This window comes from Limosilactobacillus vaginalis (assembly GCF_025311515.1).
Lineage (GTDB): Bacteria > Bacillota > Bacilli > Lactobacillales > Lactobacillaceae > Limosilactobacillus > Limosilactobacillus vaginalis.
Map to the genome: position 1 here is coordinate 690,077 of NZ_CP104399.1, position 57,671 is coordinate 747,747.

Annotated in this window: 59 protein-coding genes, 1 pseudogene and 1 other annotated feature (2 of these 61 running past the window's edge); of the genes and pseudogenes, 54 read left to right on the plus strand and 6 right to left on the minus strand. The window is 40.2% G+C overall.

Translation table 11 applies throughout. From position 1 onward, the window contains the following. A protein-coding gene (locus tag N4627_RS03335) for a DNA translocase FtsK (protein WP_003716826.1) crosses the window boundary here: on the plus strand, positions 1-737 show its 3' portion. The gene continues 1,570 nt to the left of window position 1, outside the view; only the last 737 of its 2,307 coding nucleotides appear in the window; its start codon lies beyond the left edge, outside the window; it ends in the stop codon at positions 735-737. A gap of 78 nt (positions 738-815) precedes the next feature. On the opposite strand, the gene N4627_RS03340 is transcribed toward N4627_RS03335, so the two are convergent. Then, positions 816-935: a DUF4044 domain-containing protein gene (locus N4627_RS03340; protein ID WP_081446177.1), complete on the minus strand. Its 120-nt coding sequence runs from the start codon at positions 933-935 to the stop codon at positions 816-818. Positions 936-1,066: 131 nt separating this feature from the next. Between N4627_RS03340 and N4627_RS03345 the strand changes: the two genes are divergently transcribed. The 27 genes and pseudogenes from N4627_RS03345 (at position 1,067) to N4627_RS03475 (ending at position 27,824) form a co-directional block, all read left to right on the plus strand. Then, the gene (locus N4627_RS03345; protein WP_003716828.1) at positions 1,067-1,423 is read left to right on the plus strand and encodes a DUF3397 family protein; all 357 of its coding nucleotides are present in this window, start codon (positions 1,067-1,069) and stop codon (positions 1,421-1,423) included. 164 nt (positions 1,424-1,587) lie between these two features. After that, positions 1,588-2,016, plus strand: a complete 429-nt coding sequence (gene mraZ, locus N4627_RS03350; protein WP_003716829.1) for a division/cell wall cluster transcriptional repressor MraZ — start codon at positions 1,588-1,590, stop codon at positions 2,014-2,016. A 13-nt stretch (positions 2,017-2,029) separates the two neighbouring features. Continuing rightward, entirely contained in the window at positions 2,030-2,980 is a 951-nt protein-coding gene (gene rsmH, locus N4627_RS03355; protein ID WP_003716830.1) for a 16S rRNA (cytosine(1402)-N(4))-methyltransferase RsmH, read from the plus strand. A 24-nt stretch (positions 2,981-3,004) separates the two neighbouring features. Beyond that, on the plus strand, positions 3,005-3,376 hold the full coding sequence (ftsL2, locus tag N4627_RS03360) for a cell division protein FtsL (RefSeq protein ID WP_260965004.1): 372 nt from the start codon (positions 3,005-3,007) through the stop codon (positions 3,374-3,376). Next, positions 3,376-5,529, plus strand: coding sequence for a penicillin-binding protein (locus N4627_RS03365; protein ID WP_191337031.1), 2,154 nt, complete (start codon positions 3,376-3,378; stop codon positions 5,527-5,529). The genes ftsL2 and N4627_RS03365 overlap by 1 nt, the downstream gene beginning before the upstream one ends. 14 nt (positions 5,530-5,543) lie before the next feature. After that, on the plus strand, positions 5,544-6,518 hold the full coding sequence (mraY, locus tag N4627_RS03370) for a phospho-N-acetylmuramoyl-pentapeptide-transferase (protein WP_260965005.1): 975 nt from the start codon (positions 5,544-5,546) through the stop codon (positions 6,516-6,518). 22 nt (positions 6,519-6,540) lie between these two features. Next, positions 6,541-7,917 (plus strand): UDP-N-acetylmuramoyl-L-alanine--D-glutamate ligase, encoded by a 1,377-nt coding sequence (gene murD, locus N4627_RS03375; RefSeq protein WP_098044990.1) that lies wholly within the window; start codon positions 6,541-6,543, stop codon positions 7,915-7,917. After that, entirely contained in the window at positions 7,917-9,017 is a 1,101-nt protein-coding gene (gene murG / locus N4627_RS03380) for an undecaprenyldiphospho-muramoylpentapeptide beta-N-acetylglucosaminyltransferase (RefSeq protein ID WP_003716835.1), read from the plus strand. Before murD ends, murG begins: the two co-directional genes overlap by 1 nt. Before the next feature lie 11 nt (positions 9,018-9,028). Continuing rightward, entirely contained in the window at positions 9,029-9,859 is an 831-nt protein-coding gene (locus N4627_RS03385; protein WP_040531046.1) for a cell division protein FtsQ/DivIB, read from the plus strand. Positions 9,860-9,978: 119 nt separating this feature from the next. Continuing rightward, positions 9,979-11,328 (plus strand): cell division protein FtsA, encoded by a 1,350-nt coding sequence (gene ftsA / locus N4627_RS03390; RefSeq protein WP_191337033.1) that lies wholly within the window; start codon positions 9,979-9,981, stop codon positions 11,326-11,328. A 21-nt stretch (positions 11,329-11,349) separates the two neighbouring features. After that, a complete protein-coding gene (ftsZ, locus tag N4627_RS03395; RefSeq protein ID WP_003716838.1) occupies positions 11,350-12,588 on the plus strand; it encodes a cell division protein FtsZ in 1,239 nt (412 codons plus the stop codon). A gap of 81 nt (positions 12,589-12,669) precedes the next feature. After that, positions 12,670-13,074, plus strand: a complete 405-nt coding sequence (locus N4627_RS03400) for a cell division protein SepF (protein WP_040531050.1) — start codon at positions 12,670-12,672, stop codon at positions 13,072-13,074. Between the two features lie 23 nt (positions 13,075-13,097). Next, the gene (locus tag N4627_RS03405; protein ID WP_178695423.1) at positions 13,098-13,358 is read left to right on the plus strand and encodes a YggT family protein; all 261 of its coding nucleotides are present in this window, start codon (positions 13,098-13,100) and stop codon (positions 13,356-13,358) included. Positions 13,359-13,364: 6 nt separating this feature from the next. After that, positions 13,365-14,150: a YlmH family RNA-binding protein gene (locus tag N4627_RS03410; RefSeq protein WP_003716841.1), complete on the plus strand. Its 786-nt coding sequence runs from the start codon at positions 13,365-13,367 to the stop codon at positions 14,148-14,150. 25 nt (positions 14,151-14,175) lie between these two features. Continuing rightward, positions 14,176-14,764 (plus strand): annotated as a pseudogene (locus N4627_RS03415) (DivIVA domain-containing protein); the annotation flags it as partial. A 370-nt stretch (positions 14,765-15,134) separates the two neighbouring features. Next, positions 15,135-15,353 (plus strand) — a binding site (T-box leader). A gap of 54 nt (positions 15,354-15,407) precedes the next feature. After that, the gene (gene ileS, locus N4627_RS03420) at positions 15,408-18,203 is read left to right on the plus strand and encodes an isoleucine--tRNA ligase (protein ID WP_003716843.1); all 2,796 of its coding nucleotides are present in this window, start codon (positions 15,408-15,410) and stop codon (positions 18,201-18,203) included. Positions 18,204-18,292: 89 nt separating this feature from the next. Next, positions 18,293-18,508 (plus strand): cold-shock protein, encoded by a 216-nt coding sequence (locus N4627_RS03425; RefSeq protein WP_003716844.1) that lies wholly within the window; start codon positions 18,293-18,295, stop codon positions 18,506-18,508. Between the two features lies 1 nt (position 18,509). Next, complete coding sequence (locus N4627_RS03430) at positions 18,510-19,061, plus strand: NUDIX hydrolase (RefSeq protein ID WP_098044996.1); 552 nt, start codon at positions 18,510-18,512, stop codon at positions 19,059-19,061. Then, positions 19,054-19,305: a hypothetical protein gene (locus N4627_RS03435; protein ID WP_003716846.1), complete on the plus strand. Its 252-nt coding sequence runs from the start codon at positions 19,054-19,056 to the stop codon at positions 19,303-19,305. The genes N4627_RS03430 and N4627_RS03435 overlap by 8 nt, the downstream gene beginning before the upstream one ends. Before the next feature lie 11 nt (positions 19,306-19,316). After that, positions 19,317-20,012: a 5'-methylthioadenosine/adenosylhomocysteine nucleosidase gene (locus N4627_RS03440; protein WP_040531053.1), complete on the plus strand. Its 696-nt coding sequence runs from the start codon at positions 19,317-19,319 to the stop codon at positions 20,010-20,012. Positions 20,013-20,027: 15 nt separating this feature from the next. After that, complete coding sequence (locus tag N4627_RS03445) at positions 20,028-21,194, plus strand: cysteine desulfurase family protein (protein ID WP_003716848.1); 1,167 nt, start codon at positions 20,028-20,030, stop codon at positions 21,192-21,194. Further along, positions 21,194-21,541 (plus strand): DUF1831 domain-containing protein, encoded by a 348-nt coding sequence (locus N4627_RS03450; RefSeq protein ID WP_260965006.1) that lies wholly within the window; start codon positions 21,194-21,196, stop codon positions 21,539-21,541. The genes N4627_RS03445 and N4627_RS03450 overlap by 1 nt, the downstream gene beginning before the upstream one ends. A gap of 107 nt (positions 21,542-21,648) precedes the next feature. Beyond that, a complete protein-coding gene (gene mnmA, locus N4627_RS03455; RefSeq protein WP_102169041.1) occupies positions 21,649-22,782 on the plus strand; it encodes a tRNA 2-thiouridine(34) synthase MnmA in 1,134 nt (377 codons plus the stop codon). 133 nt (positions 22,783-22,915) lie between these two features. Continuing rightward, positions 22,916-23,572 carry a histidine phosphatase family protein gene (locus N4627_RS03460; protein WP_098045000.1) on the plus strand — a complete coding sequence of 219 codons (657 nt, stop codon included), beginning with the start codon at positions 22,916-22,918 and terminating at the stop codon, positions 23,570-23,572. Between the two features lie 15 nt (positions 23,573-23,587). Continuing rightward, positions 23,588-24,280 (plus strand): tetratricopeptide repeat protein, encoded by a 693-nt coding sequence (locus tag N4627_RS03465; protein ID WP_260965007.1) that lies wholly within the window; start codon positions 23,588-23,590, stop codon positions 24,278-24,280. Between the two features lie 24 nt (positions 24,281-24,304). Continuing rightward, complete coding sequence (recD2, locus tag N4627_RS03470; protein ID WP_260965008.1) at positions 24,305-26,779, plus strand: SF1B family DNA helicase RecD2; 2,475 nt, start codon at positions 24,305-24,307, stop codon at positions 26,777-26,779. 73 nt (positions 26,780-26,852) lie between these two features. After that, positions 26,853-27,824 carry a ribose-phosphate diphosphokinase gene (locus tag N4627_RS03475; protein ID WP_003716854.1) on the plus strand — a complete coding sequence of 324 codons (972 nt, stop codon included), beginning with the start codon at positions 26,853-26,855 and terminating at the stop codon, positions 27,822-27,824. A 297-nt stretch (positions 27,825-28,121) separates the two neighbouring features. On the opposite strand, the gene N4627_RS03480 is transcribed toward N4627_RS03475, so the two are convergent. Continuing rightward, a complete protein-coding gene (locus tag N4627_RS03480; protein WP_003716855.1) occupies positions 28,122-28,547 on the minus strand; it encodes a Spx/MgsR family RNA polymerase-binding regulatory protein in 426 nt (141 codons plus the stop codon). Between the two features lie 265 nt (positions 28,548-28,812). On the opposite strand from N4627_RS03480, the gene N4627_RS03485 reads away from it, so the two are divergent. The 3 genes from N4627_RS03485 (at position 28,813) to N4627_RS03495 (ending at position 31,268) form a co-directional block, all read left to right on the plus strand. Beyond that, on the plus strand, positions 28,813-30,078 hold the full coding sequence (locus N4627_RS03485; RefSeq protein WP_260965009.1) for a C40 family peptidase: 1,266 nt from the start codon (positions 28,813-28,815) through the stop codon (positions 30,076-30,078). 96 nt (positions 30,079-30,174) lie between these two features. Further along, complete coding sequence (locus N4627_RS03490; RefSeq protein ID WP_260965010.1) at positions 30,175-30,618, plus strand: DUF3290 domain-containing protein; 444 nt, start codon at positions 30,175-30,177, stop codon at positions 30,616-30,618. 11 nt (positions 30,619-30,629) lie between these two features. Next, the gene (locus N4627_RS03495; RefSeq protein WP_081446179.1) at positions 30,630-31,268 is read left to right on the plus strand and encodes a DUF421 domain-containing protein; all 639 of its coding nucleotides are present in this window, start codon (positions 30,630-30,632) and stop codon (positions 31,266-31,268) included. Between the two features lie 64 nt (positions 31,269-31,332). Here N4627_RS03495 and N4627_RS03500 read toward each other — a convergent pair whose 3' ends face one another. Both N4627_RS03500 and N4627_RS03505 read right to left on the minus strand, forming a co-directional pair. Next, positions 31,333-32,271 (minus strand): diacylglycerol/lipid kinase family protein, encoded by a 939-nt coding sequence (locus N4627_RS03500; protein WP_003716859.1) that lies wholly within the window; start codon positions 32,269-32,271, stop codon positions 31,333-31,335. 68 nt (positions 32,272-32,339) lie between these two features. Beyond that, positions 32,340-32,552 (minus strand): DNA-directed RNA polymerase subunit epsilon, encoded by a 213-nt coding sequence (locus N4627_RS03505; RefSeq protein WP_003716860.1) that lies wholly within the window; start codon positions 32,550-32,552, stop codon positions 32,340-32,342. A gap of 96 nt (positions 32,553-32,648) precedes the next feature. Between N4627_RS03505 and N4627_RS03510 the strand changes: the two genes are divergently transcribed. Beyond that, positions 32,649-33,176 carry a hypothetical protein gene (locus tag N4627_RS03510; RefSeq protein ID WP_240411609.1) on the plus strand — a complete coding sequence of 176 codons (528 nt, stop codon included), beginning with the start codon at positions 32,649-32,651 and terminating at the stop codon, positions 33,174-33,176. Between the two features lie 68 nt (positions 33,177-33,244). Here N4627_RS03510 and def read toward each other — a convergent pair whose 3' ends face one another. Beyond that, a complete protein-coding gene (gene def, locus N4627_RS03515) occupies positions 33,245-33,808 on the minus strand; it encodes a peptide deformylase (protein ID WP_040531063.1) in 564 nt (187 codons plus the stop codon). A gap of 315 nt (positions 33,809-34,123) precedes the next feature. Here def and pdhA point away from each other — a divergent pair, with 315 nt between their 5' ends. The 16 genes from pdhA to holA all read left to right on the plus strand — a co-directional run bounded on the left by pdhA (position 34,124) and on the right by holA (position 50,550). Beyond that, a complete protein-coding gene (gene pdhA / locus N4627_RS03520; protein ID WP_040531066.1) occupies positions 34,124-35,230 on the plus strand; it encodes a pyruvate dehydrogenase (acetyl-transferring) E1 component subunit alpha in 1,107 nt (368 codons plus the stop codon). Between the two features lie 2 nt (positions 35,231-35,232). After that, positions 35,233-36,210, plus strand: coding sequence for an alpha-ketoacid dehydrogenase subunit beta (locus N4627_RS03525; RefSeq protein WP_003716864.1), 978 nt, complete (start codon positions 35,233-35,235; stop codon positions 36,208-36,210). Positions 36,211-36,254: 44 nt separating this feature from the next. After that, the gene (locus N4627_RS03530) at positions 36,255-37,607 is read left to right on the plus strand and encodes a 2-oxo acid dehydrogenase subunit E2 (RefSeq protein WP_260965011.1); all 1,353 of its coding nucleotides are present in this window, start codon (positions 36,255-36,257) and stop codon (positions 37,605-37,607) included. A 5-nt stretch (positions 37,608-37,612) separates the two neighbouring features. Then, positions 37,613-39,040 (plus strand): dihydrolipoyl dehydrogenase, encoded by a 1,428-nt coding sequence (gene lpdA, locus N4627_RS03535; protein WP_003716866.1) that lies wholly within the window; start codon positions 37,613-37,615, stop codon positions 39,038-39,040. Positions 39,041-39,159: 119 nt separating this feature from the next. After that, positions 39,160-39,456 (plus strand): UPF0223 family protein, encoded by a 297-nt coding sequence (locus tag N4627_RS03540; protein WP_003716867.1) that lies wholly within the window; start codon positions 39,160-39,162, stop codon positions 39,454-39,456. Then, entirely contained in the window at positions 39,446-40,231 is a 786-nt protein-coding gene (locus tag N4627_RS03545; RefSeq protein WP_260965012.1) for an inositol monophosphatase family protein, read from the plus strand. The genes N4627_RS03540 and N4627_RS03545 overlap by 11 nt, the downstream gene beginning before the upstream one ends. A gap of 107 nt (positions 40,232-40,338) precedes the next feature. Then, the gene (typA, locus tag N4627_RS03550; RefSeq protein WP_003716869.1) at positions 40,339-42,183 is read left to right on the plus strand and encodes a translational GTPase TypA; all 1,845 of its coding nucleotides are present in this window, start codon (positions 40,339-40,341) and stop codon (positions 42,181-42,183) included. A gap of 117 nt (positions 42,184-42,300) precedes the next feature. Continuing rightward, entirely contained in the window at positions 42,301-43,509 is a 1,209-nt protein-coding gene (locus tag N4627_RS03555) for an FtsW/RodA/SpoVE family cell cycle protein (RefSeq protein ID WP_050754854.1), read from the plus strand. Positions 43,510-43,514: 5 nt separating this feature from the next. Beyond that, positions 43,515-43,793, plus strand: coding sequence for a YlbG family protein (locus tag N4627_RS03560; protein ID WP_003716871.1), 279 nt, complete (start codon positions 43,515-43,517; stop codon positions 43,791-43,793). A gap of 2 nt (positions 43,794-43,795) precedes the next feature. Beyond that, positions 43,796-44,353, plus strand: coding sequence for a 16S rRNA (guanine(966)-N(2))-methyltransferase RsmD (gene rsmD, locus N4627_RS03565; RefSeq protein ID WP_003716872.1), 558 nt, complete (start codon positions 43,796-43,798; stop codon positions 44,351-44,353). Positions 44,354-44,358: 5 nt separating this feature from the next. After that, entirely contained in the window at positions 44,359-44,880 is a 522-nt protein-coding gene (coaD, locus tag N4627_RS03570) for a pantetheine-phosphate adenylyltransferase (protein WP_003716873.1), read from the plus strand. Next, positions 44,864-45,913, plus strand: a complete 1,050-nt coding sequence (locus tag N4627_RS03575; protein ID WP_124031383.1) for a SepM family pheromone-processing serine protease — start codon at positions 44,864-44,866, stop codon at positions 45,911-45,913. The genes coaD and N4627_RS03575 overlap by 17 nt, the downstream gene beginning before the upstream one ends. A gap of 163 nt (positions 45,914-46,076) precedes the next feature. Further along, positions 46,077-46,724, plus strand: a complete 648-nt coding sequence (locus N4627_RS03580; protein WP_098044649.1) for a helix-hairpin-helix domain-containing protein — start codon at positions 46,077-46,079, stop codon at positions 46,722-46,724. A gap of 63 nt (positions 46,725-46,787) precedes the next feature. Beyond that, complete coding sequence (locus N4627_RS03585) at positions 46,788-47,273, plus strand: ComE operon protein 2 (protein WP_003716876.1); 486 nt, start codon at positions 46,788-46,790, stop codon at positions 47,271-47,273. 95 nt (positions 47,274-47,368) lie between these two features. Continuing rightward, positions 47,369-49,543 carry a DNA internalization-related competence protein ComEC/Rec2 gene (locus tag N4627_RS03590; protein ID WP_260965013.1) on the plus strand — a complete coding sequence of 725 codons (2,175 nt, stop codon included), beginning with the start codon at positions 47,369-47,371 and terminating at the stop codon, positions 49,541-49,543. Continuing rightward, positions 49,513-50,550, plus strand: coding sequence for a DNA polymerase III subunit delta (gene holA / locus N4627_RS03595; protein WP_003716878.1), 1,038 nt, complete (start codon positions 49,513-49,515; stop codon positions 50,548-50,550). The genes N4627_RS03590 and holA overlap by 31 nt, the downstream gene beginning before the upstream one ends. Before the next feature lie 98 nt (positions 50,551-50,648). On the opposite strand, the gene rpsT is transcribed toward holA, so the two are convergent. Beyond that, positions 50,649-50,903 (minus strand): 30S ribosomal protein S20, encoded by a 255-nt coding sequence (gene rpsT / locus N4627_RS03600; protein ID WP_003716879.1) that lies wholly within the window; start codon positions 50,901-50,903, stop codon positions 50,649-50,651. Positions 50,904-51,148: 245 nt separating this feature from the next. Between rpsT and rpsO the strand changes: the two genes are divergently transcribed. From rpsO to clpX, 6 genes are all read left to right on the plus strand, one after another. Beyond that, positions 51,149-51,418, plus strand: coding sequence for a 30S ribosomal protein S15 (rpsO, locus tag N4627_RS03605; protein WP_040531070.1), 270 nt, complete (start codon positions 51,149-51,151; stop codon positions 51,416-51,418). 171 nt (positions 51,419-51,589) lie between these two features. Beyond that, complete coding sequence (locus tag N4627_RS03610; protein ID WP_003716881.1) at positions 51,590-53,383, plus strand: ribonuclease J; 1,794 nt, start codon at positions 51,590-51,592, stop codon at positions 53,381-53,383. An 87-nt stretch (positions 53,384-53,470) separates the two neighbouring features. Then, positions 53,471-54,364: a hypothetical protein gene (locus N4627_RS03615; protein ID WP_003716882.1), complete on the plus strand. Its 894-nt coding sequence runs from the start codon at positions 53,471-53,473 to the stop codon at positions 54,362-54,364. Positions 54,365-54,550: 186 nt separating this feature from the next. After that, on the plus strand, positions 54,551-55,741 hold the full coding sequence (tuf, locus tag N4627_RS03620; protein WP_003716883.1) for an elongation factor Tu: 1,191 nt from the start codon (positions 54,551-54,553) through the stop codon (positions 55,739-55,741). A gap of 182 nt (positions 55,742-55,923) precedes the next feature. Then, a complete protein-coding gene (gene tig, locus N4627_RS03625) occupies positions 55,924-57,240 on the plus strand; it encodes a trigger factor (protein ID WP_260965014.1) in 1,317 nt (438 codons plus the stop codon). A gap of 248 nt (positions 57,241-57,488) precedes the next feature. After that, positions 57,489-57,671, plus strand: the start of a protein-coding gene (gene clpX, locus N4627_RS03630) for an ATP-dependent Clp protease ATP-binding subunit ClpX (RefSeq protein ID WP_260965015.1). 1,071 nt of this gene lie beyond the right edge of the window; 183 of the gene's 1,254 nt are visible here — the first part of the coding sequence; its start codon is at positions 57,489-57,491; the stop codon falls past the right edge of the window.

The following is a 57,671-nucleotide window of genomic DNA, read 5'->3' on the forward strand; positions in this document are numbered from 1 at the left end:
AGTTTGGTGTTCGTAATTTGAAGGGCTATAATCAGTTAGTTCGTGATAATAATGGTCAAGAAGGGGCAACAGAACAACCAGCACTGCCGTTAATTCTGGTAATTGTTGACGAATTAGCCGACCTGATGATGACGGTTTCCCATGACGTTGAAGATGCAATTGTTCGAATCGCGCAAATGGGACGGGCTGCTGGTATTCATATGATTCTTGCTACTCAGCGGCCTTCAGTTGATGTTATTACCGGGTTAATTAAAGCAAACGTACCATCGCGGATTGCTTTTGCGGTCTCTAGTGGAATTGATTCACGGACAATAATTGATACTAACGGGGCAGAAAAGTTACTCGGCAGGGGTGATATGCTTTTTGAACCGATTGATCAAAATAAACCTGTTCGTGTACAGGGAGCATTTATTTCTGATCAGGATGTTGAAGCGGTGGTAAACTTTATTAAAAAAGAACGACCTGCAGAATATGATCAGAAGATGGTTGTTACCGATAATGAAATTGCCCAAGAAGAAAAGGCCGAAGATGAAGACGAGCTTTTTCCTGAAGCACTGAAATTTGTGGTGGACCAGCAAAAAGCTTCAACTTCGCTAATTCAACGAAGATTCCGAATAGGTTATAATCGGGCCGCCCGGATCATTGATGACATGGAACAACGCGGCTACATCGGTCCAGCTAATGGCTCTAAGCCGCGGGAGGTTTTTAAACAAAAGGACCAGTCTGAGGATGAGTAGGTGTAACCTTAATTTAAATAATAAAGGAGTTCAGTGACCAAATCTCTGAACTCCTTATTTGTTATTCACTTAATTTAATTACATTACGCCTAATGAAGCGATGGCACCAAAAATTAGGGAACCAAGCATTGCAATTAACATAAGCCAGATAGCAACCATCGTAATCTTTTGAAAACGTGTTTTCTTTTTACGTTGCATCCTTTTACCGCCCTTCATAGATGAATTTATAATAGTAATAGTCTACATCATTTTATAAGGTGATTTCAAACATCTTAGTATGCTGTGATAAACTATTACTAGAAATTAATCGGGAGTAGTCAGAACCAGTTATGGATTATCGAATCGCATTTCTACAATTAATATTACTTGTTGTTATTTGGTTTGTTGAAAATTTAATTGGCAAAGTCTTTCATTTTGCTCGTCGGCACCGTCATGTTCATAGTCCAGTTGCTTGGACAATTATTTTATGGTTGCTAAGTATTTATAACATCGCTAGCCTTTACTGGATTGCGTATCCGGTTGCAATTTGGATGATTGTTGCAATTATTTTAATCATTGTTCAAACGGTTCACTATGGAGAGTTTATTTACCGTCGTTATTGGCCAGTATTTTGGCGATTATCGGTCATCTTGGCAGTAATTATCTTCGTAGGCTCGCTGTTCTGTCAGAATCTGCCATTAATATAACATTAATAATATTAAGCATTGGTTAGTGAAGAGCCATTTCGTAAACGAAAATGACTTTTCACTAATTTTTTTATTATTAACGATTATTTTTGAAATGATATGGTGGAAAGTGGGGGATTGTGGTAGACTTTACCTATAAAGTGGTTGTGGGGAGGTAAAGGCCAATGTTTATGGGCGAATATACACATTCGATCGACAGCAAGGGCCGACTGATCATCCCTGCAAAATTTCGTGAACTATTAGGCACTCACTTTATTGTCACTCGTGGCTTAGATGGGTGCCTATTTGGTTACCCGCTTAACGAATGGGAACAGCTTCAAGAAAAGCTAAAGGCGTTACCGTTAACCAAACGTGATGCCCGGGCTTTTGTTCGTTTCCTATACTCAGCCGCAACGGATTGCGAGTTTGATAAGCAAGGTCGGATTAATTTACCAGATACTCTTTGTCAACATGCTAAACTGCAAAAAAAGTGTGTTGTGGTAGGGGTCGCTAATCGGCTTGAAATTTGGAGTACAGAGAAGTGGGAGCAGTTTACTGAATCTACTGAAGATGATTTTGACCAGATTGCTGAAGATCTAAATATCGACTTTTAATGGGGGATTTTTGATGACAGAGTTCAAACATGTAACAGTATTATTAAATGAAGCTGTTGCTGGTCTAAATATCCGCCCAGATGGAACCTATGTCGATGCCACTTTAGGCGGTGGGGGTCATAGTTCAGCAATCCTTAACCAGTTAACAACTGGGCGCCTGTATTCATTCGATCAGGATCAGACAGCAATCAGATATAACCAACAGCACTTGAAAAAATTCATTGATGATGGTCGTTCAATCTTAATTGAAGATAATTTTCGCAATTTGGGGACGGCACTGGCGAAAAACGGTGTTAAGAGTGTTGATGGAATTGTATATGATCTGGGAGTATCATCACCACAATTTGATGATGCACAACGGGGCTTTAGCTATAAGCTGGATGCACCGTTAGATATGCGGATGAACCAACAGCAGGCGCTTTCCGCAATGAACGTTGTTAATGAATGGCCATATGAAAAGCTGGTCAAGATTCTTTATCGTTATGGCGAAGAACGATTTGCTAAACAAATTGCACGCAAGATTGAACGGCGCCGAGAGAGCAAGCCGATCAAAACAACTTTTGAACTTGTTGATGTGATAAAAGAGGCTATTCCGGCAGCTGCTCGGCGGCATGGCGGTCATCCAGCAAAAAAGACTTTTCAGGCAATTAGAATTGCGGTTAACGATGAATTGGGAGCATTAGAAGATTCATTGGAACAAGCACTAGAATTGCTTAACGTTGGCGGTCGAATAAGCGTGATAACTTTTCAATCATTAGAAGACCGGTTAGTGAAAACAATGTTCCATGAAAAGGTCTCATTAGCTGATGAATTGCCGCCAGGATTACCGGTAATTCCACCAGAAATGCAACCCAAATTTAAATTAATTAATAAGAAGCCAATCCTTCCTAGTCAAGAAGAATTAGCAAATAATCACCGTGCTCATAGTGCTAAGTTACGGATAATTGAAAGAATAAAAAAGTAAAAATACAAAAGGAAAGTGATTGAGATGGTTTCAAATACTGCAAAAAGGATTTCGCGTGATCAGCCGAGGACAACCGATCCTGGTGCCCAAGCTCGTCAGCAATTGGGGCCCGCCATTAAGACGGTTACCTGGTCAAACTTTGAACGCGGGCTAGTCGCTGTTTGTAGTATTGTAACCTTATGTTTAACAATTTCACTTTTATCAACTAAAAACACAATCAATACTCGTCAGCATCAATTACAAGACTTACAAACAAAGATATATCAAGCAAAAAATGATAATGCTAGTCATCGGCAAGCAATTGCTGAAATGACGAGTCAATCTCAATTGCGGTCAGCTGCTAAAAAGTATGGATTAGTGGATCATAATTCAAACGTAAGGAACGTTAATAAATAATGAATAAGATGACTCAACGAACGAAAAATAACGGAAATAATGGCAACAGAGAAACTTTTGGCAAGTGGCTCTTCATAATAGTAGTTGCAATGTTTACGTTATTTATCGTTCGTTTTGCATATATTGCAATTACAAAGGATGTTCAACACGTTAACCTGCGTTCTCAAGCTGAACAAATATATACCCAAAGGAGAACCATTCTTGCTAAGCGGGGGAATATCTATGATCAGCATGGCTCAGTTTTAGCGACAGATACTAGTAGATACACTCTTTATGCTGTCTTAGATAAGAGTCAGCGGTCTGCAGATGGTAAACCGCTATACGTGAAGAATAAAAAACGGACAGCAAGGATCCTTGCTAAGTACATTAAAATGCCTGAATCAGAAATTCTTAAGACGCTATCTAAAAAAGGGCAGTCTTACCAGGTTGAATTTGGGAGTGCCGGTGCAAACTTATCAGTTGCCAAGATGCAGCAGATTAAAGCAGAAAAGCTTCCGGGGATCGGCTTTATTGCAACGCCAGCCCGGTCATACCCAGAAGGAGAATTTGCATCACAGATAATTGGGATGGCAACGCCCAAAATAACCAATAAGCAAACGGGACAAATGACACTAGTTGGTCAGGTTGGCCTTGAAAGTTATTTTAATAAAAAATTAACCGGAAGGAATGGCCTTCGTCAGGATAAAAAGGATGTTTACGGATATAGCTTAGCTAATAGTAACCGGGTGGTAAAAAAAGCGATCAATGGGGATAATATTTATACAACCCTTGATGCCAAGGTCCAGCATATCATGGAAAATAAAATGACCCGGGTATTTAAGGAATCAAAGGCAGAGTCAATGACTGCGGTGGTTATGGATGCCAAAACAGGTAAAATCATTGCTGCATCTCAGCGACCAACACTTCACTCAAAAAAGAATCCTGTTTGGCGGAACATGCTTGTTCAGGATGTGTACGAACCGGGTTCCACGATGAAGACATTTGCCCTAAGCGCAGCAATTGATTCTGGGCACTTTGACCCGAACGCAACCTTTAATTCTGGAACCTGGCAAATTGGCGGGGGTAAGGTTACCGACTGGCAGACATCTGGATGGGGAGTAATCTCATATAAGGATGCTTTTGACTTATCAAGTAATGTTGGTTTCGCTCATGTCGAACAGAATATGGGGGCTAAAACCTGGAAAAAGTATTTAACCCGTTTTGGGATGTTTAACAAGGTGAATGTTGAAGGAATGAATAATGAAGTTAGTGGCTATAGCGCCTTTAAGGGAATCCTTCAACAGGCCAACACTGCATTTGGTCAAGGGATTACTGTCAATGTCATGCAAATGATGCAGGGCTTTAGTGCAATTGCTAATAATGGTAAGATGATGAAGCCATACATTATTGATAAGGTAACCGATAACCAAGGAAAAACAATTCAAAAAGTAACTCCGAAGAAGGTTGGCCAGCCAATTAAGGCTTCAACCTCTAAAAAAGTCGTTAAAATGATGGAGGGAGTTATTTATGATCAAAAGGGCCTTGGCCATGATTATCAAATTGATGGTTATAAAATTGCGGGAAAAACAGCGACTGCGCAAATTGGTGGTGCTGGAGGATATGGTAATAGCGATAGTAGTTACCTTTACTCATTTGTTGGGATTGCACCTGTCAATAATCCACGCTATGTAATGTATGTCACGCTACGAAAGCCTCATAACCTAAGTAAACCAGCAACAAAGATGATTGCGGAAGTCTTTAACCCAACGATGAAGTTTATTCTTAGTCGACAAAAGAGTACCAAACAAAAGAATTCCGGAATTGTTAAAGTTCCTAATATGGTTAACCAGTCATCACAGGTTGCAAGCGATCGGCTTAATAAAAAGCACCTTGTTCCGGTTGTCATTGGATCAGGACAAAGTGTTAAGCGTCAATCAATTGCCAGTGGTCAATCTTCCCTAATTAATCAACGAATCATTTTAGATACCGGGGGAGAATATAAGATGCCGGACATTAGTAACTGGAGTTCCGATGACGTTCAAAAACTTACCCAGATGATGGGAATTAAGTTGAAGGAAAAAGGTTCTGGCTACGTTACAAAGCAGAGTATCAAGGCTAACGATAGTGTAAATAAGTCATCAACACTGACTGTCGAGTATTCTTCTCGGCATTAATCTAGGAGGAAAACATGAATTTTATTAGTATTGTAGTAACATTAATTTGTTCGTTTTTAATTACATTTCTATTAATGCCCTCGTTAATTCGCTATTTTCACGCAAAAAAAGAAGGGCAGCAAATTCGAAAAGAAGGGCCAAAGTGGCATGCTAAGAAGGCTGGAACTCCTACAATGGGAGGACTCTTATTTATTATTTCTGCCGTAATTACCATTCTAGTTGTTGCCGGCTTTCTTGGAATGCTGACTAATACTATGTGGGCACTTCTGTTCATCCTTGTTGTTTATGGTTTGATCGGAATGTGGGATGACAGCATTAAGATCTTCCACCACCAAAACGAAGGATTTAAAGCATGGCAAAAAGCTTTATGCCAGGTAATTGCTGCAATGATCTTTACGGTGATTTATCAGCATGAAGGGTTTCAAATGGGCTTTGGAACTAGTCAAGTAGGCTGGTGGTACGGGCTCTTTATTATCTTTTGGATTGTTGGGTTCTCCAATGCCGTTAATTTAACTGACGGTTTAGATGGCTTGGTCAGTGGCCTGTCCATTATTTCATTCCTTGCCTACTTAATTATTGCGTTAGTTAACATCAATCAACCAGGCTATGCTGAAATCGCTCTTTTCTGTTTAGCAATGATCGGGACACTTTGTGGTTTCTTCCCGTATAACCATAAGCCTGCTAAAATTTTTATGGGTGATATGGGATCATTAGCAATTGGGGCTTCTTTAGCTGCTGTTTCCTTATTGCTTCATCACGAATGGTCGTTGTTGGTAATTGGGATCGTCTATGTTTGTGAAACCGCTAGTGTAATTATGCAGGTTGCTTCATTTAAGCTTACCGGAAAGCGGATCTTTAAGATGACCCCAATTCACCACCACTTTGAACTTTGTGGATGGAGTGAATGGAAAATCGACATTGTCTTTTGGTGTGTTGGCTTAATTGCTTCAATTATTGTAGTGGCAAGTATTTTAATCTTTAATATTTAACTTTTATTAGGTGGCTAGAAAAATGAAAAAAGTAACAACATATAACAATAAAAAAATTCTTGTAATAGGCTTCGGAATTAGCGGCCTTAATGCTGCCCACTTGTTGAAAAAACTAGGTGCCAATGTGGTTGCTAACGATCAAGCTACCCCGAAGGATCCGACAGTAGTCGAAAACTTAGAAAATGACGGAATAAAAGTAATTACTGGTTCTAATCCGCTTAGTCTTGCAGAAGAAGACTTTGATGTTGTTGTAAAGAATCCAGGAATTCCCTATGACAATCCATTGGTCGCTAAATTCGTTGAAAAAAAGACTCCCATTATTACCGAGGCAGAATTAGGATGGGAAATTTTTGAAGGCCATCTTGTTAGTGTTACGGGAAGTAATGGGAAAACAACCACAACTACTTTGACGCAGCTAATGATTGCTAAAAGTAATGCTCACCGGGTAGAATATGCCGGTAACATTGGTGTTTCTTTCAGTAAGGTTGCTGCGGAATTAGGTCCAGAAGATACGTTGGTAACAGAACTTTCTAGTTTTCAATTATTAGGCGCACCAACAATTCGTCCTCATATTGCAATTATTACTAATATTTTTTCTAACCACCTTGACTACCATAAGACTCGCGAAAATTATATTAATGCTAAATTAAATATTACGCGAAACCAAACGAGTGATGACTACCTCATAATGAATTGGGATCGTGATGAGTGGCAACAAATTGCACGTCGTTCACAGGCAACAATTGTTCCTTTTTCACGGCAAAACAAGAGTCATGACGGTTCGTATGAAGAAGACGGAAAGATCTATTGGCGCGGTGACTACATTATGGATGCCAAGGATATTCGTCTCATCGGCCCACAGAATGTTGAGAATGCCTTAGCCGCAATTGCTGCTGCTAAGTTGAGCGGTGTAACTAACCAGGATATTGTTGATGTCCTGACAAGCTTTAGTGGAGTTCGTCATCGTCTTCAGTACGTAACTGATTACCAGGGACGACGATTCTATAATGATTCTAAGTCAACTGACATTGAAGCCACCGAGGTCGCCCTTCAAGGATTTGAGCAACCAGTAATCTTACTTGCTGGTGGACTAGATCGGGGATATACCTTTGAACGATTAGTGCCATACTTCAAGAAGCACGTCAAAGCAATCATTGTATTTGGTCAGTGCAAGGATAAGATGAAAGATGCCGCTGAACAGGCTGGGATTCCAACCATTATTGAAAGTGAAAATGCTATTACTGCTGTTCCAGAGGCTTGGAAAGTTAGTGATCCAGGAGATGTTATCCTTCTTTCACCTGCTAACGCTAGCTGGGATCAGTTCCCAAGTTTTGAAGTTCGCGGTGATAAGTTTATTGAAGCAGTTGATAATCTAATTAAGACAAAGGAGGGAGAATAATGCGGTTACTTGTTTCTGGAGGTGGGACTGGTGGACATATCTACCCAGCGCTAGCCTTAATTGAACGTTTAAAGCAAGTTGAACCGGATACTGAGGTTCTTTATGTAGGAACTACTCGCGGTCTCGAAAATAAAATTGTTCCTGATGCAGGAATTAAACTTGAAACCATGCACATGCAGGGGTTCAAACGGTCGCTTTCACTTGAAAACTTCAAGACAGTTTACCTGTTTCTCCGCTCTGTTCACCACGCGAAGAAAATTATTCGTGACTTTAAGCCTGATGTTGTTTTGGGGACGGGGGGTTACGTTAGTGGCGCTGTGTTATATGCAGCAGCTAAGCAGCATATTCCAACCGTTATTCATGAACAAAACAGTGTCGTGGGAGTAACGAATAAGTTCTTGAGCCGGTATGTCGATCAAATTGCAATTGCTTTTGAAGCCGCCCGAAACCAATTCCCCGAAGAAAAAGTAACAATGACGGGTAACCCACGTGCTCAACAGGTTGCCTCTCAGACCGCAAGTACCTTTTCATGGGAAGAATATGGACTGGAAGACGATGTTCCGACATTGATGGTCTTTGGTGGTAGTCAAGGTGCACCGAAGATTAATACAACAGTCGTTGATGCAATTCCAGAATTTAACAAGCGTCCATACCAGGTAATTTTTGCGACTGGTCAAAAACGATATGATAATGTTAAAAAACAACTTCAGGGAGTAAAGATTGGCAAGAACGTTAAGGTAGTTCCGTACATTAAGGATATGCCTGCTAAGATGCCTAAAGTTGCTGCCTTAGTTTCTCGTGCCGGAGCAACAACAATTGCGGAAGTAACTGCGTTGGGAGTTCCAACAATCTTGATTCCTAGTCCATACGTAACAGCTAATCACCAGGTAAAAAACGCCCAATCATTAGTGCGAAAGAATGCAGCGGTAATGATTACTGAGGATAAATTAGATAGCAGGTCATTATTGCTTCAAGCAGATAAAATTATGGAAAATAAAGATCTTCGTGCCAAAATGGCTGGTGCTTCTCGCAAGATTGGCCACCCACAAGCTGCTGATGAGTTAATTGCGGTTCTTCATAAGGCAATTAATGAACATTAGTGGTGAGTAAAATGACGAGAGACAATTTTATTCCAGAGCACCGTCGTTACTCACAACGGCTAGCTCGTTTGGAGAAGCAGAATAATTCTGCACAAGCAAGAGAACACCAACCAATAAGTAATAAGGTTGTTGGAATAAAAAAGCAGCGTCGGAACTCTAGTAAAAAAAGAATTAGTGTCTTGGTATGGATTTTCGGGCTCGTTTTGCTGGTAATGATTTACATTATTTCTCCTTTAAGTAAAGTTACTGATATTACGATAAGCGGAAATAATGAATTGTCGAATGAACGGGTCGAAAAAGCAACTACCATTTGGCGAGGGAGGTTAATTTGGACAGCATTTTTCGCACAGCGGCATTTAGAGCATGAGGCTAAAATAAGGGATCCGCAAATTAGGTCACTAAAAGTTAAACTACGCGGACCTCAAAGTGTCCATGTAGCGATTACGGAAAATCACTTGCTAGGTGAAGGTCAAATCGGTAAGCAGAAATATGCTGTTTTAACGAATGGTCAATTGCAATTAACGACAGCACAAAACACCAATATTGACTTTAAAGGATTTGAAAAGAATCGTGAGCAGCTGAAAATTCTGGGACAACAACTTGGAAAATTAAAGCCGGTTATCTATCATGGGATTTCTTCGATAGAGTACCAACCGACTAAGGAGTCTCCCCACCAAATTATTTTGTATATGAAAGATGGTAATACGGTTAAAGCTAATTTAACGAATGTTGGTGATAAGCTAAAATATTATCCATCAATTCTCACTAAAATGAAGGGGCAAGGAGTTGTCGATTTGCGGGTTGGTGCATATTCTTATGACTATGGATCAAAAGATAAATGAATTTATTAAAAAAACTTACGAAGATCTTTTTTTACAAGTGATTAACTATGGTAAAATCTAAACTAGACTAATAAATAAAAATATTATTTTAGTGTAAAAAATTTAGGAGGTTCCTCTCAATGGATAATTCTGAGGTTTATGTTGGGTTAGATATTGGAACCACCTCGATAAAAGCATTAGTATGTGAAAATGTTAAGGGGCAAATTAAGGTCATTGGTGTCGGTGTTGAGCCAGCGGCAGGTATGAGTCGTGGTGTAATAGTTGATATTGATAAGACTGCTCGTGCAATTTCAAATGCGATTGCTCAGGCTGAGGAGAAGTCCAATATAGACATTAAACAAGTTATTGTTGGCTTGCCAGCAAATTATTTACAAATGCAACGGGTTCACGGGATGATTACTATTGCCAATAATGGTCAATCACGTGAAATTGTTGATCAAGATGTCTTGAATTTAGCACGAGAAGCGTTAACACAAAGTATCCCGCCTGAAAGAACGGTAATTGATCTAGTGCCAACAGAATTCACTGTTGATGGTTTTGATGGAATTAAAGATCCTCGTGGAATGGTTGGGGTTCGTCTCGAAATGAAGGGGACTCTCTATACCGGACCAAAAACAATTATCCATAATGCCAAAAAAGCAATCCAAAAAGCCGGCTACACGGTTCGTGATTTTGTTGTTTCACCAATTGCAACCGGATTTAACCTGCTTAATGATGGTGAGCAAGACTTTGGAACAATTGTAATCGACCTTGGTGGCGGTCAAACAACAACAAGTATTATTCACGATCACCAATTAAAGTACAGTTACGTTGATCCAGAAGGTGGTCAGTATATCACCAAGGATATTTCAACTGTTTTAAACACATCGTTAAAAAATGCTGAGCAATTAAAACGTGATCATGGCTTTGCAGATAGTACCCAAGCAGATGATAATGTTCAGATTGATGTTGACGTTGTTGGTCAAGATAAGCCGGTTCAATATAGTGAACGTTACCTTTCAGAGGTTATTGAAGCTCGAGTTCGGCAAATCTTTAACCGGGTTGCGCGTCAGCTAGAACGGATTAATGCTCCTGAGTTACCAGGTGGGGTAATTTTAATCGGTGGCGTTGCTGCTCTACCAGGTATTAGTTCATTAGCTAAGCAATACTTTTCAGGTAACGTAAAAGTATTTGTTCCTGAACAAATGGGAATTCGTCACCCACGTTTTGCTACCAGTTACGCGCTCGGCCTTTATGAAGATCGGCTGTCCGGAATTGATCGATTGATTAAGCAAGTAGTTCAAGAAGCTGATTTTGGTAAAACCACGGCGGAAAATAATGATGCCAATCATCAACCCCAAAGTGAGAGTGCTGTTAATAGCAATAGCAGACCAATTCAAAAACGGGCTGATCGAGAACAAAATACGAAAAAGAAAGATGGCTCGTTTAGTAATAAGTTCAAGAGCCTCTTTAACAACTTATTTGATTAATAAACTAACGGAGGATGTCGAATGGATAACGAGAATTCAATGGAAAACCAATTTGCTGGAGCTAAGATTAAGGTTATTGGTGTCGGTGGTGGTGGCGGTAACGCCGTAAACCGAATGATTACTGAAAAAGTTCAGGGTGTCGACTTTATCGTTGCAAATACTGATTTGCAAGCACTAAATGCCTCAGAAGCACAAACAAAGATCCAATTGGGACCTAAGTTGACCAAGGGACTTGGTGCTGGTTCTAATCCTGAAGTAGGTGATAAAGCCGCTGAGGAAAGTGAAGAACAAATTCAAAAGGCACTTGAAGGTTCAGATATGGTATTTATTACTGCTGGAATGGGTGGTGGTACTGGAACCGGTGCCGCTCCAGTAGTTGCTAAGATCGCTAAAGATAGTGGTGCATTAACAGTCGGTGTTGTTACTCGGCCTTTCTCTTTTGAAGGTCCACGCCGGGCTAAGTTTGCCACTGAGGGATTAGCAAAATTAAAGGCTAACGTAGATACCTTGATTATTGTTGCTAATAACCGTTTGCTTGAAATGATTGATAAGAAGACTCCAATGATGGAAGCATTTAAGGAAGCAGATAATGTTCTTCGTCAGGGTGTTCAAGGGATTTCTGACTTGATTGTTACTCCTGGATACATCAACTTAGACTTTGCTGATATTAAGACGTTAATGTCCAATCAGGGTTCTGCTTTAATGGGAGTTGGTAGCGCAACGGGCGAGAATCGTGCTACTGAAGCTACTAAGAAGGCAATTTCCTCACCACTTCTTGAAGTATCAATTTCAGGTGCACAACATGTCTTAATGGACATTACTGGTGGTAAGGATCTTTCAATGTTTGAAGCACAGGAAGCTTCTGATGTAATTAAGCAGGCTGCTGGCACCAATGTTGACATTTCATTCGGGATGTCACTTAATGAATCTCTAGGCGATGAAGTACGGGTAACCGTAATTGCTACAGGAATTGATGCAAAGAAGAGTAAAAATACTCATTCAGCAAAACACGTTGCTCCAGTAAGTGAAGAACCAAAGAGTGATGATAACAAGCCTAGTCAAGAAAATGCATCAGATGATCCTTTTGATGGTTGGAATGATCCAACCGCAGGAATCAATGATTCAAATGAACAAACGGACAATGAATTTTCACACGTAAAGAAGCCAGAATTTAATGTCTTTAATGATGATTCTGCCGCAACTGATGATGACGATGATAACTTGTCAACACCACCATTCTTTAAGAATCGTCGTCAATAATGAATAGGTAAATGATGGGGAGAGGCACTATTTTAGGGCATCTCCCATTTCGTGATTTTAGAAAGGTTAGGAGGAATTGAGATGGCTAATAATCTTTTTAAGAGTCTTTTTAGTGATGGTGACTCTGATAATCAAGAAGAATACTATGATGAACAGGCTCCCGTTGCCCAAGGGGATAATAAGGTTGTTTCAATGAATAGTGTTCGTCAACGTTCAAGTAAAATTGCATTGTATGAACCACGACTCTATGCGGATGTTAAGCAAATTGCTGATCAATTATTGAATGACCGAGCAGTAATTGTTAACTTTTCTCAAATGGATGCCAAAGTAGCCAGTCGGATTGTTGACTTTTTGAACGGGACTGTTTTTGCAATTAATGGTGATATTAAGCGGATCGGGAAAGAAATATTCCTTTGCACACCAAAGAATTTTGAGGTTTCTGGTAATTTATCAGATACGCTCAAAAATGATCCGGATAAAATTTAGCGGAAAAGGAGCTTGTAATGGCAATTATTAATTTTTTAGCCTGGGTAATTTACCAACTAATTGATATTTATATCCTGGTGATTGTCATTTGGTGCTTGCTATCATGGTTTCCAAATGCAAGAGGAAGTCGTTTGGGAGAGATTGTCAATCGGTTGGTAGAACCATATATGCGGTGGTTTGACTTTATTCCGCCATTAGGGGGAATTAGTTTTTCACCGATTGTAGCGATCTTTGTTCTTTACCTTGTTCAGTATGGGCTAAAAGCAATTACCATGATGATTTAATAAATAATGGATGAATTAAACGTAAAACAACATTTCCGGGCCGATGAGGGGCCAATTATTGATCAAATCAATGACTGGATAGTTCAGGCTAATGATCAATATCGTCCGGTGTTAACACCATTTCTTAATCCTCGTCAGCAATATATTGCGCAAACCCTTGTTAATAGTGATGATTACGTTAAGCTGGAGTCATTTGGTGGTTGGCAAAGTGCTGAAATGCGGCGGTTGCTCTTTTTCCCGTCATATTATCAGCCACAGGCAGCTGACTTTGCAGTTACGGGCTTAGAAGTTGACTATCCGCAAAAATTTGCTGAGCTTCATCACCGGCAAATAATGGGAACATTATTAGGTGAGGGGTTAGAACGAGCATCATTTGGGGATATCGTTACTAATGGAAAACGGTGGCAAGTGGTGGTTACTAATCAGATGGCGCGGTTTGTCCGTGAGCGAATCGATCACGTTGGCAAGATTAAAGTAAAATGGAAGCCGGTTCAACTTGAGGAGTTAATTGTTCCTGAAGATGATTGGGAACAGCTATCGACAACCGTTTCATCACTGAGAATTGATGCGATAATTGCAGCAGGATTTAACTATTCTCGTAATCGGGCAAAACAGTTATTAGAGCATGGCCTTGTTCAAATCAACTGGGAAGAAATGCAACGACCGGATTACTCAGTTCGGGAACATGATATGTTGTCTGTTAGACATGCTGGCCGTTTAAGAATGGATCAGGTTGGGAGCATTACTAGGAAGAATAAGCAGCGGATTACTTTATCAATCATTCGCGCTTAATTAAGATCACATGGAGGAAAAACCGATGAGTTTAGCTGTAGATGAAATTAATCAAATCCAATTTAATACTAAAATGCGTGGCTACAATCCAACTGAAGTGAATGACTTTATTAAGGAAGTCGCACAAACAGTTCAGGAATTGACCGACCAGAATCGGGCGCTACAAGAAAAGGTCAAGGCCGATGAAAGCAAGCTGAAATACTTTAGTGAGTTAAAGGATTCACTGAATAAGTCAATTTTGGTTGCTCAAGAAGCTGCTGATAAGGTTAAGAACAATGCTAAGCGTGAAGCTGACATTATGGTGCGTGAAGCCCAAAAACAGGCAACTGACATTGTTTCAACAGCTAACGAAAAGGCTAATCAAATTGTTGAAAATACTGCAGAAGGGACTCGGAAGTTAACGTCAGAAACTAGTGACTTAAAGAAACAAACGCGGATCTTCCGTCAGCGGTTACAAGTAATGCTTGAATCTCAATTGGAAGTAGTTAAGAGTGACGAATGGGATAAGTTATTAGCCAACGATGATATTGATAAATATGGAGAAATTCAAAATATTTTAGGAACTCGTCTTGACAATAATTCGGGTGAAAGTGTAGAATCAACCTCAATTACAACTAGTGATTTTGAATCTGAAAGTACAACCGCTACCGTTGCGGACGAGACTACTTCAGGCAGTGTTGCAATTGAAAATAACGTTGCATCGGATTCAGCTGTTACGTCAGACTCAGAGGCTGTTGTCAAATCAGAAGAAAGTGAAAGTGCTCCTGCTAGTTCTGCAGAGACAGTTTCCTTTAACTCACCGACCGACTTTGCTTCAGCATTTGCCGATACTTCAGCGGTAGCGCAAAGTGATGAGAGTAAAGCAACCAATGATTCTGTTGCGTCTGCTTCTACCGAATCAAGCAATAGTGAAGATGAGGGTGACACTGTTGTTGTTTTCCCAGATAATAACTAGTTGTTTAAATTAAATTGTAATAATTAATAACAAAAACGTCGAAGGACATTAGTAGAACAAGAATGATTCAGCGAGTTAGCAAGTGGTGTGAGGCTAATATTTAGTATTGTTTTACTTGATCGGTCCCGAGTACCTGGTTGAATATTTAAATCAGGTCGGTTCATTACCGTTAAGCAATGGTTGAGGGGATATTTGATTAACCAAATATCCTGAAAACGGGTGGTACCACGAAATGCTTCGTCCCAGTGATGGGATGAAGTTTTTTTAGTTATTAATTGTTGATTGAGAAAGGAGAATTGCATATGCGAGTTAAAGATACATTAAACTTGGGTAAGACCAAGTTCCCGATGCGGGGAAAGTTACCAGTCACTGAAGCACAACGTGAAAGTGTTTGGGAAGAAAATAAAGTATATGAATTACGACAAAAATTAAATGAGGGGAAGCCAACGTTTATTCTTCACGATGGCCCTCCATACGCTAATGGTAATATTCACATTGGTCACGCCATGAATAAGATTTCTAAGGACTTTATCGTTCGTTACAAGTCAATGAGTGGCTTCCGTTCACCATATGTTCCTGGTTGGGATACTCACGGGTTGCCGATTGAACACCAATTGACGAAGGCCGGTTACGACCGGAAGAAGATGAGTCTAACAGAATTCCGTGACCTCTGTCGGAAGTATGCTTTGGAACAAGTTGACAAGCAACGCAAAGATTTCAAACGGTTAGGAGTTAGCGGTGACTGGAATCACCCGTACCTAACTTTGGATAAGGAATTTGAGGCTGCACAAATTCGTGTCTTTGGTGAATTTGCTAAGAAGGGTCTTTTGTACCAAGCTAAGAAGCCAGTTTACTGGTCATGGTCATCTGAATCAGCATTAGCAGAAGCCGAAGTTGAATATCATGACGTCACTGCTAAAACAGCCTTCTTTGTTGAACAGGTTAAGGACGGTAAGGGTGTTCTTGATAGTGATACCTACCTAGTTGTCTGGACTACTACTCCATGGACCGTTCCAGCATCTGAAGCGGTAGCGGTAAATGCTAAGTTTGACTACTCAGTTGTTAAACCAGCTAATGACGATCGGAAGTTTGTTGTTGCAACGGAACTTTTGGAAGGATTAGCAGAGAAACTTGGTTGGGACGACTACCAAGTAGTTAAGCATGTCGCCGGAAAGGATCTGGAAGGTTTAACTACTCAACACCCATACCTTGATCGTGAACTTTTGGTTGGGGTTGCTGATTACGTTACTGCTGATGCTGGTACCGGACTTGTTCACACCGCTCCGGGATATGGGGACGATGACTACAACTTTGGTAAAAAGTATGACTTGCCAATTTTCGCCCCAATTAATGATCAAGGTGTCCTGACAAAGGAAAACGGTGACGACTTTGATGGTGTCTTCTACCAAAAAGCTGATGACATTTCACTGCAAAAGCTTGAAGATAATAATGCTCTTCTTCTTGAAGAACCATTAAAGCACAGCTATCCATTCGATTGGCGGACAAAGAAGCCAATTATTTTCCGGGCAACAGATCAGTGGTTCGTATCCATTGAAAAGATGCGTCAAAATATCTTAGATGCCTTAGAAAATGTTAAGTACCACCCAGAATGGGGTAAGGTTCGCCTTCGCAATATGATTAAGGATCGTGGCGACTGGGTAATTTCACGGCAACGTGTTTGGGGTGTACCACTGCCAATCTTCTACGCTGAAGATGGTACACCAATCATGGAAGAAGAAACGATTAATCATGTTGCAGATCTCTTTAGAAAATATGGTTCTAATGTTTGGTTTGAACGTGATGCAAAGGATCTTCTCCCAGAAGGATACACTAACGAACATTCACCTCATGGTAAGTTTACTAAGGAAACCGATATTATGGATGTTTGGTTTGACTCTGGTTCTTCCCACCAAGGGGTTCTAGCTGAACGGGATTACTTGACTTATCCAGCTGATCTTTACCTTGAAGGATCCGATCAGTATCGTGGTTGGTTCAATTCAAGCCTGATTACTAGTGTTGTTTGCTCTGGTCATGCTCCATATAAGGAAATCGTTTCTCAAGGATTTACCCTTGATAAGCGTGGTAACAAGATGAGTAAGTCACAGGGGAACGTTATCGATCCAAATAAGGTTGTCCAACAAATGGGTGCCGAAATTATTCGTCTTTGGGTAATGAGTGCTGATACTTCTGCTGATGTGCGGGTTTCAATGGGAACTTTCCAACAGATCTCAGAAGCATACCGAAAATTACGGAACACCTTCCGTTTCTTGCTTGCTAATACTAGTGATTTCAATGCAAGTGAAAATACTGTTTCCTACGAGTATATGAGTTCCGTAGATCAGTACATGCTCGTTAAGCTTAATCATTTCCTTGAAAAGATGCGAGCTGATTTTGATAACTATGACTTCCTTGATGCTTACCGGTTATTAATTAACTTTGTTAACAATGATTTATCAGCCTTCTACATGAACGTGGCAAAGGATGTTCTCTACATTGAACCTGAGAATTCACAAACCCGGCGTTCAATGCAAACGGTCTTCTATGACATCTTGTTAACAATGGTTAAGCTGCTTACTCCAATCTTGCCACACACAACTGAAGAAGTTTGGAGCTACATGAACGAACCGGAAGAATTTGTTCAATTGACTGAAATCCCAGAAGTACGCCACTTTGATGGTGAAGAAGGACTGTTAGATAAGTGGTCTGAATTTATGGGAGTTCGTTCACACGTCTTGAAGAGTTTGGAAGAGGCACGGAACGCTAAGATGATTGGTAAGTCATTAGAAGCTCAAGTTGACCTTTACGTGAATGAACACAATAAGGAACTATTAGAGAGTCTTGATGCCGATGTCCAATTATTATTGGGCGTTTCAAAGCTTAATCTTCATTCTCTTGATGAAGCGGCTGCAGATGCTGATCAATACAATGATGGGATTGCAGTTAAGGTAAGTGTTGCCCCAGGTGAAACCTGTCAACGGTGCCGGATGGTTAAGGAAGATGTTGGTTCAGATCCAGCTTACCCAACCCTCTGTGCTCGTTGTGCCAAGGTAGTTCGGGAAAGCTTCCCAGAAACAGTTGATGAAGGCTTAGAAAAATAGTTGCCCATCAATGACAAACCCCTAGTTAGCGTTGTAAAATACCAAGTGACGTTTATGTTGCTTGGTATTTTTTATTGTAGGTGAAATTAATGTTACAAGGCACAGTCAAAAGTTTTGATCGTGAAAAGGGGTGGGGATTTATTGATGTTCCCCATGAAGGTGAAATTTTCGTTCATTATACGGGAATTGAAGGCCACGGCTTAAGGATCTTGACCCCAGGAGAACGGGTTGCGTTAGTTATTGTTCAAGGAAAACGCGGACCACAAGCGGCACATGTTCAGCGACTCAGTAAGCGAGGCTATTAAAATGAATTTTGAAGAAAAAACATTAAGTGAGAAGAATGTTTTCGATGGTAAATTGATTAAAGTTGCTGTTGAAGAGGTCGAAACTCCAAAAGGTTTAAAAGCACAACGAGAAATTGTTCATCATGCTCCAGCAGTGGCAATTCTGGCGTTAACTGCTGATCACAAAATGATTTTGGAAAAGCAATGGCGCTCGCCAATTCATGATACGACCTTGGAAATTCCTGCAGGAAAGGTTGATTCACGTGATAGTCGTGATGCCCTTCATGCTGCTAAACGTGAATTAAATGAAGAGACCCGTCTTAAGGCAGGGACGATCAAGAAAATTTCATCATTTTACACATCGGTTGGGGTTCTGGATGAATTTATGACACTCTACTTAGCAACAGATCTCACACCGGTGGAAAATAAACTGCCTCAGGACCGTGATGAGCAACTAGTATTAGAAAAGGTGACCCTTGATGAAGCGTTAAAGATGATTGATGAAGGACAAATTGAGGACGCCAAGACGATTATGGCAATTTATTATTGGCGAGGGATGACCAACCATGGATAAGGATCCGCAAAATAATAATGAACGGCTGACGCGTCAACAGTATCGTCAGCAACATACGACCGTTTCCAATGATAGTGAAGATGAACAACAGCCTTTTCGGTCTCGGGTTGATCAGAAAATCGAACAGGAACAGCTAACCAATGAGCAGAAGATGCAGCGGCTACGAAAACGGTTAAACATTGCCATTATTAGCTTAGTAGTCGCAATTATAATCGTTTATTTAATTTTATTTTTTGTAAAGTAAGGATGAAGAGAATGAAGTTTGGAATTATTTGTGCAATGCCCGAAGAAATTAAGGAATTGACGGCAGCATTAGAGAATGAACAGGTAAAGGAAATCGGTGGCAAAAAGTATTATTCTGGACAAATTGATAACCAGAATGTTATTTTAGTTGAATCCGGCATTGGTAAGGTTGAAGCTGGGATTACAACAGAGCACCTAATTACAGATTTTGGAGTAGATGTAGTAATTAACTCTGGCTCTGCAGGTGGAATTGGTCAAGGACTCCATGTTGGCGATGTTGTTATTTCTAGTGAAACTGCCTACCATGATGTTGATGTACGGGCATTTGACTATGTTTATGGTCAGTTACCAGGGAAAGAACCCCGGTTTAAAGCATCTGCAAAGTGGGGACAAGCCATTGAAAAGGCTGGTGAAAAGACTGGCTTAAATATTAAACGCGGGCTAATCGTTTCAGGTGATCAATTTATTGCTAGTAAGGATGCAATTCAAGAGATCCTTCACTACTTCCCTGATGCATTATCAAGTGAAATGGAAGGGGCAGCTGTCGGACAGGTTGCAACTGATCATGATGTTCCGTACGTTGTTGTTCGAGCAATGTCTGATACTGGAGACGAAGATGCCGGAGTTAGTTTTGATGAATTTATTATCGATGCTGGTAAACGTTCCGCCAAGATGTTATTACAACTCTTTGCGGATTTGAATAAATAGGGAGGCACATGAAGAGTGAGTGAAGTATATTTTGATAATGCAGCAACAACACCAATGACCAAGCCGGTGATTGATGAGCTGATAAAGCAAACGGAAAATACCTGGGGGAATGCTTCAACGGGGTATTCTTACGGTCGTCACTCCAAGCTAGTCCTTGAAAACAGTCGTCACGTAATTGCTCAAAGTATTAACGCTAAGGATGAGGAAATCGTCTTTACCAGTGGTGGAACCGAAAGCGATAATACCGCAATAATTCAAACAGCATTAACGCGACAAAATCTTGGCAAGCACATTATTACCACCGCGATTGAGCATGAAGCAATTTTGAAGCCACTACATTATTTAGAATCATTAGGATTTGATGTCACCTACCTGCCAGTTGATAAGAATGGCAATATTTCATTAGCAGATTTTAAGGCAGCCTTACGTGATGATACGATTCTTGTGTCAATCATGATGGGAAATAATGAAGTCGGTAGTCGGATGCCGATTCATGAAATTGGTGAAATTTTAAAGGATCACCAAGCATGGTTCCATACCGACGCTGTTCAAGCTTATGGACTCTTGCCGATCGATGTTGAGGCTGATCACATTGACCTTATGTCAACCTCAGCCCATAAGTTGAATGGTCCTAAGATGGTTGGCTTTCTGTATCGTCGCGACGGGATTAGTTTCCCTAGCTTTGTTCGCGGTGGTGATCAGGAAACAAAACGCCGTGCGGGAACCGAGAATGTTCCAGCCATCGCGGCGTTTGCTAAGGCGGTTTCCATTGATACCCCTGAGGAAAAGCAAAAGCGTCAAGAACGTTATTATCACTTTAAGCAGTTAATCGTTAAGCGGTTAACGGATGCTGGAGTTGACTTTGAGGTCAATGGACAACTAGACCCTCATGCTCTTAACCATGTTCTTAATTTATGGTTTAAGGGGATTTCTACCTATGTAATGCAAACCGATCTTGACCTTGCTGGCTATGCCGTTTCGGGTGGTTCTGCATGTACTGCCGGAAGCATTGAGCCTTCTCATGTATTAACCGCGATGTTTGGTAAGGATAGTCCGCGAATTAGTGAGTCAATTCGGATTAGCTTTGGGGCATTAAACACTGAAGAAGAGGTTAATGGCTTAGTGGATGCGATCATTGAAATTGTTAATAAGCTAAAAAATATTAAAGGAGTTGAGGACTAATGCAGTTTGTAAAAACAGTTCAACTTCAAGGAGATTCAGACAAGTATTCAATTAGTCCCGACATTAAACGATACACTTTAATTGATTTAGGGTTTGAAGAAACCAAACGCGGAAACTTTGAATATGTTGGAAGCGTTGATACTGACAACCCATTTAACCCGGTTGCTAAACTCCGGATCCTGATCTCTGCTGACCTAACTGGGGTTAAAATGGAAACTGTTACCGGTAACGGAATGCGGAAAATTAACATCTTTACTCATCCGCGCGCCAAGGAATTTGTTGAGCAGTATCATTTTATTTTAAAAGAAATGCTTAAACGGAATGTTTTTTTAGTAACAAAAGGGTAAATTAATGCAGTAGTTGGCAAGTTTTGATACAATAGTTCACACTGGTAACATGCGACCTTCTATCGTAGATTGTTCCAGAATCTATTTGAAATGATGGTGATTAAATAATGTCTGACAAGAGCCATACACGGGTGGTTGTTGGAATGAGTGGCGGGGTTGATTCTTCAGTTACCGCCCTCCTATTAAAGCGTCAGGGATATGACGTCGTTGGTGTCTTTATGAAAAATTGGGATGATACCGATGAAAATGGCGTTTGTACCGCAACGGAAGATTATAAAGATGTTGCTAAGGTAGCAACCAAAATCGGCATTCCCTATTACTCAGTTAACTTTGAAAAGGAGTATTGGGATCGTGTCTTCAAGTACTTTATTGCTGAATACAAGAAGGGACGGACACCTAACCCGGATGTTATCTGTAATAAGGAAATTAAGTTTAAAGCGTTTATTGATTATGCTAACCAGCTTGGTGCTGATTACGTTGCAACGGGACACTATGCTGATTTAAAGCGTGATGCTGACGGACGGATGCACCTGATGCGGGCAAAGGATCAAAACAAGGATCAAACATACTTCTTAAGTCAATTAGACTACCAGCAATTAGATAAGGTGCTGTTCCCACTGGCAAACTATACCAAGCCAGAAATTCGCCAAATTGCTGAAGAAGCTGGACTTGCTACAGCCAAAAAGAAGGATTCTGTTGGGATCTGTTTTATTGGTGAAGATGGCCACTTCCGTGAATTCTTGAGCCAATACATCCCAGCACAACCAGGAAACATGGAGACAGTTGATGGCAAGGTAGTTGGCCAGCATATGGGACTAATGTATTATACGATTGGTCAGCGTCGGGGACTTGGCCTTGGCGGTAATAAGAAGAGTAATGCTCCTTGGTTCGTCATTGGTAAGGATATTAAGAAGAATGTTCTTTACGTTGGTCAGGGGTATGAAAATGAGCACCTCTATGCAACTCACCTCGAAGCTAGTGATATTCACTGGGTTGATGATGTTGTAAGTCGGTATGGTCATGATTTTCACTGTACTGCCAAATTCCGTTACCGGCAAAAGGATGTTGGTGTAACGGTTCACATCTCTGAAGACGAGCAAATGGTTACCGTAACCTTTGATGACCCGGCACGGGCAATTACTCCGGGACAGGCAGTTGTCTTCTATGATGGTGAAGAGTGTCTTGGGAGTGCGATTATTGACCGGGCATATAATCATGATCACCTTTGCCAATACGTTTAAACATAAAAAATAATGCAAAGTAGGGAAGATACCGTTATTAGTATATAGGTGGTATACTTCCCTATACATATTAAGAAAAGTTTGGAACACGACGATTATTTTTTGTTAAAATAGAGGAAAAAGGTCGAATAATATGACTAAAGTTTACTTAATCCGTCACGGAAAAACACAATGGAATCTTGAATCTCGTTACCAGGGTGCTAACGGTGATTCGCCATTACTTGATCAAAGTTATAAGGAAATTGAATTACTAGCGGAATCGTTAAAAAATGTTCCAATTAATCACGTCTATGCTAGTCCGTTGAAACGTGCTCGGGTAACGGCAATGACATTATTACAGCACCTTAATCGACCGGTTCCTCTAACAATTGATAGTCGGTTAAAAGAATTTAATCTGGGAAAGATGGAGGGGATGCATTTTGATGCGGTTGCTGAAAAGTGGCCTGATGTGTTAAAAAATTTCCGCCATCATCCTGATAAATATGATAGTTCTATCGTAGAAAGTGAAAGCTTTGCACAAGTTATTAACCGCATGGGAGCAGCCATCAAAGAGTTTTGTCGGAATGATCCGCATGGGACAATTTTAATTGTTTCACATGGGGCAGCTCTGAATGCTAGTATTAATGCGCTTGTGGGAACCCCTCTCGCACACTTGAAAGATCGTGGTGGCCTTAGTAACACTTCTACTACCATTCTGACTACAGATGATGCTGAACATTTTGAACTGGAAAAGTGGAATGATACTTCATACTTGCATAAGGCTAATGTTGATCCGACTGATACAATCTGAGGAGAGTGAATTTAAATGACAGAACAACAGACTAATCGTGAAGAACAAAAGAAGCAAACAGAACGTTTAGTGCATAAGTTAATTACTGCAATCGATGAATCCCCTGATAAAGCTAATAACTATTATGATTTAGGTTCATTATTAACTCGTCTTCAGGACTATGCTCAAGCTGAAGAACTATTTATGAAGGCTTTAGGGATCTTTGAGGCAAAGGGTGATCAGGAAGCCCAAAACCTATTAAATTACGGGCTTGGAAACCTATATTATGAGGTCGGTAAAGTTGATCAAGCTATTAAGCTTTACAACAAGATTGATGATAAGAAATTGAAGGCTGATTCTTATCTGATGCTTGCCCAAAGCTACAGTAAGAAAAAGCAGTATAAGCAGGTTATTGCTTATGGTTTAACAGCTCATGAATTACGACCGGAAGATCCGGAAATTGATCAAGCTCTGGGAGACGCTCTTCTTGCTCTGGGTGAATTTAAGCAGGCTGCATCATACTATGATGCCATTTTGAAGCACCACCCTGGTCGAGCAGATACACAATTTAACCGTGGATTGGTAGCAATGGTCCTTGGAGAACCATATAAGGATTATTTGAATCAGGCACGGCAGCTTGACTTAGATTACTACACTAAGAGTGAAAAGCGGATTGCTGAAATTGAAAAAACGTTACAAGCAACGCAGAAACCGCAAAATGATAAATAATAAATTTAAGGAAGGATGACTTTCATGGCAGAAGAAATTAACCTATTTGAGGGGCCAGAAGAGCCATCCTTTTTTATTGGTCAAGTACAATCGGATATTTTTGATAGTCCTGATTCTTTTTATAAGGTTTTGCTAGTTTCGGTAGAAGACGCTAATTTCGATTGGAACGAAAGTGAAATAACGGTTACGGGGAGCTTTGGCGATCTCCGTGATGATCAAACGTATCGCTTTGAGGGAAAATTAATTGATCACCCTAAGTATGGTCGTCAATTCCAAGCAAGTTCATATCATGCTAACCAGCCAACCAGTAAAGAGGGAATTGTTAATTTCCTTGCTGGCAAGCAGTTCCCTGGAGTGGGGAAAAAGACTGCTGAAAAGATTGTTGATCAATTAGGCATCCATGCAATTGACAAGATCACTGCTGACCCGCATATTCTTGATGGCTTGAAATTACGTGAAGCAATTCGAACTAGCCTTGTTGAAAACCTGAATGCTAATCAGGGAATGGACCAAATTATTATTGGATTAAATGATTTGGGATTTGGGAGTAATCTGAGCAGTGCCATTTTTGACCGCTATGGGGATGAAACTCTTCATGTTATTAGTGAAAATCCATACCAGCTTGTTCAGGATATTGACGGAATTAGTTTTAAGCGGGCAGATCAGGTAGCCATTAAAATGGGAATTCCTGCCGATGATCAGCGACGAATCTCAGCAGCCATTATCCAGTCAATTGATGATTTAACGATGATGAGTGGTGATACCTATACCAGCGCTAAGCCGTTGCTTCAGGAAAGTATGCGCTTGCTTTCAGATACTAATGGACAACCAATTCCAACTGCTAAGGTTACTCAGCAGATTGTTGAAATGGAGAAAAGCGGTGCCATTCAGTACGAAGATAAACGGATTTATCCGGCAAGTCTGTATAAGGCTGAATGGCAGATCGCCGAAAATCTGCACCGGCTTTGTCAAAACCAGGACGAGTCAAAAAATGAGAAGCAAATTACAACCATTCTGGAAAAACTGCCAGTCAAAACTGGAATCAAATATGATGAGATCCAGATAGAAGCGATTAAAACGGCATTAACATCTAAGGTAATGCTCCTTACCGGGGGACCAGGAACCGGGAAAACAACAATTATTAAGGGTGTTGTTGAGGCGTTTGCTGAACTTCACGAAATTGCTCTTGATCCGAACCAGTATAAGGAAAAGGCATTTCCAATTTTACTTGCTGCGCCAACGGGTCGGGCTGCCAAGCGAATGAGCGAAGCAACTGATCTGCCAGCAAGCACGATTCACCGCTTACTAGGGTTGAATGGTCGTGAAATGCCAACAGAATTAAACGCTAAGGATCTTGAAGGCTCATTATTGATTGTGGATGAAATGTCAATGGTTGATACATTGCTGTTTAAGGTTCTGGTTCAATCGATCCCGACATCAATGCACGTTATCTTTGTTGGTGATAAGGATCAGTTGCCCTCAGTCGGTCCTGGACAGGTTTTTCATGATTTGCTAGAATTTGCTGATCTACCACGGATTGAATTAAAAAAGATCCACCGTCAGGCAGCAGATTCAACAATTATCCCTCTTGCTCATGATATTCGTGAAGGGAAAATTCCAAGTGATTTAACGGTAAAAATGGCGGATCGTTCATTTATTGCATGCCACTCACGACAAGTCCCAGGAGTTGTGAAACAAATTATTGAGATGAGTCAAAAGCGTGGTTACGATGCTAATGATCTCCAAATCCTGGCACCGATGTATCGTGGCGCAGCGGGGGTTGATCGGCTAAACGATCTTTCCCAAGCCGTTTATAATCCAGCGGCTGCTAATAAGCAGGAGATTGAATTTCGGGGACAGGTGTTTCGAGTTGGTGATAAGGTTCTCCAACTGGTTAATAGTCCAGAGAATAACGTTTTTAACGGTGATATTGGTCGAATTACTGCAATTGAGAATGGCAGTAATAAGGGGAAAAAGAATGCAACAATGACAATTGACTTTGACGGGAATGAAGTTAACTATGGACGATTAGAGTGGTCACAAATTCGGTTGGCGTATAGTATTTCGATCCATAAATCTCAAGGTAGCCAATTTAAGATGGTGATTTTACCCTTAGTTCATGAATTTGGTAGGATGTTACAGCGGAACCTTCTCTACACGGCTGTTACCCGGGCCGCTGACAAGCTAATAATGGTCGGGGAGACGTATGCCTTCGTTACGGCAATTAATAGTCAATCTGTTAACCGGCAAACTAGTTTGGTAAAGAGATTAACGGATACTTGGAAACATCATGGTAAATTAAAATCACCACTTGAGCAGGGAACGGAAAGTCAGTTTGAACCGGACAATATTAAAGAACATACTAGTGCTCAAGACGTCTCTGATGATCAATTAAGTCAAACTAAACAAACGATCCTAACCCCTGCATTGATTAAGTCAGGAGAAATCGATCCAATGATCGGGATGGAAGGACTTCGACCAGCTGATTTTAAAAAATAGTTCAGCTTGCACCAAATAAGAAAACTTGCGATAATAACAGTGTATTGTTGATTTTATCTTGAGGAGAATAACAATGACTGAAATAAAAGATGCGAAAAATGTTTGCTTATTTGCCTTAAATTCTAATGAACCCCTTGCTAAGAGTGTTGCTGATAAGATTGGTCTCCCACTTAGTAAGGCTTCCGTTAGTCACTTTGCAGACGGGGAAATTAAGGTAACCATTGACGAAAGTGTTCGTGGTTGTGAGACCTACGTAATCCAATCAGTATCCGATCCGGTCAATACTAATTTGATGGAATTACTGATTATGGTTGATGCTTTACGTCGGGCAAGTGCTGCCAAGATTAATGTTGTAATGCCATATTATGGGTACGCACGGCAGGACCGAAAAGCACGGAGTCGGGAACCAATCACTGCCAAATTGATCGCTAATCTGCTCGAAATGGACAAGATTGATCGACTAATTACAATTGATCTTCACGCTGCTCAGGTTCAAGGTTTCTTTGATATTCCAGTTGATCACTTACAAGCTACACAATTATTTGCTAAGTACGTAGAAAAACGTGATCTTGGCGATGATATTGTTGTGGTTTCACCTGATCATGCTGGAGTTAGTTTGGCTCGGCGCTTTGCAGAAGAAATTAAAGCACCGATTGCAATTGTTGATAACCGGAATGATGAGGTTCGTGAACGGAGTAGTCAAGAAGTTCCAGAATATGTTATTGGGGACGTTAAGGATAAAGTTGCCATTATCGTTGATGATATTGTTGATACTGGTGTGCGAATGAGTTTATCCGCTAAGGCACTCCAAAAATTTGGTGCGAAAAAGATTTATGGGGTTGCAACCCACGCAGTCCTGTCTGGAAATGCTCCTCAAGTATTGGAAGACTCGCCGCTTGAAGAAATGTGGGTAACTGATACCATTGAATTACCTGCTGAAAAGGAATTTAAGAAGCTTCACCGGCTTTCTGTGGCCGAACTATTAAAAGAGGCAATTGTTCGTGTCCACAATCACCAATCAATTCGTGAGTTATTTAAGCACTAGGAAAAACGAAGCTGGAAATTAACTCTCTCGGAGGGACGGTTGACTAACTTAGAACGATGAATGATGATAAAATCATCAGAATCGTTCGTAGTTAGGCTTGAGTCCCTCAGTTAATTTCCGCGATTAGACTCTGTAATTTTGGAGATCTCTAATTATAGATAAAGGGTGAGAAAAACGTTTAGTTTTTCTCACCCTTTAATTTATTAAGGATACGCCAGAACTAGCGATTACTTTAGCTTAGCCTGACGTTTTTTTCGTTAAGGTAATAATTATAATTGCATAGTAAAAACATCCGTTTTAGATGGGAAATGCAAAGTGTCTCGTTTGAACAGCCTGTTTTAGTAATAGATCTGCCAACTCGTCTTTTCGCTCTTGCTGTGAAATAAAAATCCCCATTTTTTCTTGATCGAAGCCAGTTACTAACTTGCTCTCATCACAGATAATTGGATTTTTCAAAACGTGAGGGCTCTTCTGAATTGCTTCTACTAGTTGATTAATGGTTATGGTTTCAGAAGTTAACTGAAGTGCTTTCGTATCTCGAGAACGGGTAGAAATCAAGTCGGCAGTCCCGTTAATCGACTTGCTTAGCAGATCGAGAATTTCTGCTTTAGTTAATGGCTGTTTTTCGATATTTCGTTCATGAACCGTTAGTTGATGAGCGGTGAGCCACTTAACTGCCTTCCGTTTTGAAGGATCGTTAGTGTGGTAGTATATACAAATCATGCGATCACTTCCTCCTATAACTATTTTTATTTTATCAATGAAATGAAATTAACAGTCTCAATCCTGACTTGTCTTTAATAAAATTTAAGCAAAATAACCTTTTTGTAACTTTCTTTATCTCATCTTTCCTTGATTAAAAAATAAAATCTTTAAAAATGTTAAAATTAGTACAAGAATTTCTAAAAAAATGATATGGTAAAAGAGATTTGAGTTATTAACTAAGTAATTAGCAATTATTTTTTCGTTTTTGAGAGGATGTTTCTGTATGGTAAAGAAAGTACGTAAGTATAGTTCATCAACAAGATTAGTTGCTGGAACGCTGGGAGCATTAAGTGTTTTTGCACTGACTACCCAAGCTAATAATACTGTTGAAGCAAAGTCAAAGAGTTCTAGTCATGCTGAACAACCAGCATCAATGAGTTCTTCTGCTAATGCTGTTCGTAATAGCGGTCAGTTATCATTAGCGCCAATTCAATCATCATCAGCTTCTTCTAAGTCGGCTTCAGTTGCTAAGGATGGAATTTATGTGGTTAAGAGTGGCGATACCTTAAGTGAACTAGCTGTTCAATTTAACGTTAGCCTTAATGATCTTGTTGCTTGGAATCATATCCAGAATCCAAACTTGATTTATGTTGGTCAACAATTATCAATTGATGGCAAAAATGTTAACTCAGCAGTATCACAATCAAGTGCTGCCCCAGTTGCTCAACCACAATCATTTACCGTTACAGGAAATGTTCAACAGGCTCAACCGCAAGCTGTTAGCGAAGCTGCCCAACCACAAGCAATGGGAAACACCGTTCAACAAGCGGCTAATCAACAAGGACAATCATCACAAATGGTTAGTTCAGCATATACAAGTACAGTAAATGCAGCTGCTTATAACTCTGCTGCGCCTAGTCAACAGAGCTCTGCAGTTGCTGTAGCAGATAATCAACAGGTAAACAGTCAACAACCTGTTTCTGCTAATAGTACTCAAGCAGTGGCTTATAGTACAGCTTCACGAGCAGCCGCAACTAACCAAACGACAGCACAAAGTCAACAAGTAACTACTAGTTCAGCTGCATCTCAACAAACACAACAATCACAAGCTCAACATAGCCAAGCTGCTCAACAGGCAACTAGTCAACAAACTGCAAGTCAAAACCAAAACAATTCTAACTTGCAATCTGGCTCAGTTGTTAGTTTAGCAAGTAAGATTGCTAGTTCTAACAGTGTTCCATATCAATGGGGCGGTAATTCATTAAGCGGAATGGATTGTTCAGGATTTGTTCAATACGTATATGCAAATGCTGAAGGAAAGCAATTGCCTCACAATACCGTTGCCATGGAAAGCTACGTTACTACCAAGCAAGTTAGTCAGGCTCAAGCAGGAGACCTTCTCTTCTGGGGAAATCATGGCAGCTCATACCACGTTGGTATTTACATGGGGAACAACCAATATGCTGCTGCGGCTAAGCCTGGAACCAACGTTGCAGTATATAACCTAAGCTCATACTTTACACCAAGTTTTGCTGGGACAGTCAAGTAAACATTAAAAATGGTAAAATAAAACAACCTAAGATTATCTTTGCTTTAAACTAATCTTAGGTTGTTTTTGTGATTTATTAATAGAGAGGCTGAGTAGATGACTTTTTATACTGAGAGTTACTTTATGCACCAGCAACAGTTTAATAGCTTAATTAACTATGCAGTAATCCTGATATTGATATTATTAGTTTTAATTAACTCCTTTCGCTATTTTCGCCATCAATTGCAAACCCGTTATCGCGACTTAGGAATTATCTTCTTTCTTCTTTTGCTGATTTTTGCGGGATTACAAATTACTAATTTAGAAAAAACTTACTCCCAACAGTCACAATCGTTACAGATGCGCCCTTTTATTCGTGCAGTTGCTAAGGATCATGGCATTAGTTCAAACAAAGTTGTTGTTAATTCAACAACCCTAACTGACGGAATTATTGTCCGGTTCGATAAAAAGGATTATCGGGTAAATTTGAGCCCAAGTGGCGATAACTACACGCTTACCCGTGCACACGTTGTTGATCATCGGGTAATTATTCAGAAATAGGGGGGATGGTTATGGATTATGGTTTAATTACAATTAAATTTGTTTTAGGAATGATCTGCCTTATTTTCCAGATTAATATTCTGGGGAAAGGAAATTTAGCACCAACATCTGCAATTGACCAAGTGCAAAATTATGTTCTTGGGGGAATTATTGGTGGAATCATTTATAACCAGGACATTACCGTGCTGCAGTTCGTAATGGTTCTTTTAATCTGGACATTGATTGTGTTTATCGTTAAATACGCTAAGGAGCATAACGCGACAATCCAGAATATTATTGACGGCCGCCCTCGACTACTAATTAAAGATGGTCAATTACTGGTGGATAATTGTATGCGCGCAGGAATGACTGCCAATGAGTTAATGTTCCGCTTGCGAAGTCATGGAATTTATGAAATTGCTAAAGTTAAAAGCGGCATCTTAGAGCAGAATGGTCAATTGGTAGTAATTGAAAATAGTGATGAAAATATCCGTTTCCCGCTAATTAATGATGGTCAAATTAACATGGATGTTCTTGAATTAATTCACCATGATGAAAAGTGGATTGCTGAACAGGTGAAAGAAGTCGGCTTTGAGAGTATTAATGATATTTATCTCGGTGAATACATTCACGGGAAGCTACACTTGGTTGGTTATCCTAAAGATAATTAACTTACCAACAATAAAAAATGGACTGGAAAACATCAATTTTCCGGTCCATTTTTTATTGTTGGCTTTAATTAAGCGGTTCTTGCCAAAATTGATAGTGACTAGTATCAACATTCAAATCGTAAAACCGATTTCCCATGTTTTCCCCATCAATTTGACCAAATTCCAATGAAGTTGTGGAATAATGGAGAGCTTTAGCGTGAAAGTGGTGGGCAAACCGTGATTCCGCTAATTTACCGCGACCAAACTGAATAACCTCCCAAAGGGTCAGAAGCCAATTCTTTCGTTCGGCAACGACCATACTAATTGCATCATCATTAACATTGGCTGAATGATCAATTTGGAAACCGCCACCAATATACGGATGATTTGTTGCTACTACAATAAAAGCATTAGCAAAAATATGGTGGTGACCCTGTTCCTGAAGAGTTAGTTGGAACGGTTGCTGATCATAAATAACACCGAATGCCTTGCTGAGGTAGGACAAGTTTCCTAGCCGCAATTTGTTGAGGCTTTTTTTAGTCTTTGATGAATTAGTTCGGCTAACAATTGCGGCGTCAAAGCCAATCCCAATGTTGTTAAGAAAATAACCTTCCTCATTCTTGATTGATTCGGTGTAATGGCCAATTGTGATGGTGCGTGCTTTGGTTGTCGAAATTATTTGCTGGAGAGCCTTTTCTGGATTTAACGAAATTCCGTAGCCACGAGCAAAGTCATTGCCGGTTCCCGCGGGAATATATGATAGCGGAAGGGTGGAACCAGCTTTAACTAAGCCGTTTAGAACGTTATGGAGGGTCCCATCGCCACCGATCACAATTACAACGGTATCCGAATTATGAGGGTAAGCTTTAGCAATCCGCTTTGCAAAGAAAGCTTCATGGTTAGCATAGTCGGTTTGGTGGAGGGAATAATCTAACTGTCCTTCAATAACTGGCTGGAGAATGTTCCAAGTTTTTTGAGCTTTTCCATTTCCTGCAGTTGGATTTAGGATTATCTCATAATGCATAATTAGACCTCCCTAGGATCAAGCAAAAGACAGCCGAGAGATTTTTCCCCGACTGTCTTAATTAGCAATTAGAACTTAGTAATCTTAAAGTTTGGATTTTGCTTTTCGTATTCCAAAGCTTTATCGTCTAATTGTTCAACAAATTCAATGTTGTAGTCAGTATTTTCTTCAACCAATAATAATGCCTGAGCCTCTGAATCAGCTTCAATATACAATGATTGAGTATTTTCACGAACCGGCCGTTTAGTTGCATCGGGTTGGTAGTATACCTTAAAAGTCATACTGTAAAAAGCTCCTTATTATGTTATTTAAACTTTAGTTACTTAAATTATTTTAGCACATCTAATCAACTGTGTTACTTAAAATTGTAAAATGGTATGATTAAGTTAAATATAATTAAGAAATGGGATGAGCCTATGTCGTTCTTTTGGCTAGTTCTTTTAGCGGTTATTGTTGTTATTCTTATTTACGTTGCCGTTCATCGCTTATTGATTAACCGCGCAACGCTAATGTTAAAGAATCAGGCCCAATCAGTAACCGACCAGGCAGTAAATGATTGCCTTACTCAGCTAACCGGTCACTCTTTTTCATTATCTTCCGAAATTGTTGCAGACGTTTGGGGAAAAGGTGTTTTAGCTTTCGAGTTTCACTTTACTCCGGCACAATATCACCTTACACATGATCAGTTTAGTAGGGATGATCTTGAAAAGAAACTAATTGAATATGCTAAGCAAAACCAAATTCAATCCTTTGAGAAAAGTTCAACAGTCTTTAAAGTAACCGATTGGTGGACGTATGAGAATGTTCTGCATATTGATGTTGCTTATGTCTTAAATGAGGCTACGCGAGAATATATTGCAGATCTTCAGCGGTTGGATCAGCATGATCAAAAAAGCAGGAAATAGAGAGCTTTATAACTAAGTTAGGCTCCAGTATTCGGTAACTACCGAACGCTGGAGCCTTTTAAGTAAGCTTAGCTAATCATGATTGTATCATCAGGGGCCTTAAATGGATCATCATTATTAATATGATCATAGAACAAGACACCATGAAGATGATCGATTTCATGCTGACAAACGATTGCTGGGTAATTCTTCAACCGAAGTTGATGAGTTTCACCCTTAACGTCTTGGTAGCGCAAAGTGATGCGGTCGTGACGAGGAACATATCCGGGAACATCTTTATCAACCGAAAGACAACCTTCACCCTCAGTGAGTGCTCCATATTGCACGGATTCACTAACAATTACTGGGTTAATGATAACATCCTTGAATGAAGGCTGATCGTCGTCTTCGTTTAGGGATGGAACCAAAACAGCGGCCATTTGCTTTGAAATGCCGACTTGCGGAGCAGCTAGCCCGACACCAGCACGGAGTTTATATTTTTTACACAGTTCTGGATCCTGACTTACTTCAAGATATTCCATAGCACGCTTGGCAAATTCTTGATCTTCTTCTGAAAGTGGAAATGTTACTTTTGCAGCACGTTTCCGTAAGACAGGGTCACCATCGCGAACAATATCTTTCATTAAATACACAATGATCATCCTCCAAATAAAAAACTAATCTACATTATTTATCGTTTAAAATTTATTGTTCAAACAAATAGTAGTTTATCACAATCTGAAATTGAATAAAAATAACGGTAAAAACAAAAAAAGGTAAAAAATAAAGTATAAACAATCATTTTTGCTGAAAACGTATACAATTTAAGAAAATATTAGTCGGATTAATCAAAATAAGTCTATGAAAGCGCTTGTATTATGTTTAAAGAGCGTTATACTAAATAATGTAAGTAAGGTAAGTAATCGCTTACGATGATGTTAATTGGATTTGGAAAGGGATGTTTTATAATGGCCAATACCAAAGCTGTTGACTTTGCAAAGATTAAAGCTGAAGAAGGCGCTCCATATGCAAAGCCTGTTCAAATTCTCGATAATGATGGGAATGTCGTTAACAAGGATTTAATGGCTAACTTCAGTGATGATCTGTTAGTTGACTTAATGAAGAAGATGGTTTGGGAACGTGCACTTCACGAACAAACCATGAGTTTCTCCAAGCAAGGTCGTTTAGGATTTTATGCCCCAACTTGGGGTGAAGAGGCCTCAGAAATGGGGACCGCGGCTGCATTTAAGAAGAATGACTTCTTATTCCCTGCATATCGTGACTTACCTCAATTAATTCAACACGGTGCAACTGTTGCTCAAATGTACCTTTGGTCAAAGGGTTACCTCAAAGGTAACATGTTCGACGCTCGTGCATTACGTCCACAAATTATCATTGGTGCCCAAATGGTTGAAATGGCCGGTGGTGCTCTTGGTATTAAGAAGAACGGTGAAAAGGATGCCGTTGCTTATGCTTATACCGGTGAAGGTGGTTCATCACAAGGTGACACCTACGAAGGGATGAACTTTGCTGGTGCATTCCAAGCTCCTGCCGTATTCATTATTCAAAACAACGGCTGGGCAATTTCATTCCCACGGAAGCTTCAAACCTATGCTCAAACCATTGCTCAAAAGGGTGTTGCAGCTGGTATTCCAGGTGTTCAAGTTGACGGAATGGATGTCTTGGCATGTTATGAAGTTGCTAAGGAAGCTCGTGAATTCGCTGCAGCTGGCAATGGTCCAGTATTAATTGAAACCTTAACATACCGGTTCGGTGCTCACAGTTCTGCTGGTGACGATCCTAGTCGTTACCGTACCAAGGAAGAAGAAAAGCCATGGTTCGACAAGGATCCATTGATTCGGCTTCGTAAGTACTTGACTAAGAAGGGCCTCTGGTCTGAAGACGAAGAAAACAAGTATGCTGATGAATGCAAGGAAGACTTCAAGAAGGCTATGAAGGAAGCTGACTCTGTAGAACCAGAAAAGGTTACAGACATGCTTAAGCGGACCTTCGAAGTTCCAACCCCAGATATCAAAGAACAAATTAAGAAGTACGAAGCAAAGGAGTCGAAGTAATCATGGCTAAAAAGACTTATATCAAAGCTATTACTGAAGGTATTGACATTGCTTTGTCTGAAGATCCAAAGACCTTGGTCTTCGGTGAAGATGTTGGTAAAAACGGTGGTGTCTTCCGTGCTACTAACGGCTTGCAAGAAAAGTACGGTAAGGACCGTGTATTTAGTACACCATTAGCTGAATCTGGTATTTTAGGTCTGTCAATTGGTTTAGCCGCTACGGGTTGGCGTCCAGTTCCAGAAATTCAATTCATGGGCTTCACTTTTGAAGCAATGGACTCAATTGCTGGACAAATGTCACGTGTACGTTTCCAATATGATGGTACTAAGAACATGCCAATCACTATCCGTACTCCATACGGTGGTGGTACTCATACTGCTGAATTGCACGGGGATGATCTTGAAAACTTCTTCGTAGGTATTCCAGGTCTTCGTGTTGTTACACCAAGTTCAGCTTATGACGCTAAGGGACTTGTTATTTCCGCTATTGAAAATAATGACCCAGTTCTCTTCCTTGAAAACCTTCGTCTCTACCGTTCAGTTAAGGGCGAAGTTCCTGATGACAAGTACACTGTTCCTTTGGACAAGGCAAATGTCGTTGAAGAAGGTAACGATGTAACAATCATTGCTTATGGTGGTGAAGTTTCAGAAGCTCAAAAGGCTGCTAAGAAGCTTGCTAAGAAGAATATCTCAGCAGAAATTATCGATCTCCGTTCACTTTACCCACTTGACACAGACACTATCTTTGAATCTATCAAGAAGACTCACCATGTAGTAATCGTTCAAGAAGCACAAAAGATGGCCGGTGTCGGTGCACAAGTAGCTTCTGCTATTTCAGAAGGTGCCATCATGTACTTGGATGCTCCAGTTATTCGTGTAGCTGCTCCAAACTCTGTTTACCCATTCCCACAAGCAGAAAATGTATGGCTTCCTGGTGCTGATGACATTGAAGATGCCGCAACACAAGCTGTTAATTATTAATCGCGGTGCACACACCACTGATTAAGAAAGGAAGTTAAATCGATATGGCTTATAAATTTAGACTACCTGAAATGGGTGAAGGTTTGACTGAAGGGGACATCGCTTCTTTCTTAGTTAAGGAAGGCGACCAAGTCAAAGATGGTGACCCATTAGTAGAAATTCAAACTGATAAATCAACTACCCAACTTGTTTCTCCTGTTGCCGGGACAATTAAGAAGATCGAAGCAAAGGAAGACGATCATGTTGAAAAGGGTAATGACCTTGTATTGATCGATGATGGCAAGGATGGCGTAAGCACAAACGTTGAAGATGAAGACGCTGAAGATGCCGATGACAGTGCTGACGACACTGCTGCTGAAGAATCAAGTGCTCCAGTTGAAAGTGAAGCACCAGCTGCTTCTAGTGCACCTGCACCTGCTCCAAAGCAAGGCGGAGTAGCACCATTAGCTGAACCTAACAAGCTTGTTATGGCAATGCCATCTGTACGTCAATATGCTCGTGACAAGGGCGTTGACATTTCATTGGTACAACCAAGTGGTAATCACGGTCAAGTGTTAAAAGAAGATATTGATAACTTCAATGGTGCTGCTGCCTCCGCTCCTGCTGCCTCCGCTCCTGCTGCCAATGCTACCGTTGCTGCTAGTGCACCTGCTGCAGGTAATACTATCAAGCCTTATGAAGGTGCTGGCAAGGATGCTGAAACCCGTGAACCATTGTCCAAGATGCGTCAAATCATCGCTAAGAACATGCGTGAATCTGCTGACATTAGCCCAATGGTAACTGTATTCGCTAACGCAGAAGTTTCTAAGATGATGGCTAACCGGAAGAAGTACAAGCCTGTAGCAGCTGATCAAGGAATTCACCTAACATTCTTACCTTATGTTGTTAAGGCTTTGATTGCGATGATGAAGAAGTACCCAGAATTCAACAGTTCAATTGATGACAGTACTCAAGAACTTGTTCAAAAGCACTACTACAACATTGGTATTGCTACAAGTACTGACCACGGTCTTTACAACCCTAACATTAAGAATGCTGATTCAAAGAGTATGTTTGAAATCGCTAAGGAAATTTCAGATAATGCTGAAGCTGCTGAAGAAAACAAACTTAGCCCAGAAAGTATGGTTCATGGCTGCATGACTATTTCTAACATTGGCTCAATGCGTGGTGGATGGTTCACACCAATCATCAATCAACCAGAAGTAGCTATTCTTGGTATGGGTACAATTGCAACTGAACCAGTTGTTAACTCAGATGGTGAAATTGTCGTTGGTCACAACATGAAGTTGTCATTAACCGTTGATCACCGTTTGATTGATGGTGCCCTTGCTACAGAAGCTTTGAACTACTTGAAGAAGCTCCTTGAAGATCCTGAATTATTGATGATGGAGGGCTAATTAGTATGGCTGATGTTGAACAAAAAGATACTGTTATTGTAGGTGGAGGTCCTGGTGGTTACGTTGCCGCTATTCGTGCCTCAGAATTAGGTCAAAAGGTTACCTTGATTGAAAAGGGTGAACCAGGACTTGGTGGTGTATGTCTTAATGTTGGTTGTGTTCCATCAAAGGCTTTAATTGCTGCTGGTCACCGTTTGCAACAAGCTAAGGATTCTTCAACATACGGAATCTCAAAGACTGATGCTTCAATCGACTTTGCAAAGACTCAAGATTGGAAGCAACACAAGGTTGTTGACCGGATGACCCGTGGTGTTGAGATGCTCTTAAAGAAGCATAAGGTTGAAATCATTGATGGTGAAGCTGTAATGGACAGTGACTCACAACTTCGGGTTATGAAGACTGGTCCTAAGCAATTCATGGACAATGACAACGGCCGGGTAATTAAGTGGAACAACTTAATTCTTGCTACTGGTTCACGTCCAGTTGAAATTAAGGGCTTCAAGTTTGAAGGTCGGGTTATTGACTCTACTGGTGGCTTGAACCTTCCTGAAGTTCCAAAAGAATTCGTTGTTATCGGTGGTGGTTACATCGGTACTGAATTAGCTGGTGCATATGCTGACCTTGGTTCACACGTAACAATTCTTGAAGGAACCGGTTCAATTTTGAATGGCTTTGACAAAGATATGGTTAAAGTTGTTGAAAAGAACTTGAAGAAGAAGGGCATTGACATTGTTACAAACGCAATGGCAAAGAGTTCTTCACAGGATGACAAGAGCGTTACTGTTAACTATGAAGTAGACGGTAAGGAACAATCATTAACTGCTGACTACTGCATGGTTTCAGTAGGCCGGAAGCCAAACACTGATAACTTTGGTCTTGAAATGACCAGTGTTAAGTTGGATGACCATGGTAAGGTTGTTGTTGATAAGCAAGGTAAGACCTCAGTTGATCATATCTATGCTATTGGTGACATTGTTCCAGGTCCCGCTTTGGCACACAAGGCATTCTTCGAAGGAAAGACTGCTGCTGGTGCAATTGCTGGTAAGAATACTGCTAATGATTGGGTTGGTGTTCCTGCAGTTTGCTTTGCAGACCCAGAATTGGCTGAAGTTGGTATGAACGCTGACCAAGCTAAGGAAAAGGGAATCGAAGTTGCTACAGCACAATTCCCATTTGCCGGTAATGCACGTGCCGTTTCACTTGATGAACCAGAAGGATTTGTTCGTTTTATCTACACGAAGGACAAGAAGAACGTTGTTGGTGCACAAGTAGTTGGCCCAGAAGCAAGTACTTTAGCTGGGGAACTTTCATTAATTGTTAACTGTGGAATGAACGTTGAAGATGTTGCTTTGACAATTCACCCACACCCAACTTTGAATGAACCAATTCAAGAAGCAGCTGATGTTGCTCTTGGCTTCCCAACTCACATTTAGAATGTCGAAAAACATCCATAATCCTCAAAACACGCTATCATTTTGGTAGCGTGTTTTGTGGGTTTAAAGCTAAAATGGTAGTAGCTAACGATATTAATGAAGAGGGGTGTGATGGTTAAATGGCAACTAAGGAGAATAGTTATTCTTACCCGATTGATCCTGATTGGACAAATGATGAAATGAAAGAAGTAATTGGGATGTTTCGGGTGGTAGAAGATGCATACGAAGTTGGAGTTGAGCGGCAAGCAGTTATCGACCAATACAAGAAATTTAAACAAGTAGCAAACTCAAAGGCGTATGAAAAGCAGCTAGGAAAACGCTTTGAGGATGTTTCTGGCTATTCTTTATATAAGGTAATGCAGGTAGCAAAAGAAAAAACGGCTGGGAAGATACGGGTGAATCAGGATGGTAAATAGTGAAACACTAGAAAGGTTTGATCAAAAAGTTCAGGAGCTTTTGTGGAGTGCTCGAAAGCAGACAATTGAGCTAATGAATACACCGCTTAAGGTTGATACCAAGTCGTCAGCTAATGATTTGGTGACCAATGTTGACCGCCAGAATGAACAATTGATTAGGAAACGTCTTTTAGAAATTGACCCATCAGCACGAATTGTGGGAGAGGAAGAGAGTTTTAATCATAAGATCGATCCTGATCTGAATGGCAACGTCTGGATTATTGACCCAATAGATGGAACATTAAACTTTGTTAAACAACGGGATCATTTTGCCATTATGGTAGCCTTATATTGTGATGGGGTACCAACTTTAGGCTACATTATGGATGTGATGAATAAGCGCTTATACCATGCTTGGCGAGGACATGGAGCATATGTCAACAAACTGCGATTAAAGGAACCAGCCAATTCTTCGTTAGCAGATAGTTTAATCGCAATTAATGGCTGGCAATTAATTAAAAATCATTGTCATCAAGAAGAAATTGCTCAGCAGGCTGCTGGACTAAGAATGTATGGCAGTGCAGGAATTGAAATAATTCACGTTTTAAATGGCCAATTAGGTGGGTATACGTCAAGGTTAAAGCCGTGGGATATTGCTTCCGGAATGGTAATTGCAGAAGAACTTGGTTTGCTAGTGAAAACAATTGACGACCAACCGCTTAATGTGCTATCATCAAACACTGTATTAGTAGCAACGAAAAAAGTTTGTCAGGATATCTGGCAGATTACTAAATAGTTGTCGAAGCTGTGACTAATTTGTCGCAGTTTTTTTATGAAATCACTCGCGGGACAGTGTATACTGAACTTGTTAGAGTAGAGTTAAGATGAAAGGAAGATTGAATCTTGAAATCTCGTGACGACATTCGGAACATTGCGATTATTGCCCACGTTGACCACGGTAAGACTACCCTAGTTAACGAAATGCTTAAACAATCAGATACCTTGCCAGAACACTTCTCCATTGAAGATCGGGCAATGGATACTAACGCTATTGAACGTGAACGTGGTATTACCATCTTGTCAAAGAACACTGCTGTTAAATATGGTAAGTACCAAATTAACATCCTTGATACTCCAGGACACGCTGACTTCGGTGGTGAAGTTGAACGGGTTATGAAGATGGTTGATGGTGTCCTTTTGGTTGTTGATGCCTTTGAAGGAACCATGCCTCAGACACGGTTCGTTTTGAAGAAGGCTCTTGAACAACACCTTACACCAATTGTTGTTATTAACAAGGTTGACCGTAAAGGTGCCCGTCCTGAAGAAGTTGTTGACGAAGTTCTTGATCTCTTTATTGAATTAGGGGCTGATGAAGATCAACTTGACTTCCCTGTTGTTTACACTTCAGCAATGAACGGTACTTCAAGTTATGATTCTGACATTTCTACTCAAGAACATACTATGAAGCCATTGTTTGATACCATTATTAAGACTATTCCTGCACCAATTGATAACTCTGATGAACCTCTTCAATTCCAAGTTGCTATCTTGGATTACAATGACTTCGTTGGTCGGATTGGTATTGGTCGGGTCTTCCGTGGCAAGATCAAGGTCGGCGATAATGTTACCTTAATGAAGCTTGACGGCTCAAAGAAGAATTTCCGGGTTACTAAGTTATTCGGTTTCTTCGGGTTGAAGCGGTTGGAAATTAAGGAAGCTGAAGCAGGTGACTTGATCGCTGTTTCAGGAATGGAAGACATTAACGTTGGTGAAACCGTAACTGATCCAGAACATCCAGAAGCAATTACACCATTGCGGATTGATCCACCGACATTACGGATGACTTTCCGGACTAATGATTCACCATTTGCTGGTCGTGAAGGTAAATTTGTTACTGCTCGTCAACTTGAAGACCGGTTGAAGCGTGAAATGCAGACTGATGTTTCATTAAAGGTTGAAGATACGGATGACCCAGGTGCTTGGACTGTTTCAGGTCGTGGTGAATTGCACCTTTCAATTTTAATTGAAACATTGCGGCGTGAAGGTTTTGAACTATCAGTATCACGTCCAGAAGTTATCTATCGTGAAATTGATGGCGTAATGTGCGAACCATTCGAAGAAGTTCAAATTGATACTCCAGACGAATACACTGGTTCAGTTATTGATAGCCTTTCTAAGCGGAAGGGTGAAATGAAGAATATGGAACCAGGTGAGAATGGTCAAACCCGGTTGATCTTCTTAGCACCATCACGTGGATTGATTGGTTACTCAACCGAATTTATGACAATGACCCGTGGTTACGGAATCATGAGTCACACCTTTGAAAAGTATGCTCCAGTTATTAAGAACTGGAACCCTGGTCGGCAAAAGGGTACTCTTGTTTCCATGAATGCTGGTAAGGCAACTACTTACGCCATGATGGGAATTGAAAGTCGTGGACAATTATTGATTGATCCAGGTACTGAAGTTTACGAAGGAATGATCGTTGGTGAAAACAGCCGTGAAAATGATATTACGGTTAACATCACCAAGGGTAAGAACTTGACTAACGTTCGTGCTGCTGGTTCTGATGAAATGGCCCACATCAAGACGCCTACTCACTTCTCACTTGAAGAATCACTTGAATTCTTGAATGAAGATGAATATTGTGAGGTTACTCCAGAAAATATTCGTCTGCGGAAGAAGATCTTGAATACCAATGCCCGTGAAAAGGAAGCTAAGCGTCGTCGTGCTGCTTCACGGAAGTAATTAATAATATTATTTTAAGAATAGTGCTGCGGATGGTCGTCTTCACATCATCTTCAGGACTATTTTTCTTTTTGGTGTATAATAAAAGAGAATTTTTTCAATTAGGTAGGTGCAATAGTGAAAGTTAGACATATTCATAAAATTCATATTTCTCAGATCAGAAAAAACTTTCATTACTGGGATTACTATTTAATGGTCCCCTACTTAGTTTTATGTATGATTGGGATTGTCATGGTATATTCTGCTAGTTCGGCAATTGAAATGCAAAATGGTGGGACACCAACATCATACTTAATTAAGCAAACGATCTATGTAATTATGGGGATCTGTTGCTTACTTTTTGGGGCTAACTATCCTTTGAAACATTACCGGACACCGCGTTTTTTACGTGATTCAACACTTGCAATGATTGGGATGCTACTATTTGTTCTGGTATTGAGCCATGCGGTAAATGGAGCGAAGGGCTGGATTAACCTTGGTGTGATTAATATTCAACCAGTTGAAATCTGTAAGATTTATTTTATTTTGTATCTTTCCGATCGAATGGCACGGGTTCGGGCGCGCAATGACCACTTTATTAGTTCTGGAGGCGGTCCATGGCTGGTAGTTGCTCTTTGCTTGCTCTTAATCGTTCTTCAGCCGGATATCGGGGGGATGGCAATTAATGTAATGATTGTTGCCGTTCTTTTTCTCGCGTGTGACTTTCGCTGGAGCTTTGGAATTAGCATTTTGCTTATTATTCCTATTATGTGCTACCTATTAGTTGAAAAAGCGGTTGAAAGTGGCCTGATTCATGGTTATCGGATGGCGCGGTTTGTGGCTTTTCTGAACCCATTTGGTAATGCTTCTGGATCAGGGAGTCAGCTAGTTAACTCGTACTATGCTATCAGTAATGGTGGTGTTTTTGGTTCTGGCCTAGGCAATAGTGTTCAGAAGATGGGCTACCTTCCAGAACCAAATACCGACTTTATTATGTCGATTACAAGTGAAGAACTGGGACTAGTTGGTGTTAGCGTCATTTTAATACTATTGATGATCATTATTTGTCGAATGATTCAAATTGGTGTCCGCAGTAATTCAATGTATGAGATGTTACTGTGCTATGGTTCAGCAACGTTTATTTTGATTGAAGCATTCTTTAATATTGGGGGAGTTTTAGGTTTGCTACCAATTACTGGGGTAACCTTTCCCTTTATTAGTTATGGTGGATCGAGTATGCTGATCTTGTCATTTACTGTTGGGATCATTATGAATATTAGCATCCAGCAAAATAAACAACGGGCGTTACGAAGAGGCGCTCGTCAACCAAGAAGAGCTAGGGGGTAGCAGTTATGTTTAACCTAACCAAACGACGAGCAATCATCGTTTACTATAATGGACGTCGGGTATTGCGAAGCTTACATCATTACGGACAGCTACGGTATGCATCAAAGCACTTCCACTATGCAATTCTATATGTTAATCAGGATCGCTATGATGAAATTAAAGAGCGAGTTCAACATTTGCGCGCGGTTAAGCGAGTTATTAACTCAGCCCGTCCGGATCTTGATCCGACCTTAACCGATCTGGAACAAACAGGTTTATATAAACAACATGATGAGGATGATTAAGAATGAGAATTGTCGCTGGTGATTTTGGTGGGCGCCGGTTAAGCGCTGTTCCGGGAATGGCGACGCGACCGACGACTGATAAAGTAAAAGAAGCATTATTTAACATCATTGGTCCATATTTTAATGGTGGAATGAGCCTTGACCTATATGGCGGTAGTGGAGGTCTGAGCATTGAAGGGGTCTCAAGAGGGATTGAGCACGCTATCCTTGTTGATCGTGCTTATCCAGCCATTAAGACGATTAAGGATAATATCGGGGTAACAAAGCATCCCGAAAAATTCACTGTTTTGAAGATGGATTCGCGCAAAGCCTTGACCGTTCTTGCAAAACAGGAAAAGAAGTTTGATTTGGTTTATCTTGATCCCCCATATGCTAAGCAGCAAATTGTTAAGGATATGACAAGAATGGCTGAATTGAGTCTTCTGAATGAGGATGCATTAATAGTTGCTGAAACTAATCAGGAGGCTAATTTGCCTGAGACTATTGATTCGTTTAACTTTATTAAACGGCAAAGTTACGGAATTACGGTTTTGAATTTTTATCGATTTGAAAGAGGGTAAACAGAATGAAAGTTGCAGTATTTCCTGGAACATTTGATCCACTGACTCTAGGACATCTTGACTTAATTAAACGGGGAAGTGCATTGTTTGATCAATTGGCGGTTGCCGTAATGACTAATCGAAGTAAGAAACCATTGTTCACGGTTGAGGAACGAGTAGCTCAGATTCGTGAAGCTGTCTCGGGATTGGATAATGTTTCAGTAATTACAACTGACGGCCTAACTGTTGATTTGATGAATAGGATTGGTGCCGATTACTTAATGCGTGGCTTGCGGAATACAACTGATTTCCAATATGAACGTGATATTGCCGCAATGAATAATTTTTTAGATGATCAGTGTGAGACAGTATTCTTCCTTGCAAAGCCAGAGTACCAACACTTGTCTAGTAGTATTCTAAAGGAAGTTACATCTTCTGGCGGTGATATTTCTGCTTATTTGCCAAAGAACATTAATGAAGCACTAAAGCAGCGGATTGAAGAGGAAAAGTTAAAACAGGTTAAGGAGCATAATGAAAAAACAAGATAAGTTAATTATGCGGCGAATATTACTGACTTTATTTGCCGTATTATTTATCGGCTGGTTCCTGTTTTGGCCGCTCAATAAGTATATTGAGAGTCCGGGAACTGCCGACAGTTTACGTTCCTACGTTAAGATTAAGGGCCATCCTGATAAGCAAAAAGGGAGCTTCATGATTACTTCTGTTTATCTTCAACAGGCACGCCCTGCAACCTATCTTTGGGCTAAATTAACCCCTTATAATACAATCGAAAGTAAACAAGCTGTTACTGGTGGTCAAAATAATGCGACCTTTGATAAGGTTCAAGATTTTTATATGCAAAGTGCAATTAATGAAGCAATTGCGAATGCATATAAAGCTGCCCATCAGGAAGTCAGCAAACGGTACCTTGGAATCTATGTTCTTGAAGTTGAAAAAAATTCCAAATTCAAAAAGAATATTAAAGTTGGTGATACGATAACTAAGGTTAATGGTCATCACTTTGATACTGCTCAAGGCTTTCAGAAGTATATTGCTAAGCGAAAGGTCGGTTCACCATTAACGGTAACTTACCTTCATGATGGTCATCAGCATACGGTCACCAAGCCACTAGTAAAGATTGCTAGTTCTCGGGCTGGAATTGGGATTGTTTTGACTGATAATGTTAAGGTTCATACTAAAATTCCGGTTAAGGTTAATCCGGGCCAGCTGGGAGGACCTTCTGGCGGTTTAATGTTTAGCTTACAGATCTACCAGCAATTGACTGGTCAGGATCTGCGCCATGGACGTAAGATTGCTGGAACAGGAACTATTAATCCTGATGGTTCAGTTGGTGAAATTGGTGGGATTGATAAAAAGGTGATTGCTGCTCATAAGGCTGGCGCAACAATTTTCTTTGCCCCTTATGTTAAGCCATCTAAGCTTCTTCTTAAGTATGAGGAGCAGCACATGACAAATTACCAGTTAGCCAAGAAAACCGCGCAAAAGTCCGCACCGGGGATGAAAGTAGTGCCGGTATCGTCATTTAATGATGCAGTTAAATATTTAAAAGCACATCCGTAGTGGGTGTTAAATAAGGGACCAGAGAACAATGCTTTTCTGGTCTCTTATTTCATTGGCGATTGAGTGGCTTTTTAGGTATGAAGGTATAGATTAGTTTTCCCTTTTAAAATTTAAACGTGCAAAGACTAAATTTTAACGTTCTTTATTGGTAGGGGGATAATTTATGGAACACTTAGAGGAAATCTGGCTGAATCACCGTAATAAAATAATCATGGTTATAGTTCTTTTGATAGGGGCTGTCGTGGTTGGTGGTAAAGCATATCATCCACAAACTAATGTTAATAATGATCCTTTTATGACAACTACCAGTAAAAGAATACCGACCACCCAGAAGCAATCACAGGTGAAGGGTGGGAAAGCAGTATGCGTTGACATTAAGGGAGCGGTGCTTCATCCAGGAGTTTACCGCTTGCCAGGAGGTTCGCGGGTAAATGAAGCTTTAATTGCAGCGGGCCATGAAACTCCCGATGCCGATATGAACCAGATTAATCGAGCTAAGCAGCTAGTTGACGCTCAGGTTATTTATGTTCCTAAAAAAGGTGAACAAATACCGTCATTATTATCGGGAGGTGGATCATCAATTTCAGCGGCAAATGAGAACAATCCTAGTGGTAGTCAAGAGATTGTTAATCTTAATACCGCCACTAAAGAGCAACTATGTAAAATTACGGGAATCGGGGATAAAAAAGCGGATCTAATCCTCCAATATCGTCAGGAACATGGTAGTTTTAATTCTGTTGATGATCTAAAAAATATTAATGGCTTTGGTGAAAAAACCGTTACTAAGTTGAAGCCAATGTTAGCAGTCTAATTTTTAGTTTGATTTTAAGTTTGTTATACTAGTCATCAAAAGTATTCAGAAAGTGTGGAAAAGATGAAAAAGAGGATTGATTGGGATCAGTATTTTATGATCCAAGCAGCATTATTAGCATCAAGAAGTACTTGTAATCGGTTATCCGTTGGTGCTGTTTTAGTACGGGATAAACGAATCATTGCCGGTGGTTACAATGGCTCTGTTTCAGGAGATGCTCACTGTATAGACGATGGCTGTTACCTGCGTGATGGCCATTGTGTACGAACCATTCATGCTGAGATGAATGCCATTTTGCAATGTGCAAAGTTTGGAATTTCTACTGATGGTGCTAGCTTATACGTAACTGACTTTCCTTGTTTGCAATGTACAAAGAGTCTTTTGCAGGCCGGAATCAAGGAAATTAACTATATTCGGAATTATCATAATGATGAATATGCTATGAAACTAATTAAATTAAAGAATATCCGCCTTAATCAAATTAAATTAGACGATAATATCCTTGAACAGGTAGCTTTGGATCAATACATTCATCCAAAGCAGAAGTAGCGATTTATAATCGGGTTATTTTTCCGGCAATTGTTGCTGGGTTAGTAACGGCGATTATCCTGAATCATTATTATTGGCTCCTGCTCCTTCTTGCATTGACCTTTTATCGAATAATTAGCTTAAAAGAACGAACAGTTTTAATCGTAACGTGTTGTATCGCGATTTTTACAGCAGTTAGGTGCTTTAATGAACAGCAGAATATTCGGTCAATTACGGTTAAACAACAGTGCGAGATCACTAATCGGACATACTTGGTTTTACCGGATCAAGTAACGATTAATGACTCTTTTATTAGTGCTCGGGCAACAGATGTTCAAACTGGTGAAAGAGTGATTCTAGCTTACTTTGCGAAGAATTATCAGGAAGTGCAAAAAATCAGCAAGACAAGTAGCGTGATGCGGTGGACGGTCTCTGGAAATAAGTGTCCCCTTGAGCCGGCCACTAATTTTAATCAATTCGATTCACAACGCTATTATTGGCAGTTTCATATTTATAATCAGGTTAAATGCAAGCAACTACGAGTCGTAAATAATTATCAGTCGGGATTAATTCAACGGTGCCACGTTTTGCGTGCGAAGTTGTACACCTACTTTAGTTATTTTCCTCACCCGCTTGCTAGCTATTGTCAACAACTGATTTTGGGGATGAAGAATGACCAAAGTGCAGAGATGATGGAAAATGTTAAGCGGTTAGGTTTGTTGCATTTGTTTTGTATTTCTGGGATGCACGTTGTCTTAATAACCGATTGCCTAAGAAAGGGATTGGTTAGAGCACACTTTAATCGTGAAGATATTGAATGGCTCTTAATTATTAGCCTGCCAATATATTTAATTATTGGTGGTGGCTCGATTAGTTTGATCCGGGCTGTAATCATGGCGGAGATGAACTTGATTCAACGGGTGACAGGATTAAGTTCACTTGATGGGTGGGCAATGAGCTTGCTTGGCGGTTTATTGTTTGATCCTTGGCTTCTTCTAACTCTCGGTGGCCAGTTGAGCTATTTATTATCGTTTGCATTACAGGTTATTCCTAATACGATTCGCTCTTATCGACAGTCATTACTCTTAAACCTGGTTAGTTTGCCATCGGTATTGGCATTTGTTTATGAAATCCACCTGTTAACGTTTATTTGTAGCTTTCTTATTATTCCATTCTTTTCAGAAATTATTTTCCCAGCTGTAATTATTAGTGCATTATTATCTAAGTGGCTACCTCTTTTTCCGTTGCTTGTTAATTATTTGCTAAAGGAGTTTGAGTGGCTTTTAGGTGAACTAAGTAATTGGCCTGGGGTGATTAGGTTTGGTAAGCCATCAGCGATCATCATTTGGGTGTTATTTATTGTAACTTTATTAATAATTGATCACTATCGGCTAAGATCATTGCTTTTTCTTGGTGGTTTATATGCCATTGCATTTATCACTGTTCATGTACCGCTTTATGGTGAGGTTACCTTTGTTGATATTGGTCAGGGTGACAGTGTGATAATTCGCTATCCTTTTAGCAATCGAGTTGAACTTATTGATACAGGTGGAAAATTATTATTTGGGAAACGACCTGCGCGAACAAAAAGGGATTATGCTACGAAGACCAGTATTAATTATTTGAAGAGCTGCGGGGTTAGTAAAATCGATACAATTTACCTTAGCCACCATGATTTAGATCATATTGGTTACTTAACATCGGTTTTACAAAACTTTAAAGTAAAGCAGCTTGTGGTGCCAAAGGGGATGGAAAAGCAGCACTCCTTGATAAGATTAATTCCTGTCAATTGCCAACAAATTCCTCAAATTCTTCCGGTAGTAGCTGGTAATAAATTATCATGCTCAAATCTTTATGTTTTGCATCCTTTTGATAAGAGCGAGGGTAAGAATGAAGATTCAATGGTTTTGGCAGGAGTCTTTGGTCAACTCAAATTTATGTTTATGGGAGATTTAGATCGTCAGGGGGAGAGAAATATTATGCACCGTAACCCTGATTTGAAGATAGATGTCTTAAAATTAGGTCATCATGGTAGTAAGACATCAAGTGATCCGCAATTCATAAGGCAACTTCATCCACGAATAGGGATTATTTCTGCTGGAAGACAAAATCGATACGGTCATCCTAATCAGGAGACCCTAATTACGTTAAGCAAAAATAATGTTAAGCCGGTATCAACCCAGAGGTATGGAATGATTCGGTACCGTTACTATGGAAGCAGCTATCATTGGCAAACAAAACTAAAAGGAGATGAATACGGGTGGATGTTACCACGCTTAAACAACAAATAACGAGTAAAACTCCTGCAATGATCTACCTTGCTCTTGGAACGCAGCAGGTATTGTTGCAACGAGTACGTGAGATGTTTATTAACCTAATTCCGAAAGAAGAACGGGTAATGAATGTTGGGAGTTATGATATGGAAACAACGCCGTTAGCAGTTGCCCTTGATGATGCAATGGCAGCCCCGTTTTTTGGTGAACGACGACTAGTTTTGATTAATAAGCCATATTTCTTTACTGGAGAAAAGGGGCCAGCAAAAATTGAACATGATCTTGACTCGCTGAGTAATTATTTACAACACCCGGAGCCGTCAACTATTTTGGTTTTCTTAGCACCGTATGAAAAACTGGATGGACGCAAAAAAATTGTTAAAGAACTAAAAAAGGTAGCGGTAACAGTTGATACTGCTCCTTTAGATGAAGCACATGCACGGCAACAGGTCCGTGCTGAGCTTACTAGCGATCAGTATACAATTGATGAAACGGCCATTGATGAGCTAGTTCAACGGACCAATGCTGACTATGAGTTAATGAATGCTAACTTAAGCAAGCTTAAACTGTTGACGTATCAGGACCGACACATTACCCAGCAGGCAGTTAAAGAGCTAGTGCCCCAATCGCTTGATGAAAACGTCTTTGATTTAGTTAATGCGGTTCTTAAACATGACCAACCAAGATCTATTGACTTATATGATCAATTGATCGCGGGACAACAACCGCCATTGAGGATCAATGCAGTATTGATTAGTCAGTTTCGCTTATTATTGCAAATTAAGATTTTGAGTTCACGAGGACTTAGTCAGGGAAGCTTGGCACAAAAATTAAAGGTCCACCCATATCGTGTTAAGTTAGGACTTCGAACCGTTCGTCAATTCAGTTTACTTGCATTAGAAAATGCATATTTAGGATTAGTTAATATTGAAAAGGCATTGAAAACAACGCAACGCGATCCCAGATTACTCTTTCAACTGTTTATGCTTCAGTATGGACAGCAACAAGGTATAGGGATGAGCTAACTGTGAATAATAAAAGAGCTCCTAATACTCTAGTCTGAGCGTTAGGAGCTTTCGTTTAAAAATAAAAAAGTGAAACTTTTCAGTTTCACTTTTTTTAATTACTTAGCGTAACGTGCTGAAAGACGTGACTTGTCACGAGCAGCCTTGTTAGCCTTGATAAGACCCTTTGAGTGGGCACGGTCAATTGCTGAGATTGCAGCCTTGTAAAGATCATCAAGGTTATCTGCGCCAGCAAGCTTTGCCTTGTCAAACTTCTTGATAGCAGTACGCATTTTGCTTAATTGGGATGCGTTACGTGCTTCAGCCTTTTCGCTAGTACGAACACGTTCAATTGCTGATTTAATAATTGGCATGAGTTTCACCTCCGTTACCCAATATTCAGTTGACCAGAATTTTCAACATCTGTCATTATACAAAAGACTAGTTCTCAATGCAATAGTAAAGAAGAATTTTGAAACGATTGACTTGCATCTTGAGGAAAAATTGGTTATATTATTAAAGGTTTGTTTGAACCATGCCTCTTCTCAGTTTTGCGATCCTCACCGACGCAATACTTAGAACTTGGCGCATTTATATAATTGAAAGGTGGGAAAATAGCATGGCTATTTCTAAAGAACGTAAGGATCAAATTATCAAGGAATTTGCAACTCACGAAGGTGACACTGGTTCTACCCAAGTACAAGTTGCTGTTTTAACTGCAGATATTAACGAATTGAATGACCACTTGCGTACACACAAGCATGATTACCACTCACAACGTGGTTTGATGAAGAAGATTGGTCACCGTCGTAACCTTTTGGCTTACTTACGTCGGACCGATTTGAATGCTTACCGTGACCTTATCCAAAAGTTGGGTCTTCGTCGGTAATTCATCACATTGGAAAGCTGGAACTGAAAAGTTCTGGCTTTTTCTTTTTTAAATTTTAGCTGGAGGGTACTCCTATTCCAATTCTTAACTATTCTGTGGTAAGATATTACATAGTGATTTTGTACGATAAAATGCCTAGAAAAGGTAAAACTAAACAAAGGAGCTCGCTAAATGAGTAGTATAAAAATAATTCCATTTGGTGGAGTACGCGAAAATGGAAAAAATATGTACGCTGTCGAGATTGAAAATCAAATTTTCATTCTTGATGCTGGTTTAAAGTACCCTGAAAATGAATTAATGGGGATTGATGTTGTCATTCCTGACTGGGAATACCTCAAAAAGCGGAAGAACGATATTGTCGGTGTCTTCCTTACCCATGGACACGCTGACGCAATTGGTGCATTACCATACTTCTTAATGGATTTTGATGTTCCTGTTTTTGGTAGCGAAATGACAATTGCGTTAGCCAAATTAGCAGTCAAGGGGCATAAAGAAGTTAAAAAGTTTAATGACTTTCACGTTGTTGATGAGTCAACGGCAATTGATTTTAACGATGTTACCGTTTCTTTCTTTGCAACCACCCATACAATTCCAGAAACATTGGGGATTGTCCTAGAAACGTCTGAAGGAAACATTGTTTATACCGGTGACTTTAAGTTTGACCAAACCGCTAGCACGGGGTACCAGACTGATCTTGCCCGGTTAGCTGAAATTGGCTCTCAAGGAGTTTTAGCATTGTTGAGTGACTCTGCCGGAGCAGGAATTACTGGTGCCTCAGCACGGGAAAAGGATATTGGTGAATATATCCTTGAAACGTTTAAGTACCAAAAAGGGCGGATTGTTGTTGCTAGTGTTGCTTCTAACATTATGCGGGTCCAACAAATTATTGATGCGGCTGTTAAGGTTGGTCGTAAATTAGTCCTTTCAGGTGAAGATATTGAGCAGATTATTGATACCGCAATGCAATTAGGTAAATTAAAACTCCCTAAAGATCTGCTTATTAGTATGGAAGAGGCTAATGATCTTGAACCAGACCAAGTTGTGATCTTGGAAACCGGGAAGATGGGAGAACCAATTAAGTCGCTCCAGCAGATTGCTAATGGGGATAATCCTAAGCTTCATTTGTCTGATAGCGATTTGGTCTTTGTTACAACGACGCCTTCATATGCCCAAGAAACCGAAGTCCAAAAGACTAAGGATATGATTTACCGGACCGGAGCTGAAGTTAAGTTCATTTCAGATGACCTTAACCCATCTGGACACGCAAATCAGAATGACGAACAGCTGATGCTTAACTTTATGAAGCCAAAGTTCTTTATTCCAATTCAGGGTGAATATCGGTTATTAGATCGCCATGCAGAATTAGCTGAAGAGGTAGGAATCCCTGCAGAAAACATCTTCATTGTAAATAAGGGGGATGTCCTAACTTATAAGAACGGCAAATTCCATGTGGGTGAACACATTGATGTTGCTAATACCATGATTGACGGGACGGGAATTGGTGATATTGGTAATATTGTTTTACGTGACCGTCGAGTATTATCTGAGGATGGAATCTTTGTTGTTGTCGCAACAATTGACCGGAAGAATAAGAAGATCGTTGCTCGTCCGCAAATTACGTCTCGTGGTTTTGTCTTTGTTAAAACTAACCGGCAGTTGATGAAGCAGAGTGCTGACTTAGTTGAGAAGGTTGTTCAAGAGAACTTGGATCAAAAGGAATTTGATTGGGGACACTTAAAACAAGATGTTCGAGAAAAATTAAACAGGTTCTTGTTTGACCAAACCAAACGGCACCCGGTAATTCTTCCGGTAATTATGGAAGTTAACCAAAATTCACGGAAAAAGGTTAGCGCTCAGAAGAATGAAGAGAATGAACCTAGCAAACAGGATAATAAGAAAAAAGCAAAGCGGCATTCAGGTCGTGGTCGTGGCCGGAAACACCATGCCAAAAAGAATAATGCGTAAATAATATTGGAGGAAATCAGGGAGTTGGGTATTTAGAACTAAGCTTCCTGGTTTCTTGATTTTAAAAGAGCTGAAGGTGAAGTAAAAATGAATCCTGAACAAACAGAGCAATTTGAAAAGGCTAAAAAACTTTTTGCGGAAAATAAATGGCGGGACGCAGCAACGATTTTGTTTGATTTACAAAATGAGGTGGATGATGAGCAACTCACCGAGTGGACAACAAGGGCGTTATATAACTCGAAGCAGTACAAACTTGCCTATCAAGTTGCCACTCAAGATCCCCAAGTGTTTGCAAATGATGTGAAGTTCCTTGTTCAGGTTGGATTAAAGGCTCAGCATTTTATTTCTACGCGAGCAATGATTTTACGTCAGCCAGAGGAAGTAATTGCTAAACTGCTTCCCCTCGTTCAACGGGCGGAATTGAACTATCGTCAAGAATTTAAGGCAACAATTCAAAACCAGCTTCGGACTTTCTACCACCTTGGCGATTACCCGTTAGAAGAACAACGAAAGCGACTATTAGCTGCTGACCAGCTCCCATTAGCTGACTTTATGGTTGGCGCAAAGTTTTTGCTTCGTGATCCATTTACCCAACAATTTGTTAGGGCTGATATTTTAAATATATTGCAGCAGCTTAAATGCCAGGAGAAAATTACAATGCTATGTATCGATCAGAAAGAACATTTAATTATTCCTAATAATTTACCGACCGCTTACCAAGATTCGGTAATTGTTAAGTGTCAGCAAATATTAAGCAAGCGACTAGGACAAACTGACCCGCAAATTTTGAGAGCATTGCAAATTCAACTAGATCTTCAAGCAATCTTATTAAACCCGTTAATTGATAAGATCATTACCGATCCAGAACAGTGGATTGATGTAATGTATAAGCGAGCTACTACAGGTGAATATAGTGGCAAAAACGAACAAATTATCCACTGGCAGAAAAGACTAAATCAGTTCATTGATAAATTACAATAAAAACATGAATTAAATTATTTACAAATTGGCAGATAGTTGATATTATGTTATAGAATTCTTCTTGAGAGCCATTTGATTAATCTTTTCATTGGCGAAAAGAAGTAGTACAATATCCATAAGGGTGTGTCAGTTATTTTTCTGAAATGACTGGCATTATACTTGTAAATTCACAGGAGGTTTTCATTAATGGCTGAAAAAGAACATTATGAACGTACAAAGCCCCATGTAAACATTGGTACTATTGGCCACGTTGACCATGGGAAGACTACTTTAACTGCTGCTATCACTAAGGTATTATCAGAAAAGGGCTTGGCTAAGGCTGAAGACTACGCTGATATCGATGCAGCTCCAGAAGAAAAGGAACGTGGTATCACTATTAACACTGCCCACGTTGAATACGAAACTGAAAAGCGTCACTATGCTCACATCGACGCTCCAGGTCACGCGGACTACGTTAAGAACATGATCACCGGTGCCGCACAAATGGATGGTGCTATCCTTGTTGTTGCCGCAACTGATGGTCCTATGCCACAAACTCGTGAACACATTCTTCTTGCCCGTCAGGTTGGTGTTCAATACATCGTTGTATTCTTGAACAAGACTGACTTGGTTGACGATGATGAATTGGTTGACTTGGTTGAAATGGAAGTTCGTGACTTACTTAGCGAATACGATTTCCCTGGTGACGATGTTCCAGTTATTCGTGGTTCTGCTCTTAAGGCACTTGAAGGTGACCCAGAACAAGAAAAGGTTATCCTTCACTTGATGGATGTTATTGATGACTACATCCCAACTCCAAAGCGTCCTACTGACAAGCCATTCATGATGCCTGTCGAAGACGTCTTCACTATTACTGGTCGTGGTACTGTTGCTTCTGGTCGTATCGACCGTGGTACTGTTAAGATCGGTGACGAAGTTGAAATCGTTGGTTTGACTGACGACGTTCTTAAGTCAACTGTTACTGGTTTGGAAATGTTCCACAAGACTCTTGATCTTGGTGAAGCTGGGGACAACGTTGGTGTATTGCTTCGTGGTATTTCACACGATCAAATCGAACGTGGTCAAGTTCTTGCTGAACCAGGTTCCATCCAAACTCACAAGAAGTTCAAGGGTGAAGTTTATGTTATGACCAAGGAAGAAGGGGGCCGTCACACTCCATTCTTCTCAAACTACCGTCCACAATTCTACTTCCACACAACTGATGTTACTGGTACTATTGAATTACCAGATGGTGTAGAAATGGTTATGCCTGGTGATAACGTAACATTCACTGTTGAATTACAAAAGCCAGTTGCCCTTGAAAAGGGTCTTAAGTTCACTATTCGTGAAGGTGGACACACTGTTGGTGCCGGTGTTGTATCCGACGTCTTAGACTAATTTAATTATTAGTTTTAGTGAGAAAAAGGTTCGGTTTCCGAGCCTTTTTTGTTTTTAAATTTTTATCTGATCGAATTTCTTGATTAGTTGCAATTACTACTTACGTACGGTAAACTAGTAGAGTATGTAAAGACCAGCCTGATTAGTGTTTGGTCAATCTGATGTATATTGGAGGAAATAAAATGTCAGCAAAATGGGAACGCGATAGCGACGCCAGCAAAGGTACTTTGACATTTGAAATCGATGTCGACACTATTAAGAAGGGACTTGACGAAGCCTTCGTAGAAACCAAGAAGAAGATTACTGTTCCAGGTTTCCGTAAGGGTCGGGTACCACGTCAAATTTTTGACCAAATGTACGGTGAAGAATCACTTTACCAAGATGCCTTAAACAAGGTATTGCCACAAGCTTACAGTGATGCTGTTAAGGAAGTTGGTATTGAACCTGTTGCTCAACCACAAATTAATATCAAGAGCATGGACAAGGATCAACCTTGGGTATTGACTGCTAGTGTTGACGTTAAGCCAGAAGTAAAGCTTGGCGACTACAAGGGAATGGAAGTTCCAAAGCAAGACACTACAGTTAGTGATGCTGACGTTGACGCTGAACTTGAAAAGAAGCGTCAACAACAAGCAGAACTTGTATTGAAGGAAGGCAAGCCAGCCGAAAAGGGCGACACTGTTGTTATCGACTACGAAGGTAGCATTGATGGCAAGAAGTTTGATGGTGGCTCCGCTGACAACTACTCCCTTGAATTAGGTTCAGGATCATTTATTCCTGGCTTTGAAGATCAATTGATTGGTCACAACACCGACGATGATGTTGATGTTAAGGTTACATTCCCTGAAGATTACCATGCTAAAGACTTAGCTGGTAAGGAAGCTATCTTCAAGGTAAAGGTTCACGAAATCAAGGAAAAGCAACTTCCAGAACTTGATGATGACTTTGCTAAGGATGTTGACGAAGATGTTGATACTCTTGCCGAATTAAAGGACAAGACTAAGAAGGAATTACAAGAAAACAAGGACAACCAAGCTAAGGCTGCTATTGAAGATGCAGCAATTAACGCTGCGGTTGAAAATGCCGAAATTCAAGATATTCCACAATCAATGTTGGATGAAGACACTAACCGTCAAATGCAACAATACTTAGCTGGAATGCAACAACAAGGTATTAGCCCACAAATGTACTTCCAAATCACTGGTACTAAGGAAGATGATTTGAAGAAGCAATTCGCTGCTGATGCTGCACAACGGGTTAAGACTAACTTAGTTCTTGAAGCAATCGTTGATGATGCAGACTTATCTGCAACCGAAGATGAAATCAAGGATGAAATTAGTGATCTTGCTAAGCAATACGGCATGAAGGAAGACCAAGTTAAGAATGCTTTGTCTGAAGACATGCTTACACATGACATTAAGATCCGGAAGGCTGTTGACTTGGTTGCTGACTCAGCTAAGCAAGTTGAAAAGGCCGATGATAAGAAGGAAGATAAGTAATCGATCCTATTATCAGTTAAATAATATTTAAGCGCGAAAAGCATGGGAAGTGTTTATTTGTCCCATGCTTTCGTAGTTGCAAATAGGCTTCAAGAGTTCGTTTTTTCTAAGCAAGCTCTTGAAGCCATTTGTGTTACTGTGACATTCGTGTTAATTTAATTTTGATTATTTTTGTAAACTAATCATTCGAATTAATCAGTTAAGTTTGTTATTATTAAAACAGTATATTTAATAGGAGGCTACAATCCATGTTTGAAGATACTAGTGGTATGGATTCAGTCCACTGTTCATTTTGTGGTAAATCGCAGGATGAGGTAAAAAAGATTGTTGCGGGCCCTGGGGTTTACATCTGTAATGAATGTGTTGCCCTATGCCAAGAAATTATTGATCAAGAACTTGAAGAGGACCGTAAAAACAGTACGTTTAAAGTC

What these genes read in the sequence shown, in the direction of transcription:
- coaD (WP_003716873.1), top strand. Translation starts at nt 44,359, where the DNA reads ATGAAAGTTGCAGTATTTCCTGGAACATTTGATCCACTGACTCTAGGA.
- N4627_RS03450 (WP_260965006.1), top strand. Translation starts at nt 21,194, where the DNA reads ATGCAGTTTGTAAAAACAGTTCAACTTCAAGGAGATTCAGACAAGTAT.
- rpsT (WP_003716879.1), bottom strand. Translation starts at nt 50,903, where the DNA reads ATGCCAATTATTAAATCAGCAATTGAACGTGTTCGTACTAGCGAAAAG.
- N4627_RS03615 (WP_003716882.1), top strand. Translation starts at nt 53,471, where the DNA reads ATGAATCCTGAACAAACAGAGCAATTTGAAAAGGCTAAAAAACTTTTT.
- N4627_RS03485 (WP_260965009.1), top strand. Translation starts at nt 28,813, where the DNA reads ATGGTAAAGAAAGTACGTAAGTATAGTTCATCAACAAGATTAGTTGCT.
- ftsA (WP_191337033.1), top strand. Translation starts at nt 9,979, where the DNA reads ATGGATAATTCTGAGGTTTATGTTGGGTTAGATATTGGAACCACCTCG.
- ftsZ (WP_003716838.1), top strand. Translation starts at nt 11,350, where the DNA reads ATGGATAACGAGAATTCAATGGAAAACCAATTTGCTGGAGCTAAGATT.
- N4627_RS03430 (WP_098044996.1), top strand. Translation starts at nt 18,510, where the DNA reads ATGAATTTTGAAGAAAAAACATTAAGTGAGAAGAATGTTTTCGATGGT.
- N4627_RS03575 (WP_124031383.1), top strand. Translation starts at nt 44,864, where the DNA reads ATGAAAAAACAAGATAAGTTAATTATGCGGCGAATATTACTGACTTTA.
- rsmD (WP_003716872.1), top strand. Translation starts at nt 43,796, where the DNA reads ATGAGAATTGTCGCTGGTGATTTTGGTGGGCGCCGGTTAAGCGCTGTT.
- N4627_RS03510 (WP_240411609.1), top strand. Translation starts at nt 32,649, where the DNA reads ATGATTAAGTTAAATATAATTAAGAAATGGGATGAGCCTATGTCGTTC.
- N4627_RS03410 (WP_003716841.1), top strand. Translation starts at nt 13,365, where the DNA reads ATGGATGAATTAAACGTAAAACAACATTTCCGGGCCGATGAGGGGCCA.
- lpdA (WP_003716866.1), top strand. Translation starts at nt 37,613, where the DNA reads ATGGCTGATGTTGAACAAAAAGATACTGTTATTGTAGGTGGAGGTCCT.
- N4627_RS03385 (WP_040531046.1), top strand. Translation starts at nt 9,029, where the DNA reads ATGACGAGAGACAATTTTATTCCAGAGCACCGTCGTTACTCACAACGG.
- N4627_RS03465 (WP_260965007.1), top strand. Translation starts at nt 23,588, where the DNA reads ATGACAGAACAACAGACTAATCGTGAAGAACAAAAGAAGCAAACAGAA.
- rpsO (WP_040531070.1), top strand. Translation starts at nt 51,149, where the DNA reads ATGGCTATTTCTAAAGAACGTAAGGATCAAATTATCAAGGAATTTGCA.
- N4627_RS03500 (WP_003716859.1), bottom strand. Translation starts at nt 32,271, where the DNA reads ATGCATTATGAGATAATCCTAAATCCAACTGCAGGAAATGGAAAAGCT.
- N4627_RS03460 (WP_098045000.1), top strand. Translation starts at nt 22,916, where the DNA reads ATGACTAAAGTTTACTTAATCCGTCACGGAAAAACACAATGGAATCTT.
- N4627_RS03480 (WP_003716855.1), bottom strand. Translation starts at nt 28,547, where the DNA reads ATGATTTGTATATACTACCACACTAACGATCCTTCAAAACGGAAGGCA.
- N4627_RS03585 (WP_003716876.1), top strand. Translation starts at nt 46,788, where the DNA reads ATGAAAAAGAGGATTGATTGGGATCAGTATTTTATGATCCAAGCAGCA.
- N4627_RS03580 (WP_098044649.1), top strand. Translation starts at nt 46,077, where the DNA reads ATGGAACACTTAGAGGAAATCTGGCTGAATCACCGTAATAAAATAATC.
- tig (WP_260965014.1), top strand. Translation starts at nt 55,924, where the DNA reads ATGTCAGCAAAATGGGAACGCGATAGCGACGCCAGCAAAGGTACTTTG.
- pdhA (WP_040531066.1), top strand. Translation starts at nt 34,124, where the DNA reads ATGGCCAATACCAAAGCTGTTGACTTTGCAAAGATTAAAGCTGAAGAA.
- murG (WP_003716835.1), top strand. Translation starts at nt 7,917, where the DNA reads ATGCGGTTACTTGTTTCTGGAGGTGGGACTGGTGGACATATCTACCCA.
- N4627_RS03400 (WP_040531050.1), top strand. Translation starts at nt 12,670, where the DNA reads ATGGCTAATAATCTTTTTAAGAGTCTTTTTAGTGATGGTGACTCTGAT.
- N4627_RS03525 (WP_003716864.1), top strand. Translation starts at nt 35,233, where the DNA reads ATGGCTAAAAAGACTTATATCAAAGCTATTACTGAAGGTATTGACATT.
- N4627_RS03505 (WP_003716860.1), bottom strand. Translation starts at nt 32,552, where the DNA reads ATGACTTTTAAGGTATACTACCAACCCGATGCAACTAAACGGCCGGTT.
- N4627_RS03440 (WP_040531053.1), top strand. Translation starts at nt 19,317, where the DNA reads ATGAAGTTTGGAATTATTTGTGCAATGCCCGAAGAAATTAAGGAATTG.
- N4627_RS03365 (WP_191337031.1), top strand. Translation starts at nt 3,376, where the DNA reads ATGAATAAGATGACTCAACGAACGAAAAATAACGGAAATAATGGCAAC.
- N4627_RS03425 (WP_003716844.1), top strand. Translation starts at nt 18,293, where the DNA reads ATGTTACAAGGCACAGTCAAAAGTTTTGATCGTGAAAAGGGGTGGGGA.
- rsmH (WP_003716830.1), top strand. Translation starts at nt 2,030, where the DNA reads ATGACAGAGTTCAAACATGTAACAGTATTATTAAATGAAGCTGTTGCT.
- mraY (WP_260965005.1), top strand. Translation starts at nt 5,544, where the DNA reads ATGAATTTTATTAGTATTGTAGTAACATTAATTTGTTCGTTTTTAATT.
- N4627_RS03345 (WP_003716828.1), top strand. Translation starts at nt 1,067, where the DNA reads ATGGATTATCGAATCGCATTTCTACAATTAATATTACTTGTTGTTATT.
- N4627_RS03495 (WP_081446179.1), top strand. Translation starts at nt 30,630, where the DNA reads ATGGATTATGGTTTAATTACAATTAAATTTGTTTTAGGAATGATCTGC.
- N4627_RS03530 (WP_260965011.1), top strand. Translation starts at nt 36,255, where the DNA reads ATGGCTTATAAATTTAGACTACCTGAAATGGGTGAAGGTTTGACTGAA.
- N4627_RS03475 (WP_003716854.1), top strand. Translation starts at nt 26,853, where the DNA reads ATGACTGAAATAAAAGATGCGAAAAATGTTTGCTTATTTGCCTTAAAT.
- mnmA (WP_102169041.1), top strand. Translation starts at nt 21,649, where the DNA reads ATGTCTGACAAGAGCCATACACGGGTGGTTGTTGGAATGAGTGGCGGG.
- N4627_RS03490 (WP_260965010.1), top strand. Translation starts at nt 30,175, where the DNA reads ATGACTTTTTATACTGAGAGTTACTTTATGCACCAGCAACAGTTTAAT.
- ileS (WP_003716843.1), top strand. Translation starts at nt 15,408, where the DNA reads ATGCGAGTTAAAGATACATTAAACTTGGGTAAGACCAAGTTCCCGATG.
- N4627_RS03560 (WP_003716871.1), top strand. Translation starts at nt 43,515, where the DNA reads ATGTTTAACCTAACCAAACGACGAGCAATCATCGTTTACTATAATGGA.
- N4627_RS03435 (WP_003716846.1), top strand. Translation starts at nt 19,054, where the DNA reads ATGGATAAGGATCCGCAAAATAATAATGAACGGCTGACGCGTCAACAG.
- N4627_RS03610 (WP_003716881.1), top strand. Translation starts at nt 51,590, where the DNA reads ATGAGTAGTATAAAAATAATTCCATTTGGTGGAGTACGCGAAAATGGA.
- ftsL2 (WP_260965004.1), top strand. Translation starts at nt 3,005, where the DNA reads ATGGTTTCAAATACTGCAAAAAGGATTTCGCGTGATCAGCCGAGGACA.
- N4627_RS03540 (WP_003716867.1), top strand. Translation starts at nt 39,160, where the DNA reads ATGGCAACTAAGGAGAATAGTTATTCTTACCCGATTGATCCTGATTGG.
- mraZ (WP_003716829.1), top strand. Translation starts at nt 1,588, where the DNA reads ATGTTTATGGGCGAATATACACATTCGATCGACAGCAAGGGCCGACTG.
- recD2 (WP_260965008.1), top strand. Translation starts at nt 24,305, where the DNA reads ATGGCAGAAGAAATTAACCTATTTGAGGGGCCAGAAGAGCCATCCTTT.
- tuf (WP_003716883.1), top strand. Translation starts at nt 54,551, where the DNA reads ATGGCTGAAAAAGAACATTATGAACGTACAAAGCCCCATGTAAACATT.
- N4627_RS03545 (WP_260965012.1), top strand. Translation starts at nt 39,446, where the DNA reads ATGGTAAATAGTGAAACACTAGAAAGGTTTGATCAAAAAGTTCAGGAG.
- murD (WP_098044990.1), top strand. Translation starts at nt 6,541, where the DNA reads ATGAAAAAAGTAACAACATATAACAATAAAAAAATTCTTGTAATAGGC.
- N4627_RS03340 (WP_081446177.1), bottom strand. Translation starts at nt 935, where the DNA reads ATGCAACGTAAAAAGAAAACACGTTTTCAAAAGATTACGATGGTTGCT.